The organism is Cobetia sp. 14N.309.X.WAT.E.A4 (genome assembly GCF_030397495.1).
Lineage (GTDB): Bacteria > Pseudomonadota > Gammaproteobacteria > Pseudomonadales > Halomonadaceae > Cobetia > Cobetia marina.
The window spans coordinates 1-57671 of record NZ_JAPNXT010000014.1 but is presented as its reverse complement, the minus strand read 5'-3'; the positions used below and the strand labels follow the sequence as shown (position 1 = coordinate 57671).

The 57671-nt window shown below is 58.6% G+C and carries 56 protein-coding genes (1 of these 56 running past the window's edge); 35 read left to right on the top strand and 21 right to left on the bottom strand.

Features of this window, described 5'->3' with window-relative positions; all coding sequences use genetic code 11:
• Nucleotides 1-304: the final stretch of an endonuclease/exonuclease/phosphatase family protein gene (locus tag OW493_RS15710; RefSeq protein ID WP_289864858.1), read on the top strand. It extends 767 nt beyond the left edge of the window; 304 of the gene's 1071 nt are visible here — the last part of the coding sequence; its start codon lies off the left edge, out of view; it ends in the stop codon at nt 302-304.
• A 162-nt stretch (nt 305-466) separates the two neighbouring features.
• Here OW493_RS15710 and yghX read toward each other — a convergent pair whose 3' ends face one another.
• The gene (gene yghX / locus OW493_RS15705; protein ID WP_176494380.1) at nt 467-1354 is read right to left on the bottom strand and encodes a YghX family hydrolase; all 888 of its coding nucleotides are present in this window, start codon (nt 1352-1354) and stop codon (nt 467-469) included.
• A 220-nt stretch (nt 1355-1574) separates the two neighbouring features.
• Here yghX and OW493_RS15700 point away from each other — a divergent pair, with 220 nt between their 5' ends.
• The 3 genes from OW493_RS15700 to OW493_RS15690 all read left to right on the top strand — a co-directional run bounded on the left by OW493_RS15700 (nt 1575) and on the right by OW493_RS15690 (nt 2720).
• Complete coding sequence (locus tag OW493_RS15700; protein ID WP_289864857.1) at nt 1575-1751, top strand: hypothetical protein; 177 nt, start codon at nt 1575-1577, stop codon at nt 1749-1751.
• Between the two features lie 181 nt (nt 1752-1932).
• On the top strand, nt 1933-2346 hold the full coding sequence (locus OW493_RS15695) for a Lin0512 family protein (protein WP_077374004.1): 414 nt from the start codon (nt 1933-1935) through the stop codon (nt 2344-2346).
• Nucleotides 2343-2720 (top strand): Lin0512 family protein, encoded by a 378-nt coding sequence (locus OW493_RS15690; protein ID WP_191237380.1) that lies wholly within the window; start codon nt 2343-2345, stop codon nt 2718-2720. The genes OW493_RS15695 and OW493_RS15690 overlap by 4 nt, the downstream gene beginning before the upstream one ends.
• Nucleotides 2721-2855: 135 nt before the next feature.
• On the opposite strand, the gene OW493_RS15685 is transcribed toward OW493_RS15690, so the two are convergent.
• Together OW493_RS15685 and OW493_RS15680 are read right to left on the bottom strand one after the other, a co-directional pair.
• Nucleotides 2856-3887, bottom strand: a complete 1032-nt coding sequence (locus OW493_RS15685; protein ID WP_084208260.1) for an HlyD family secretion protein — start codon at nt 3885-3887, stop codon at nt 2856-2858.
• Between the two features lie 22 nt (nt 3888-3909).
• On the bottom strand, nt 3910-5448 hold the full coding sequence (locus OW493_RS15680; RefSeq protein ID WP_217622055.1) for an MFS transporter: 1539 nt from the start codon (nt 5446-5448) through the stop codon (nt 3910-3912).
• 124 nt (nt 5449-5572) lie between these two features.
• Between OW493_RS15680 and OW493_RS15675 the strand changes: the two genes are divergently transcribed.
• Nucleotides 5573-6322, top strand: coding sequence for an IclR family transcriptional regulator (locus tag OW493_RS15675; RefSeq protein WP_289864856.1), 750 nt, complete (start codon nt 5573-5575; stop codon nt 6320-6322).
• A gap of 150 nt (nt 6323-6472) precedes the next feature.
• Here the strand turns inward: OW493_RS15675 and OW493_RS15670 are convergent, their stop codons facing one another.
• On the bottom strand, nt 6473-7168 hold the full coding sequence (locus OW493_RS15670; RefSeq protein WP_279856099.1) for a haloacid dehalogenase type II: 696 nt from the start codon (nt 7166-7168) through the stop codon (nt 6473-6475).
• 290 nt (nt 7169-7458) lie between these two features.
• Entirely contained in the window at nt 7459-7977 is a 519-nt protein-coding gene (locus OW493_RS15665) for a lactoylglutathione lyase family protein (RefSeq protein ID WP_077373992.1), read from the bottom strand.
• Nucleotides 7978-8198: 221 nt separating this feature from the next.
• Here OW493_RS15665 and OW493_RS15660 point away from each other — a divergent pair, with 221 nt between their 5' ends.
• A complete protein-coding gene (locus OW493_RS15660; protein WP_077373989.1) occupies nt 8199-9074 on the top strand; it encodes a LysR family transcriptional regulator in 876 nt (291 codons plus the stop codon).
• Between the two features lie 33 nt (nt 9075-9107).
• On the opposite strand, the gene OW493_RS15655 is transcribed toward OW493_RS15660, so the two are convergent.
• The 5 genes from OW493_RS15655 to OW493_RS15635 form a co-directional block, all read right to left on the bottom strand.
• Nucleotides 9108-10076: a LysR substrate-binding domain-containing protein gene (locus OW493_RS15655; protein WP_289864855.1), complete on the bottom strand. Its 969-nt coding sequence runs from the start codon at nt 10074-10076 to the stop codon at nt 9108-9110.
• A 234-nt stretch (nt 10077-10310) separates the two neighbouring features.
• Entirely contained in the window at nt 10311-10787 is a 477-nt protein-coding gene (locus tag OW493_RS15650) for a GFA family protein (RefSeq protein ID WP_077373983.1), read from the bottom strand.
• Nucleotides 10788-10911: 124 nt separating this feature from the next.
• On the bottom strand, nt 10912-11238 hold the full coding sequence (locus OW493_RS15645) for a gamma-glutamylcyclotransferase family protein (protein WP_289864854.1): 327 nt from the start codon (nt 11236-11238) through the stop codon (nt 10912-10914).
• A gap of 261 nt (nt 11239-11499) precedes the next feature.
• Nucleotides 11500-12099, bottom strand: coding sequence for an HD domain-containing protein (locus OW493_RS15640; RefSeq protein WP_289864853.1), 600 nt, complete (start codon nt 12097-12099; stop codon nt 11500-11502).
• Nucleotides 12099-13268, bottom strand: coding sequence for a TauD/TfdA family dioxygenase (locus OW493_RS15635; RefSeq protein ID WP_289864852.1), 1170 nt, complete (start codon nt 13266-13268; stop codon nt 12099-12101). The genes OW493_RS15640 and OW493_RS15635 overlap by 1 nt, the downstream gene beginning before the upstream one ends.
• Nucleotides 13269-13978: 710 nt before the next feature.
• Here OW493_RS15635 and OW493_RS15630 point away from each other — a divergent pair.
• From OW493_RS15630 to OW493_RS15615, 4 genes are all read left to right on the top strand, one after another.
• Complete coding sequence (locus OW493_RS15630) at nt 13979-15760, top strand: transporter (protein WP_084208264.1); 1782 nt, start codon at nt 13979-13981, stop codon at nt 15758-15760.
• A 116-nt stretch (nt 15761-15876) separates the two neighbouring features.
• Nucleotides 15877-16455 (top strand): acyltransferase, encoded by a 579-nt coding sequence (locus OW493_RS15625; RefSeq protein WP_176494370.1) that lies wholly within the window; start codon nt 15877-15879, stop codon nt 16453-16455.
• A 108-nt stretch (nt 16456-16563) separates the two neighbouring features.
• The gene (locus tag OW493_RS15620; RefSeq protein WP_289864851.1) at nt 16564-18669 is read left to right on the top strand and encodes a heparinase II/III family protein; all 2106 of its coding nucleotides are present in this window, start codon (nt 16564-16566) and stop codon (nt 18667-18669) included.
• A gap of 749 nt (nt 18670-19418) precedes the next feature.
• Complete coding sequence (locus OW493_RS15615; RefSeq protein ID WP_289864850.1) at nt 19419-20192, top strand: hypothetical protein; 774 nt, start codon at nt 19419-19421, stop codon at nt 20190-20192.
• 171 nt (nt 20193-20363) lie between these two features.
• Here the strand turns inward: OW493_RS15615 and OW493_RS15610 are convergent, their stop codons facing one another.
• The 6 genes from OW493_RS15610 to OW493_RS15585 all read right to left on the bottom strand — a co-directional run bounded on the left by OW493_RS15610 (nt 20364) and on the right by OW493_RS15585 (nt 26740).
• Complete coding sequence (locus OW493_RS15610) at nt 20364-21335, bottom strand: methylenetetrahydrofolate reductase (RefSeq protein ID WP_289864849.1); 972 nt, start codon at nt 21333-21335, stop codon at nt 20364-20366.
• Complete coding sequence (locus OW493_RS15605) at nt 21332-21796, bottom strand: methylenetetrahydrofolate reductase C-terminal domain-containing protein (RefSeq protein ID WP_289864848.1); 465 nt, start codon at nt 21794-21796, stop codon at nt 21332-21334. The genes OW493_RS15610 and OW493_RS15605 overlap by 4 nt, the downstream gene beginning before the upstream one ends.
• Nucleotides 21797-22059: 263 nt before the next feature.
• Complete coding sequence (locus OW493_RS15600; protein WP_084208270.1) at nt 22060-22272, bottom strand: DUF2474 domain-containing protein; 213 nt, start codon at nt 22270-22272, stop codon at nt 22060-22062.
• An 11-nt stretch (nt 22273-22283) separates the two neighbouring features.
• Entirely contained in the window at nt 22284-23291 is a 1008-nt protein-coding gene (gene cydB, locus OW493_RS15595; protein WP_289864873.1) for a cytochrome d ubiquinol oxidase subunit II, read from the bottom strand.
• Nucleotides 23292-23308: 17 nt separating this feature from the next.
• Entirely contained in the window at nt 23309-24724 is a 1416-nt protein-coding gene (locus tag OW493_RS15590; protein WP_284727368.1) for a cytochrome ubiquinol oxidase subunit I, read from the bottom strand.
• A gap of 594 nt (nt 24725-25318) precedes the next feature.
• On the bottom strand, nt 25319-26740 hold the full coding sequence (locus OW493_RS15585; protein WP_289864847.1) for a PLP-dependent aminotransferase family protein: 1422 nt from the start codon (nt 26738-26740) through the stop codon (nt 25319-25321).
• A 484-nt stretch (nt 26741-27224) separates the two neighbouring features.
• Here OW493_RS15585 and urtA point away from each other — a divergent pair, with 484 nt between their 5' ends.
• The 14 genes from urtA to zigA all read left to right on the top strand — a co-directional run bounded on the left by urtA (nt 27225) and on the right by zigA (nt 40872).
• Nucleotides 27225-28499, top strand: a complete 1275-nt coding sequence (gene urtA, locus OW493_RS15580; RefSeq protein WP_289864872.1) for an urea ABC transporter substrate-binding protein — start codon at nt 27225-27227, stop codon at nt 28497-28499.
• A 180-nt stretch (nt 28500-28679) separates the two neighbouring features.
• The gene (gene urtB, locus OW493_RS15575) at nt 28680-30287 is read left to right on the top strand and encodes an urea ABC transporter permease subunit UrtB (protein WP_289864871.1); all 1608 of its coding nucleotides are present in this window, start codon (nt 28680-28682) and stop codon (nt 30285-30287) included.
• A gap of 3 nt (nt 30288-30290) precedes the next feature.
• Nucleotides 30291-31460 (top strand): urea ABC transporter permease subunit UrtC, encoded by a 1170-nt coding sequence (urtC, locus tag OW493_RS15570; RefSeq protein WP_289864846.1) that lies wholly within the window; start codon nt 30291-30293, stop codon nt 31458-31460.
• On the top strand, nt 31457-32284 hold the full coding sequence (urtD, locus tag OW493_RS15565; protein WP_289864845.1) for an urea ABC transporter ATP-binding protein UrtD: 828 nt from the start codon (nt 31457-31459) through the stop codon (nt 32282-32284). The genes urtC and urtD overlap by 4 nt, the downstream gene beginning before the upstream one ends.
• Before the next feature lie 92 nt (nt 32285-32376).
• Nucleotides 32377-33129: an urea ABC transporter ATP-binding subunit UrtE gene (gene urtE / locus OW493_RS15560; protein ID WP_141392046.1), complete on the top strand. Its 753-nt coding sequence runs from the start codon at nt 32377-32379 to the stop codon at nt 33127-33129.
• A gap of 11 nt (nt 33130-33140) precedes the next feature.
• A complete protein-coding gene (locus OW493_RS15555) occupies nt 33141-34037 on the top strand; it encodes an urease accessory protein UreD (protein ID WP_289864844.1) in 897 nt (298 codons plus the stop codon).
• Between the two features lie 42 nt (nt 34038-34079).
• Nucleotides 34080-34382, top strand: coding sequence for an urease subunit gamma (gene ureA, locus OW493_RS15550; RefSeq protein ID WP_024952521.1), 303 nt, complete (start codon nt 34080-34082; stop codon nt 34380-34382).
• Nucleotides 34383-34393: 11 nt separating this feature from the next.
• A complete protein-coding gene (locus tag OW493_RS15545) occupies nt 34394-34723 on the top strand; it encodes an urease subunit beta (RefSeq protein ID WP_289864843.1) in 330 nt (109 codons plus the stop codon).
• 102 nt (nt 34724-34825) lie between these two features.
• Entirely contained in the window at nt 34826-36529 is a 1704-nt protein-coding gene (gene ureC, locus OW493_RS15540) for an urease subunit alpha (RefSeq protein ID WP_289864842.1), read from the top strand.
• Nucleotides 36530-36616: 87 nt separating this feature from the next.
• Nucleotides 36617-37216, top strand: a complete 600-nt coding sequence (locus OW493_RS15535; RefSeq protein WP_289864841.1) for an urease accessory protein UreE — start codon at nt 36617-36619, stop codon at nt 37214-37216.
• Nucleotides 37206-37907, top strand: a complete 702-nt coding sequence (locus tag OW493_RS15530; RefSeq protein WP_084208280.1) for an urease accessory UreF family protein — start codon at nt 37206-37208, stop codon at nt 37905-37907. Before OW493_RS15535 ends, OW493_RS15530 begins: the two co-directional genes overlap by 11 nt.
• Before the next feature lie 81 nt (nt 37908-37988).
• Nucleotides 37989-38627 (top strand): urease accessory protein UreG, encoded by a 639-nt coding sequence (gene ureG / locus OW493_RS15525; RefSeq protein ID WP_054556181.1) that lies wholly within the window; start codon nt 37989-37991, stop codon nt 38625-38627.
• A gap of 104 nt (nt 38628-38731) precedes the next feature.
• Nucleotides 38732-39316: a HupE/UreJ family protein gene (locus OW493_RS15520; protein ID WP_289864840.1), complete on the top strand. Its 585-nt coding sequence runs from the start codon at nt 38732-38734 to the stop codon at nt 39314-39316.
• 287 nt (nt 39317-39603) lie between these two features.
• Complete coding sequence (gene zigA / locus OW493_RS15515) at nt 39604-40872, top strand: zinc metallochaperone GTPase ZigA (RefSeq protein WP_289864839.1); 1269 nt, start codon at nt 39604-39606, stop codon at nt 40870-40872.
• A gap of 178 nt (nt 40873-41050) precedes the next feature.
• Here the strand turns inward: zigA and OW493_RS15510 are convergent, their stop codons facing one another.
• Nucleotides 41051-41950 (bottom strand): EamA family transporter, encoded by a 900-nt coding sequence (locus OW493_RS15510; RefSeq protein WP_289864838.1) that lies wholly within the window; start codon nt 41948-41950, stop codon nt 41051-41053.
• 103 nt (nt 41951-42053) lie between these two features.
• On the opposite strand from OW493_RS15510, the gene OW493_RS15505 reads away from it, so the two are divergent.
• On the top strand, nt 42054-42539 hold the full coding sequence (locus OW493_RS15505) for a MarR family transcriptional regulator (protein WP_289864837.1): 486 nt from the start codon (nt 42054-42056) through the stop codon (nt 42537-42539).
• Nucleotides 42540-42584: 45 nt separating this feature from the next.
• Here OW493_RS15505 and OW493_RS15500 read toward each other — a convergent pair whose 3' ends face one another.
• Together OW493_RS15500 and OW493_RS15495 are read right to left on the bottom strand one after the other, a co-directional pair.
• Nucleotides 42585-43424 (bottom strand): metal ABC transporter permease, encoded by an 840-nt coding sequence (locus tag OW493_RS15500; protein ID WP_289864836.1) that lies wholly within the window; start codon nt 43422-43424, stop codon nt 42585-42587.
• Nucleotides 43424-44224, bottom strand: coding sequence for a metal ABC transporter ATP-binding protein (locus OW493_RS15495; RefSeq protein ID WP_289864835.1), 801 nt, complete (start codon nt 44222-44224; stop codon nt 43424-43426). Before OW493_RS15495 ends, OW493_RS15500 begins: the two co-directional genes overlap by 1 nt.
• 132 nt (nt 44225-44356) lie before the next feature.
• Here OW493_RS15495 and OW493_RS15490 point away from each other — a divergent pair, with 132 nt between their 5' ends.
• From OW493_RS15490 to OW493_RS15465, 6 genes are all read left to right on the top strand, one after another.
• Nucleotides 44357-45430: a zinc ABC transporter substrate-binding protein gene (locus OW493_RS15490; protein ID WP_289864834.1), complete on the top strand. Its 1074-nt coding sequence runs from the start codon at nt 44357-44359 to the stop codon at nt 45428-45430.
• Nucleotides 45431-45522: 92 nt separating this feature from the next.
• Complete coding sequence (locus OW493_RS15485) at nt 45523-45951, top strand: DUF4440 domain-containing protein (protein WP_084208287.1); 429 nt, start codon at nt 45523-45525, stop codon at nt 45949-45951.
• A 140-nt stretch (nt 45952-46091) separates the two neighbouring features.
• Nucleotides 46092-46991, top strand: coding sequence for a GTP cyclohydrolase FolE2 (folE2, locus tag OW493_RS15480; protein WP_289864833.1), 900 nt, complete (start codon nt 46092-46094; stop codon nt 46989-46991).
• Between the two features lie 414 nt (nt 46992-47405).
• Complete coding sequence (locus tag OW493_RS15475) at nt 47406-48380, top strand: TRAP transporter substrate-binding protein (protein WP_279856062.1); 975 nt, start codon at nt 47406-47408, stop codon at nt 48378-48380.
• A gap of 3 nt (nt 48381-48383) precedes the next feature.
• Nucleotides 48384-49013: a TRAP transporter small permease gene (locus OW493_RS15470; RefSeq protein ID WP_289864832.1), complete on the top strand. Its 630-nt coding sequence runs from the start codon at nt 48384-48386 to the stop codon at nt 49011-49013.
• Nucleotides 49010-50293 carry a TRAP transporter large permease gene (locus tag OW493_RS15465; protein WP_084208291.1) on the top strand — a complete coding sequence of 428 codons (1284 nt, stop codon included), beginning with the start codon at nt 49010-49012 and terminating at the stop codon, nt 50291-50293. The genes OW493_RS15470 and OW493_RS15465 overlap by 4 nt, the downstream gene beginning before the upstream one ends.
• A 171-nt stretch (nt 50294-50464) precedes the next feature.
• Here OW493_RS15465 and OW493_RS15460 read toward each other — a convergent pair whose 3' ends face one another.
• Entirely contained in the window at nt 50465-50656 is a 192-nt protein-coding gene (locus OW493_RS15460; protein WP_127734898.1) for a hypothetical protein, read from the bottom strand.
• A gap of 42 nt (nt 50657-50698) precedes the next feature.
• Nucleotides 50699-50998 (bottom strand): hypothetical protein, encoded by a 300-nt coding sequence (locus OW493_RS15455; RefSeq protein ID WP_289864831.1) that lies wholly within the window; start codon nt 50996-50998, stop codon nt 50699-50701.
• A 687-nt stretch (nt 50999-51685) separates the two neighbouring features.
• Here OW493_RS15455 and OW493_RS15450 point away from each other — a divergent pair.
• From OW493_RS15450 to OW493_RS15435, 4 genes are all read left to right on the top strand, one after another.
• Nucleotides 51686-53005 carry an O-antigen ligase family protein gene (locus OW493_RS15450; RefSeq protein WP_289864830.1) on the top strand — a complete coding sequence of 440 codons (1320 nt, stop codon included), beginning with the start codon at nt 51686-51688 and terminating at the stop codon, nt 53003-53005.
• Nucleotides 53006-54060: 1055 nt separating this feature from the next.
• A complete protein-coding gene (locus tag OW493_RS15445; RefSeq protein ID WP_289864829.1) occupies nt 54061-54837 on the top strand; it encodes a hypothetical protein in 777 nt (258 codons plus the stop codon).
• Between the two features lie 33 nt (nt 54838-54870).
• Complete coding sequence (locus tag OW493_RS15440) at nt 54871-57429, top strand: CDP-glycerol glycerophosphotransferase family protein (RefSeq protein ID WP_289864828.1); 2559 nt, start codon at nt 54871-54873, stop codon at nt 57427-57429.
• A gap of 27 nt (nt 57430-57456) precedes the next feature.
• On the top strand, nt 57457-57671 hold a 215-nt coding region (locus OW493_RS15435), incomplete at its 3' end, for an adenylyltransferase/cytidyltransferase family protein (protein ID WP_289864827.1).

The window sequence follows — 57671 nt, the reverse complement described above, 5'->3', positions numbered from 1 at the left end:
TCTGTCGGTGACCGGCGAGACACTGGCGTTGCTGCCGCTGGAGGGTGGTCAGCCGCAGGCAGCCGGGGCAGAGGTCGCCTCCCGCAGGGCGTCAAAGACCTCCAGCTCGGCGAGTCAGACCTGCATCGACCTCAACACCGCCAATGCCGACCAGCTGGATCAGCTACCCAATATCGGGCCGGCGCGTGCCGCAGACATCATCCGTCAGCGTCCGTGGAGTTCCAGTGGTCAACTGACCCGCATCAGCGGTATCGGCCAGGGCACGCTCAGCGAGATCGTCGCCAGTGGGCTGCTGTGCAGCTGAGCTTTTTTCAGAACTGGCCTGTTCTGAACTGATCAGGCCTTAGCCTGAAGGGGCATCGGCCCCCGTCACACGGAAATGACGAAGCCAGCCATCACGCAATCCAGGTGATGGCTGGCTTCGTCGTATTGAGGCTGGTGGCAGTTTTCCCGGTGCCGCCTGAGGTCAGCTCAGATACTTCTCGAACCAGGCAAGGGTTCTGTCCCAGGCGAGCTTGGCGGCCTGTTCGTCATAGCGTGGGGTCGAGTCGTTGTGGAAGCCGTGGTGGGTGCCGGGGTAGAGATAGGCCTCGTAGACCTTGTCGTGCTCCTTGAGCGCGGCTTCATAGGCGGGCCAGCCAGCGTTGACGCGCTCGTCATGCTCGGCGTAATGCAAGAGCAGCGGAGCCTGGATGGCGGCGACTTCCTCGGCGCGTGGCTGGCGGCCGTAGAAGGGCACGGCGCAGGCCAGTTCCGGATAGGCGACGGCGGCCGCATTGGAGACCCCGCCACCGTAGCAGAAGCCGGTGATGCCGATCTTGCCGGTGGTGCGGTTCTCGGCCATCAGGTAATCGATGGCGGCAAAGAAGTCGTTCATCAGCTTTTCCGGGTCTACCTGTGCCTGCAGCTCCTTGCCTCTGGGGTCGTTGCCGGGATAGCCGCCCACCGAACTGAGGCCATCCGGCGCCAGCGCGACATAGCCGGCCTTGGCCACACGCCGCGCGACATCCTCGATATAGGGGTTCAGGCCGCGGTTCTCGTGCACCACCACCACGCCGGGCAACGGCCCGCTGGCATTGGCCGGTGTCACTCGATAGGCGCGCACCTCGCCGTGGCCTTCGGGAGAGGGGTAGGTGATGTACTCGGCCACGATGTCGGGGTCGGTGAACTCGACCTGTGAGGCCAGCGCGTAGTTCGGGCTTAGGCTGGCCAGTATCGAGGTGGCCGTCATGCCCGCGACGGCAAAGGCTGCCGCGCGATCCAGAAACTGGCGGCGGGTGATCTGGCCATGCACATAGCCGTCATACAGCTCCAGCAACTCGGGGGCAAAATCCTTTGCGGTCAGGCGGGTCATGTCAGACTCCTGTGATCAAGGGAATTCTGAACATAGCAACCCTGAGGTGACGCCACCATGTCAGCGCGAGTCTTTTTGTCGGATAGGCGAAGGGAGGCTGAATTCGGCATTCTTCCTGTACTACGCTCACCAGAGCGGCGGCCAATCGCTTGAGGCAAGCGGCGGGTGAGCGGTGAGCCGCCTGAGAAGCGTGCTCAAGACGTCTGACGTGGAGGCCAGCATGACAGAGGCGGAGTATCAGAGATTGCGCTGGAGAAGCATCGCGCTCACCAATGCCCAGTTGGTATCGGCCGGTCTGGCGGTGGTGAATCTGTTTCGCGGCGATTTCGCCTCGGTGGTGGTGCTCATCGGGGTCTGCTGGGTGCTTGGCTGGTTCAAGCCACGCTGGGATGTCTAGCGTTGATGGCGGGCCTATCGCGCCAGTTGCGGATGGATATTCATGAAAGTGGAACGTATTGTATGGAAAAGTGGTGTTTGATGGCGGATGATGGCGGAGCAGGCCGAGAGATTGCTCTGACTTGCCTTCATTTCCGTGCCATCGCCATGGCGCGGTGCACGACGTTTCTCAAGGAGGCCACATGTCCAGGACACGCATGGTGACCCAGTTCGGTATGGGCACTTCCATTCGCAGCCAGAACTACACCGAGGCGGCGGCCCGCGGGATTCGTGATGCCCTGTGGCACAACTCCCTGAATGTGGCGGATGCCTTCGGCTTTCCCAAGGAGGCGATGCTGATCGAGGTCGAGATCGGCGTGCAGCAGCCCGACAAGGTCGACAGTGACGCCCTGCTGGGGATCTTTCCCTATGGCCAGCCCAGCGTGAAGGTGGTCAAGGGCGGGTTAGACGTGACCAAGCCGGATGGCAGCGGGGTGAGCGTGATCGCCAATGTCGCCCTCATCGTGTCGTTTGACATGCTGGCGAGCGGTACCGACATGCCGGAGCACCCTCAGGCTTCGCGACAGACCCGCCATCCGTCAGGAGGTCAGGCATGAGCGAGCAGCGCATCATTCTCGAGATGGGCACCGGCAATGATCTCTACGGAGAGGACTACACCAAGGCCGCCTGCCGCGCAGTGCAGGATGCCCTGCATCATTCCTCCATCGTGCTGTTTCAGTCCCTGGGCATCGACCATCGTCAGATGCGTGTCGAGGTCACCATCGGCGTACAGACACCGGAGGCCGTGGATGTGGATGCCGTGACACGCGAGTTGCCACGCGGGCGCGCCGAGGTCACGGTGGTGCACGGTGGGCTGAATGTGCATGATGAGGCCAATGGCCAGACCCATGTCATCGCCTCGGCCGCCATCGCGGCAATGCTCGATATCGAGCACGACGACTGGCAGCTGTGCCCGCCATCGTCTGGATAGTCCGTAGTGTCCAGGCAGGCCGTATCGCCTGTCTGCAAGGGCACGCAAGACAAGACGCCCCATCTGTCACTGACAGATGGGGCGTCTTGTCTTGCCGGCTAGCCGGCCGTCGCGTCCGGGAGCGAGTCCCTTGGATCAGGAGGCGTCCCGAGTGGTGACGTGGGTGATCACCGACATGCCGATGCGCACCTTGTCGAAGTCGGGTTGATCGGGGTCAAACGCGATCTTGACCGGCATGCGCTGGGTGATCTTGGTGAAGTTGCCGGTGGCGTTCTCGCTGGCCACTGCCGAGAAGGCGTTGCTGGAGGCCGGTGCGATGCTCTCGACATGACCGTGGAAGGTCTTGCCCGGCAGGCTGTCCAGCGTCATCTCCACCGGCTGGCCCGGCGCCATCTCGGCCATCTGGGTCTCGAGATAGTTGGCGACCACGTAGGCTTCCTTGTGTGGCACGATAGCCAGCAGCGAGGAGCCCGGCTGCACGTAGGCACCGACACGCAATGAGCGCTGGGTGACGATGCCATCCTTGGGGGCGCGGATGGTGGTGTAATCGACGTTCAGCGCTGCCTGCTCAAGCGTGGCGCGCGAGCGCTCGACCTCGGCGCGGGCCTCGACGCGCTGAGCCTGCAGGACACCGATCTGTTTCTCGGCCGAGCGCTGAGCGGCCTGATACTGCACGAGTCGTGCCTCCCAGATGCCCTGTTCCTCATCGGCCTTTTCCTTGTCCTGCTGGGAGGCGGCATTGGTCATGCGCAGGCTGCGATAGCGTTTGGCATCATTGCGTGCGTAACGCAGTGACGCCTCGGTCGCCTTCACTTCGGCGAGGGCTTGCTGCACCACCGCGCGCTGACGTTCGATGTTGGCGTCCAGATCTCCTACCGCCGCCTGACTGGCGGCGAGATCCGCCTGGGCGGAATGCAGGGAGGCCTGGTAATCACGGTCGTCCAGCGTGGCCAGTATCTGCCCCTCGTGAACCACCTGGTTGTCTTCCACCCGTACCGTGTCGATCTGGCCGGCCACCCGTGGGGTGACCATCACGCTATCGGCACGCACGTAGGCGTTGTTGGTGGCCTCGCGGCCATCGTGACCCTTCCAGTAGAGCGCTGCATAGAGAATCAGCAGCAGCAGGGCCAGTCCGCTCAGCAGCAGAGTCGTGCGTGTCTTGTTCATGGCAGTATCGTGTTCTCGCTTTTCAGGTCGCAGGAGAGTGGGTGTGCTGGCGGGCGGCAGGTGCCGGTTGCGGCGGGTAGGCGCGCACCGGCAACACCATGACCAGCACCAGCAGGGCCACCACGAAGGGGATGATGGCGAGGTAGGCATCCGCGTAGCTCATCACCGCGGCCTGCTCGGAGAGGCGCGTGGCGATATCGCGCGCGGCGTCCAGCGGGATGAGGCCGGCGGGCTGATTGCCCTGCAGGCCCAGCGCCTCGCTCAGACGGGTCGAATGCAGGGCATCACGCTGGACGATGAAGCTGCCATAGACGGTGGCGGCCACCACCGTGAACAGCGCCCGCAGCGAGTTGACCATCGCGGTGGCGAAGGGGCCGTCCAGCGGACTGATGGCGCCGGTGGCATTCATCAAGAGCGGCACGACCACCATCGGTTGGCCCAGGGTATTGAGCACCTCGATGAGCAGGAAGTTGTCACGGTTCCAGTCGCTGGTGAGCTGCGAGCCCAGCAGGCAGCTGATCAGGATCAACACCAGGCCCGTGGCCATCACATAGCGGCTGTCGACGCTCCTGCGATTGATCAGTGTCGCCACCAGCGGTGCCAGCACGAGCTGCGGCAGAGCCATGGTCAGCATCACCGGGAACAGCTGCATGGGGCGATAGCCCTGTACCTCGCCCAGGAAGGCGGCGGGAATGGTGCCGGCGGCCAGGGTCAGGAACATGAAGGTACACAGGGTGAGAATGCCGAAGGCGAAGTTGCGATGGGCCAGGAGCTGCAGCTTGTAGAGCGGCAACGGGTGGAACCATTCATGGATCAGGAAGGCGGCGAAGGCCAGTCCGCCCGTGCCCAGGAGGGCGATGATCACGGGGGAGTTGCCCCAGTCGAGACGCTCGCCCTGGGTCATGCCGGCCACCAGTGCGCAGAGACCGGTAACGCCCAGCAGGGCACCGAGCCAGTCGAACTGCTTGAGGCGCTCCAGCTTGAGCGGGTCCTGTGGCAGTCCCCAGGACACCAGTGCCGCCGCGATGAGACACATCGGCGCGGTTTCCCAGAACACCAGATTCCAGTCGCCCAGGTCGCCATAGAGCGCGGCCAGCGGTGCCGACAGATAAGGGCCGAAGGTGGCCGTCATCGCATAGGCCGACAGGCCATAGAGCTTGCTGTGCCACGGCAGAAAGCGCAGCGCCGACATCATCAGCAGCGGCAGGATGCTGCCGGATGCCAGCCCCTGGGCAACGCGCAGCCCCGCCATCAACGGAAAGCTGTCGGCCAGTGGCACCAGAAGCGAGAACACTGCCAGTGACAGGCAGGCACCGATGGCGAAGCGGCGCAGGCTGAAGGTGACGGCCAACCAGCCGGCCAGCAGCATCATCGAGACTTCAGCGGCGCTGTAGAGGGTGGTCAGCCAACTGCCTTCATCATGGGAAAAGCCGAAATGACCGATCACATCCGTCAGCACCGTCTGAGTGACTCGTTCGCCGACACCGGACATCAGCGAGGCGAGCAGGATACCCACGAGGCCGAGAGCGATTCGTAGATTGAAGGGTTGAGCAGCAGCCACTGGCAGGTTCTCGCGTCTGACGGAAAGGACAGGAAGATATCGCGGTGGGTGTTTCGTTATGCGGTACACTGTACCATTCAGTGGTTTTGTTGAGCAAGTAGTTAGCTTGTTAAGGAGATGTGACTTGACCACACGTGAAGGCGGTGGCGTACAGGTCGTGGCCAGGGTCGCGGCGATTCTCAAGAGCCTGGAAGGCAATGAGCGGGGCATGAGTCTGGGGGAGATCGCGCAGCGCAGTGAGCTGCCGCGCTCCACCGTCAAGCGGCTGGTGGACGCGCTGGCGCAGGAGGATCTGCTGGAGATTCACGGGCATGGCGGTATCCGGCTGGGGTCTGCCTTGATGCGACTGGCGCGGCATAGCCAGCTCGACATCACCACGCACGCCAAGTCATTTCTGGAAGCCTTGAGTGTCACCACCGAGGAGACGGTGGTGCTCTGCAGCCTGAGCGGCAACGAGTTGCTGATACTGCACTCCGTATTGTCCCCGCAGCCTCTGCGGGTATCGCCGATGGCCGGCAATTTCCTCTCTCTGCACGCGACGTCCAGTGGCAAGGTCCTGCTGGCACACCTGCAGGACGCGCAGGTCAAGCACTTGCTGGGAACCGCGCTCACGGCCTACACGGAGAAGACCGCGAACATGCCCGAGCTGCTCGAGCAGCTGGCGGAGATTCGTCGCTGCGGATACGCATACGACGCCGGTGAGCACACCCGCGGGGTCGCGGCCATCGCCATGGGTCTCGAGACCAGTCAGGGGCATTACGCCATCTCGGTTCTGGGCCCGGAATGGCGCATTGCCAGCCGGCATGCCGAGATCAAGACGGCCCTCGGCCAGACCCGTGACGAGATGCTCAAGACGTTCCGGTCACTGGAGTGAAGGCATCGACAAGAGGCAGGGGGCAGAAGAAGGCTGCAGATCACCAGGGAGGTGGAGGTGAGGCGGGGGGAAGAGGTAAATCAGACACGCCACGGGCCTTGAGTAGGCGCCGTGGCGTGTCTGTCATGCGGCTTTCACCGGCGGGGGAGATCAGGCGTGTCGGGTGGCGATCAGGTGATCGGCCAGGGTCATCAACTCATCGGCCACATGGTCTGGTGTCGGGACATTGCTTGCCGGCAGCACGGCATTGTGCGGACGCGTCAGGAGTGCACCCTGCATGCCGGCTGCCTGGGCGCCGATGGTATCCCAGACGTGACAGGCGACCATGCACATGTCATCGAGCTTGACCTCGAGTTGCTCGGCCACGTGCTGGTAGGTCGCGGGCGCCGGCTTGAACTGTTCCACGGCTCCGACACTGAAGTGCTGCTCGAAGGCCTCGCTGATGCCGGCCTTTTCCAACGGTGTCGGTGAGGCACCGGCGGGAGAGTTGGTCAGGGTCACCAGACGGAAACCGGCCTGCTTCAAGCGCTCAAGCGCCGGTGCGACGTCGGGGTGAGCCGGCATCTCGGCCATGCGCGACTTGAGCTCATCGATATCGCTGTCCTTGAGCGTGACCTGATGGATATCGGCGACCATCTTCAGGACACCCACGCCAAGCTCACCGAAGGGGGTATAGCGATGCGCAAGCGTCAGGGTCTGGGAATACAGCACCAGTTGCGCGAACCATTCACGCAGCACGCCTTCATCGCCGAAGACGCGCCCGAACAGCGGTGAAAGGGTGGTGATGTCGAGCAGGGTCTCGTTGACGTCGAATACCAGAACGGAGACGGGCTTTGGGGTGGACATGAACACTCCTGGACAGACTGGGTGTGGGGTGTGGGCTTGGGGAGGCAGTACAGCGGATGTCGGTGAAAGGAATCTCCCTGCATTGCTGGCCCGGTAGCGCCCATCGATTGCCTACCAGTTTACGCAAATTTGAATGATTGCTCAACAATCGACAGGAGGCGACCGTGATGGGGCCTGGCCATGACGAAAAAAGCCCCTTGCCCCTCTGATGACAGGGGGCAAGGGGCGCTGGTTCGATGCACGCATGCGTCGGTCATCGACTCATGCGTGCATCGCTGCCTGGGGCTTGATCAGTCGTTCTGATAGGCACCGGCGGCATAGGTCATTTCATAGCTGTGGCTGTAGACCTCGAGGATGTTGCCGAACGGGTCTTCCATGTAGACCATGCGGAACGGCTTCTCGCCCGGGAAGTACTCGCGTACCGGCATGCGCTGCTTGCCGCCGGCGGCCACGATGCGTTCGGCCAGCCCTTCGACGTCCGGGTCTTGAACGCAGAAGTGGAAGATGCCGGTCTTCCAGTACTCGAAGTTGTTCTCCGGCGTCTCGTGGTTCGGGAATTCGAAGATCTCGACCCCGATACGATCACCGGTGGACAGGTGGGCGATGCGGAAGCTGCCCCAACCCGGACCGAAGACATCGCTGCACATCACGCCGATGGCGGAGTCGTCTTCGGTGATGGTGGTCGGCTCCATCACCACGTACCACCCCAGTACCTCGGTATAGAACTTGACGGCGGCTTCCACATCACCGACGGACAGGCCGATGTGGGAGAAGGTGCGCGGATACGGTGTGTGCTTTTCGCTGCTCATGATTCACCTCGTGAAGGGAGTCGTGAAGGGAATTGGCTCAGTCACTGTCTGCGTGACGTTGGATGCCATCTTGGGTGTCATGAGCAATAATGAAAACTACGTAGCTGTTATGATAGTGATAAGAGTTCGTTATGGCGGGCCGGCGTCGTCGCCGATCAGGACTGCCGGCTGTCAGGCCAGGCATGTCCCTGGCGCCATGACTGTCGCAACGAGGAGCCGACATGCTGCAACCCCAGTGGTTACGTACCTTCCGCACTCTGGTGAGTGTCGGCAATTTCACGCGCACCGCAGAGCAGCTCGATCTGACGCAGGCCGCTGTCAGCCAGCATGTGCGACACCTGGAAACCCAGCTGGGCAAGCTGTTGATTCGACATCCTCGCAAGCTCGAGCTGACGCCGGCCGGCCATGCGTTGCTGGATTACGCGCGCGAGATGGAGACGGCGGAGCAGCGCCTGGCCCAGCGCCTGGCCGGCAATGAAGACAGTCACGGGGATATTCGGCTGATCACGCCGGGCAGCATCGGACTGGCGCTATACCCCCGCTTGCTGGCGCTGCAGCAGGCGTCACCCGGTCTCAATATCCATCATCGCTTCGCCCCCACGCGCGAAGTGGTGGAGTCAGTGCTTGAGAATCGCTTCGAGCTGGGCATCGTCACCCAGAAGCCGGATGACCCGCGCCTGAGCGTGACGGAGCTGACCCGCGAGCCACTTGAGCTGGTGGTGCCGGCGGGTGTCGAGATCCATGACTGGCGCGATCTCGAGACGTTGGGCTTCATCGATCATCCCGATGGCCAGGACATGGCGTCACGACTGCTCAGTCGGCGTTTCCCGGGCAATCCGGGGGTCCGCTCATTGCCGCGCAGTGGCTCCACCAATCAGATCAGCCTGATTCTGGAACCGGTGGCCTGCGGGCTGGGCTTCAGTGTCGTGCCTCGCCATGCCCGTGAGGCCTTCCAGAATCCTCAGGCCATCAAGGTAGTGGCACCCGCAGACGGGGATGTCGAGGTGGTGGATACGCTGTGGTGGATCACACGGGCGGAGTGGCCGCTGTCAGCGCGCGCCAGACGGGTACAGCGCGATCTTCAGGCCGGTCTCTGAGAGCTGATGAGTGAGGAGGGCGGGCGTCAGGCGTCAGGCGTCAGGCAATGTCAGGCCTGAGAATTCGCGCATCAACCAGCGGGTGATGGGCTGGATCACGGCACTGTTTGGATGGCGGACACTCATGCGATAGCCATGACGGTCACGCGAGATATGCGGCGTCAGGGCGATCAGCGAGCCGTTGTCGAGCAGGTCCTGGATGACGTGGCTCCAGCCCAGCGCGACCCCCTGATGGTTGACGGCGGCGTTCAGCGTCAGCGGGAAGTTGTTGAAGGGAAAGGCCTTGTCGAGACGCGGTACCGGCAGCCCCGCATGACGACACCAGGTGGCCCAGTCCAGCCAGCGACTATCGCGCATGTCCAGATGCAGCAGCGTGATGCGCGACAGCGCCTCGGCATCCAGCCCCTTCTCCAGTCCATGACGCCGCGCGTAATCCGGGGAGCAGACAGGAAAGGCGCGCTCCGCGACCACCAGCGTATCGCGATGATCGCCCGTCAGCGGCGGGCCGAAGCGGATCGCGATATCGGCCTGCTGCATTTGCGGGTCTTCATCGCGATCAATCGGCAGCAGCGTGAAGTGACACTCCGGAAAGGCCTGCTCCAACCGCTCCAGCCGCGGGCGCAGCCAGACGTGGGCGAAACCGGCACCCGCGGCGATGGTGATGCGCGGTGTCGGCTTGTGCACCTTGCGACGTGCTTCCGTGACGGCGCTGTAGACCTGGCCAAGTCCGCCTGCCAGTTCGGCATGGAAGCTCTCGCCGTAGTGGTTGAGGATCAGCCTGCCGCCCTGGCGATCGAACAGCGGATGGCCCAGGTGCTCCTCCAGCGCGCGGATGCGCTGGGAGATGGTGGGCTGGGTGGTATCCAGCTCATTGGCCGCAGCCGTCATCGAGCCCAGGCGAACCGTCACGTCAAAGGCGACCAGCCCGCGCAGGGAGGGCAGGTCATCCAGAGGGCTGGCGGTATCGTCTGGCGCAGGGGAGCGTGTCTTTCGGGCCGGCACGGGAGTCCTCGCTGTGATGCACTGTCACGGCGACCCTGTCCTGGAATATCCGGGCCTGCGAGAGGCTTCACGCCGTACACCGTGGATATCAGGCAAGAGCGCCGCCTTGTATAGGCGGCACTTATACGCGACGCAGCGAGCGACATCAACGCTCAGCCCGGCGAATCAGGGCGCGGGGTCGCACCTGATCCTGACCAGGGTCGCACCTGTTCCTGTTGGAGGGCGTCCCTGAGCTTACTGAGTGCCGCGCTCGGCAATTCGCGCATGCCAGGCCGCGATGCTCTCGTCGGGATACTCGGCGTGATGGGCATCACGCGCCTCGTGCGCGACTTCCACCCAGTTGGCCTTGCTGTCGAGCATGATGTGGACATGCTCCGGTGGCACGGGCAGCGGGGTGTCTATCGCCCCCGCCTGCGGGTGGATCAGTTCTGGCCAGCGGGCATCGTAGAGCCACAGTGCACTGCCGCAGTGCTTGCAGAAATGACGTTCCGCCGGGCTTTCGACCCCGTCGATCACCGCGTGATAGATCGAGATGTGCTCGCGGCCTTCCACCTTGAGGGTGCCGGCGTCGCCCGCCAGGTTGATCGCATGGCCGCCGCTGCCTGCCGTCTTGCGACAGATCGAGCAGTAGCAGCGCTGGTACGGGTAGGGATGCGGCGACTCAAGCTGGAATGTGACGGCCTTGCAGTGGCACGAACCTTCAAGCTGCATGAGAAATTCTCCTTGTGATGCCTGGGCGAGGGTGCTGGCGAGGCTGGGGCCGAGAGGGTGACGCGATCCAGAGGCAGGGGGATCGCTCTGTCACTTGCCGCTCTGCCTGCCCGGCAGGAGATTCTCACATCGTCAGCGCATAGACATAGACCTCGAGCTCACGATTGTCGTCGAGAATGACGGTGGTGACACGACGCTGATAGATGGGGCCCTCGAAGTCATCGAGAGCGTCCCAATGCTCGGGCAGCTGCGGTGAGGAAAAGACGTGACCGCGTATCACCTGCCCCGTGTTGTCGACCACCAGCCCGGGGAAGTTGTGCTCGGTACCCTGATCGCTGTTCTCGAGTCGGCCGCGCAGATAGGCCGGGCGCCATTCGCCATCGATGTTGGCGATGACATGTTCGTTGAGTCCGCCTGGCCCCAGCGGGCCATAGATGAAGAGGTGTTCCATGTGTCTGCCTGTCGGGTCGGGGAGGGGGAATGCGTCTCAAGGAGCGAGACTGCCGCATCATCAGGGACAGTCTTCATGGATACTTGCCTTGCCCCACGATGATGAAGGCTGAGTGGCGAGGTTCAACCCCCTGTTGGCGTGGTGCGCTCAACGCAACGCCCACAAACCACATTGCCCCCACTGGGCGGGCCAGTGGGGGCAATGGTCAAGCACAGGAGTGGAGCAGGTCAGGCGCGATTCATGCGCCCGCCATCCACACGTTCAGACGCGGCTGTCGAAACCGCCGGCGGGCTCTTCGCCGATCACGTCCGGATCGAAGGGCTTGCGTGCGAAGACGCGACGCAGAGCCGGCTCGAAGTGCTCCAGCGACGGGGTCGGATAGTCCGGATCGAAGGCCGCCTGATCATAACGCTCGCAGAAATCCACACACTTCTGATACCAGGGGTGATCCTTATAGATCTCGCGCTCGTTACGGTCCTCGCCGTAGAAGTGACCGTAGTAGAACTTCTGGAACAGTCCGTGGTGATGGATAATCCAGGTCACTTCGGCACGCACGTAGGGGCGCACGATGGAAGCGGCCAGCTGCGAGTGATTGTAGGGCGCCAGCTCGTCACCCAGGTCATGCAGGAGGGTCGCGACGACGAGATCATCATCGCCACCGTCGGCTTCGGCACGTGCCGCTGACTGCAGGGAGTGCTCCAGACGGCTGACCTTGTAGCCGCTCAGACCATCATCGAGCTTGCGCAGGGCAAGCTTGAGGCGCTCCACCAGCCCTTCATTGAACTGATCCTCAAGACGCTCGAGCAACGCATAGTCTTCTGCGGTGCCGTCCTTCATCTGGGTGAATGAAACCTGATCCATTACGCCATTTCCTCACGGTTTTCTTGTTGTGCCTGCTGCTGACGCTGACGCATCAGGGTCGTGGCGAAGCGCTCACGCGGGCCGTCGCTGTCCATGTAGCAGCCCTGCAGGTGACGATGCCCCTCATTGGTGTCGAACGTCGTACGGCCATGCAGCACGCGGGTGTTGTCGAACATCATCAGCTCACCGGACTCGAGCTGGAAGCGAATCTCGTTGGCCGGGTCCTGGAACAGCTGTCCAAGACGCTGACGGGCCTGATGGTAGCGGCGCGTGTTCTCCAGCGACATGTGCGGCAGATGATCAAGACGCGGGCTGTAGTTGACGCCGATCGGCTCACCATCGGAATTCTCGCGAATCACGCAGCGACGCGTGGTCAGCTCGGTACCGGCATCCAGGAAGCGGAAGCCCACCGGGGTGGTGCGCAGCAGTTCATAGCCTTCCGGCATCTCGGCCTTGAGCTGCTTGAGCGCATTCAGGCTGTCGACCAGCGTGGACAGGCCGCCAGTGGTCTCGTTGACCAGGCAATGCAGCATCTGGATGCCCGGCACCGGATCACGATACGGATTATCGGTGTGCGGTCCAAGTGCCACGCTGCGATAGGCGAGATCGTTGCCGGTCGGGCGCGAATACACCTCGAAGTAGCTGCCGAAGTTGGTGTCCTTCACGTAACCGAAGTGACCGGCCACTTCCAGAATGCGCTCCGGATCGGTCGGCACGTTCTGCACGATGATGTAGCCAAAGCGCAGATAGGCCTCCAGTGCCTTCTGGAAGTCCTCATTGTTGCCCATCTTCTCCCAGTCGACGCGCTGCGCCTGCTGATCGATGCCCGCATCCCAGCTCTCGGCCTTGGGGAACGGCGTGATGCCCTGCAGCTCATGCGCCAGCAGGGTGAGGTCATACACCTCGCAATGCCCGTCACTGAAAGTGAATTCCACGTGCGTCTCATCGACCGGGCGCGCCGCGGTCAACTCGAGATTGACGTCGATGGCATGCGAATCGAACAGACGCTGGGTGGTGACTTCATCGAGCTGCTCCGGGTCCTGGGTGCGCTCGCGCAGCCACAGCGGGCTGACCGGCTCGTGGCCTTCAGCGGTGATCAGGTTCAGTGACAGCGGCGACTCGCTCAGGGTCAGCGGCAGCGCGTCGGACAGGGCATTGGTCAGGGACATGCAGGCATCTCTCCATTAGCACGGTTGTATATCGTGGTCATTATGGGAGCGAGGCATGGGACCTAAGTAGGGGGTGAGTGTTATTGGAGGGTATGCATTTTTCTTATGGAGTGAGTCGTGGCGAGATGACGTGAATGCTCAGCCTGAAGATGCTGACGTCACTGGGCGGTTGACGTGTTCTCGTGACTGCCGGGCGTGGGGGGGAGCACTCCCTTAACCACCACTCATACCAGGGACTCTCGGCTGCGATGGACGATGATATTGACATGCCATTGGTCGCATATAGGAGGTCTTGCGTGTCAAGAAATCCAGCGAATCACTCCTGTAAGACCAAAGGATAAATTCGATTTTATTTTCTATATCAATGACTTGTATTTTAAGCGGGGCGCTCGAAAAGAGAATTTTCGTGAAATTGACTGCGTGTAATCATGGTTTGTCGAGCCCGTAATATGAATACATATTTATATATTAAACAAGAATTAAAACGACATTTCATATTTTTGGTGTGCTTGATAGCTTTGGTGAAACGCCATTTCATTCGCTTGATTCAAGGAGAGGCGTGACGCCACGGGGTCCTGCTCGAAAAGTGCTCGTCAGGTGATGAGTTACGCACTGCCCCCCCTTAAGACCGGAAGTCATCGGAGTGCCCTGCCGCGGCACGGCGCTTCATCTCTGCACGCCATACGCCAAATAAATACAAGAGGCACAAGATGAGCATCGATATATTGATCGTCTTGGTATATTTTGCATTTCTAATGTTGCTGGGGTGGCTCTATCGCTCCGCGACTCGTTCGACAAACGATTATTTCCGAGGTGGCGGTCGCATGCCGTGGTGGATGGTCGGCGCCACGGCATTCATGATGTCGCTGAGTGCCATGACCTTCACCGGACTGATGGGCAAGGCGCTGACGGGCGGGATCTCCATCGTCATCGTCTTCGTGGCCAATGCCACGGGGTATTTCATCAACTACCTCTTCTTTGCCGCCAAGGCTCGGCAGATGCGAGTGGTCAGCCCCATCCAGGGGATTCGCCTGCGCTTCGGTCGCGTCAACGAGCAGGTCTTCACCTGGGCGAATGTGCCGCTCAACGTGATGCAGGCTGCCATCTGGCTCAATGGCCTCTCTGTCTTCGTCAGTGCCGTGCTGGATATCCCCATCGAGCAGACCGTGGCAGGGGCTGGCTTCGTTGTCCTGTTCATGTCCCTGGTCGGTGGCAGCTGGGCGGTCATCGCCTCCGATTTTCTGCAGATGGTGCTATTGACGGTGATGACCTTCGTCGCGGCGGTGGTGGCGGTCGTCAAGTCGGGCGGCGTGGAGAATCTGATGAGCCGAGGCCTGCCGGAGCATGCTTTCCTCGGGGATGGGTACAGTTATGGATATCTGTTCGTCGGCTGGTTCATCTGCATCTTCGTGAAACAGTTCTTCAGTACCAACAACATGATCGATTCCTATCGCTATGTGGCCGCCAAGGACACGCGTCATGCGCGCAAGGCAGCACTGCTTGCCTGTGGCCTGACGCTCTTCGGCACCAGTATCTGGTTTCTTCCCGCGTGGTATGTGGCTGGGAATTACCCTGACCCGGCCAGCTGGGGGCTGGCAGATCTCGGTAGTAATCAGGCGGACGCGGCCTATTACATCTTCGTCAAGCGCGAGCTTCCCCTGGGCATGGTGGGACTGATGCTCTCGGCGATGTTCGCGGCCACCATGTCGTCCATGGACTCCGCCCTCAATCGCAATGCCGGGATTCTGGTGAAGAGTGTGTATGAGCCATATTTCTGCAAGGACGGTGATGAACGCAAGCTGATGCTGGCAGGCAAGATATTCACGGCGATGTTCGGGTTGATCGTGATCGGCGCGGGACTGTTCTTGACCACGCTGCAGGAGTTCGGGCTGTTCGATGCCATGATGATCGTCGGTACTCTGGTCGGGTTCCCATTGCTGATCCCCGCCATTCTCTGCTTCTTCGTACGCAAGACGCCTGACTGGGCCGGCTGGGGCACCATCTTGGTCGGTATGTGCGTGTCGGCCATCATCGCCTTCGGTGTCACGCCGGAGCTTGTGCAGTCCGTGATGGGCATGTCCGAGCCGATGGAGGCACGCGAGTTCGCCGAACTCAAGTCAGTCACCCTCGGGGTAGGGGCACACATGTTGATCACGTTGCCGTTCTTCCTGCTCACCACACTCTTCTACAAGGTGCCCTCGGCTGAACGTGCCGCGGAGATCGCCCGGTTCTTCGACAACGTGGATACCCCGGTGGTGTCCGAGGATACTGCCGAGACACTCGAGCTGGATCGTCAGCCCTACCAGCTGTTGGGGAAATTGCTGATGGCCTCAGCCTTGGGTGTCCTGCTGCTGGTGCTGGTGCCCAACGAGATGACGGGACGTCTCATCTTTGTCAGCATCGCCGCGATTCTAGGCATCCTGGGCTTCTTCATGAATCGGTTCGGTCAGGAAAAGGTACAAAAAGCAGCATATCGGCCTTCTCATTCGTAACCCCTTGGACAGCAAGTGACTGTTACCAGCATGGGGGAGAGGATGTCTTCTTTTCCCATGTTCTCCCATGCTGAGTGACTCGACCCGAAAATCGTCATGTTCCATCAGGAGCCATCATGCCCGAGCGACCTAGGTCCGCCATTCACGCCACGCCATCGGTTCAGGCCCGGCATGGCGGCATCTTGAGCGAGGAAGAGTTCGAGAAGTTCACGCTCTATCTACAGGCGAGCAACAACCGCGAGGATGACCAGGCACGCGCCCGTATCCTGGGATTCACAGGAGAGGGCATCCGCATTGCGCCGGGAGCCATCGTGCGCCCTCATGATAGGAGTGCCATTCATGAGCAGGTCTATATCGGCCTACAGGCTTACATCAATGGGGATGTCACCATCTATCCGCATGTACTCATCGGCCCCAATGTCTCGATCGTGGCCTCCAACCATCAATATTCTCCACGGGATGACCGTTTCAGTGATCGCTCGGATGAGGTGAAAGGTCGCGTCATCATCCAGCATGGCGCGTGGTTGACCTCTGGCGTGGTCGTGACACCTGGGTGCGTGCTGGGCCGTTGTTGCCTGATCTGTGCCAACTCCGTGGTCACGAGCGATGTGCCGGACTATGCCATCTTCGCTGGTATGCCAGCGCGTCAGATTGGTCATATTGACCGTGACACCGGCGAATATCATTGGATCTGAAGGAGAGGCTGGATGCCGCTGTTGACACGAGATCACGATTTTCAGGTCTTCCTCTCGCCCTGCGAGTCACTGCCGGCCTGTACCAACCCGCCCGCTTTTACCTGGCCAATGGCCACGACCGACAGCGTCTACACCTTTGAGCTGGTGAGGACGGAATCGGGAGACTCACTCTGTCGTGAGCAGGTCACCTCCCCGGTGCTTCTTGAGGATATCCTCGAGGTCGGGGGATATCGGTGGCGTGTCACTGACGAGATGGGGGAAAGCTCGCAGTGGGTCGAGTTCACCCTGACCGGCCGAGAGCCTGAGTATCTCCCGCCACGTGCAGAAGTCTTGTTTGCCGCCTGCGAAGCACAGACGCAATGGATGCTGTATCTCGATGCCGACCTTCCACTGGTGAAGCAGGCCGCTGCCGAGGATATTCCCCGTATGCGGGCGACAGCCAGGGTCGCGCTGGATAACGGGTTGCCGGAATATCCTGACCACCATCGCCGGGGGCGTGAACGTTACAAGCGTCTGGCCATCCATCGGATACGCGAATGGGTGGATCGTGACCTGATGGCACTGTGCCTGCTCTATCGCATCGAGGGGGATGTCGCGGCAGGCGAGGCTGCCGTCGAGCGATTGCTCACGTTGGCGGAATGGAGCACGGATGGCCCTGCCACCCTGGAGAGACCTTGCCAGTGGGGTGATGAGGTCGGGTTGTCTCTGGCGCGAAATGTCTTCCTGGCCTATCACTGGCTGACGCCGCTGCTGGCGGATGGAGAGCGTTCCTTTGCCCGAGCGCTGCTGGTACGTGTCGCCGAGCAGATGATGCATCGTCTCGAGCAGGATGACTTCGTGCAATATCCCGGTCATTCACATACGTCGCGGTTGCCAGCCTATCTCGGTGTGGCAGCGCTGGTGCTGCACAAGGAACACGACCGCACCAGGTGCACGCAGTGGTTGCAGTGTGCGCTCGACCTCTATCGAGGCGTATTGCCGTTCTATGGCAGTGCGGATGGCGGATGGGCAGAGGGTGCCTTCTATTCGTCTTCCTATACCAAGTGGTTTCATCCGTTCTTTCTTGCGGTGGAGCGGTTATCCGGCTTCTCGTTCTATCAGCATCCCTTCTACGTCAACTATCTGACGTACTGCCGCGACTTCGTCGTGACGGACAATGACCTGCATCCCTTCGGAGATGGTTTCTGGTGTTATGCCAATGGCAAAGAGTGGCCAGGGTTCTTCGCTCAGAATCCGCTGCGGATCTACGCCCAGCGTTTTGGCAGCCGGGACGATATGCATAAGAGCCGTCAGCTGGAAGAGTCGATCGAGATCCATGCTCTGCATCTGCTGGATGTCATCCCGACGCTGGATCAGATACGTCTTGCACACGAACGTAGTGAGCAGCAGACAGGATCTCGGCATAAGTCTCCTGATGACTCCCGTCATGCTTTCTACCCGCATGCCGGGCATGGTCTCGATCGTTTCGGCAAGCTGGAGCTGCGCTACCGCTGCAGCCCCTTCGGCAACAGCTCTCACCGCCATGGTGATCAAGGCAATGTGAGTTTCATCGATACCGGTCGCTCCGTTTTATGTCCCACAGGAAGTTACGGTTATGCTTTCGGCAGCCAGCATCACCGTGAATGGACGCGCACCTCACTTGCCCACAACGTGCCATTGATCGATGGAGTGGCGCAGTCTCTGGATGATCCAGCAGCGATAGCTCGCGTTATCTCGAGTACCCGAACGGATGGAATGGTGGCTCATCGGCTGGACTTGAGCGCTGCCTATACAGGTGATATCCGCTATGTACGCACCATCGTGTTATTGGAAGGTGTCGGCATCGTGATATTTGATGATCTCTCAAGTCAGCAGCCATTTACTGTGCAGTGGCAGCTGCATTCTTCACTGAAAGCTGGCCTTCAATCCGACGAGCAGGGCAAAGCAGTTACACTTTGCGAAGGCCAGCGTGACTACCGACTGCGCTTGGAAAGCCACCCGGAACTGACTCCTGAAGTGACTCATGGCTACGCTGAAGAGCGAGAAGAGCACATCATCATCGACAGCGATGCAAACCCCGATGTCGCTCACATGACGTGGACAATTCCTGCCCAGCGACAGCATTGCATCCTTGCCAGCTGTGTCAGTCAGGAGGTCATTCTGAAGCAGGAGGAGGGAAGGTTGCGTATCGTCTGGGAGGGTAAGGAGATGGTGGTGGAATTGATTGATTATTAATGGGAGAGGTTTTCTCTATTGTTATCATTCATTTTCAATCTCTACTTTATTGTCACGCATTGAGTGTCCCGGCACTAGAATATGGTCCTTGTTCAAGGAGGTTATAAATGACTATCCGTAGTGGCCGGGTTTGTACTCGCTTCAATTCAGTGTGGATAAATTTAGCTTCCTGTACTGGCTTGTTTTCTCTACTGGAGGGCATAAAAACCAGCAGAAATAGTGTATGGATATCCATCGGGCCTGGTCTGAAAGGGAGAGATGAATGTATGGTGATTATCTTGATTCAGTCATAGGTCATAAGATAATCGTACTATCTATTGTTATTGTGATATATCAGAAATCTCCTTCCGATTTAGCCCTTTGTATAATGTGGATAGCATGCTCTTCTTGATCATGAAGTGTAGAGTTCTCATTACTGCAATGCTATGATCAGCGTTCTGAAAATATATAGAGAACATGGGATATCAAACGATAGGGAAGTTGTTTCTCGGAAATATCATGTTGATGACTTGCCGGGTACAAAATTACCCGCCACCAGAATTACTGGTATCTTGGAGCGGCTTCAGCAGGGAGAACCCATATCTCAGCTATCATTACGATACTTGGATAGTCAGGGTCTGCTGGCCCTAAAGAAATTTATCATGTAAGACATCCCTTTTGATCAGTTTCATCAAGAAGCAGAAGAAGAGCAGATTCTCAGAATATGGAAAGCTAAGCTAGACAGGATCGCAAAGGAAGAAGAAGCACGGTTGATAGAGGAAGCAAGACAAGAGAGTGTCCGAATAGCACAACAAAAATCCTTGGAGAAACGAAAGACGCTAGAAAAGACACCTCAATATAAAGCCAGGATGAAAAATCGATTTCTGAGAAATAAGTATGCTATCGACTGTTACATTGAGAAAATCGACTTTCATCGTTTGATGGATATATTGCGTCGAATTGATGAAGACAATCGTCTTTTCGAAAATGATTTGCTGTGGCTTTCTACACATGGCCGGGATTATTTCAGCAAAGAGTTGAGGTCAGCCTATCATCATGCAGAGGCCAAGTTTTACGAGGAACATTTCAATCGTAGTCAAGATGTATGGATGGCGATTAATGCCAGTAGCCACTATCGAAAATGCGGAAAATCTCTCAGAGCTGCTGAAATTCTCAAGGCTATTGATATTGTAAATATGGCATCAAGAAAAATGAAAACCGCATTTCATACAACATTTTGTGGTGTACAACGTGACCTCGGACACCGAGACGAGGCTATTGATCTAGCAATGATCGCTCACGGGCTCATGAGTAAAGACTTCAGACCATGCACATTGTTGGGTGCAATTTATATGGAAGCTGGACAGGTCAGTCTCGGTCATGAGTGGTACGAAAAAGCGATTGAACGTGGTGCGAGTGAGGAGGCTATTGATAGTGAGCTAAGAATCATCTTCAATCGCGCCAACCATAAGGACCGTCAGGATATTCGCAAGTATCTTCTTCAGGTTGATTCAAGACGTTTTTCCTGGGTCAAGAATAGATGAGACGTTATTGAAGACCGTGGCCATTCCAGACCCTGTGCGCAACATCTTTAGGGATTGGACGTGGTGCGTAGATAGCCGAGCAAATATCCATCCCGTAGCTTCCTGGAGTCTGACGCTATCAGTCATATGTCAGCAGGTTTGCGGAGAAGGGATTGGATGAGGTTCGGGTGTTCATGGCATTCGTTCCCCCAGAATGCCTGCGCGCTGAATGATCTCCGGCACAGACGCTTCCTGACGATGCGCCATGATATGCACGCCACTCACACCCTCGATCTCACGCAACTGCTGGATCATCTCGATGCAGATGTCACGGCCTTCCGCCTTTTGATTCTTGGCACCCTTGAGGCGTTCGATCACCTCGTCCGGGATATGCACGCCGGGGACATGGCGGCGCATCCATTCGGCGGTACGTGCCGAGGCCAGCGGGCCGACGCCGGGCAGGATGAAGCATTTTTCCACCAGGCCCAGATCACGAGCGTGATGCATGAAGTCCTGAAAGCGTGGGAGGTCGAAGCAGTACTGTGTCTGGATGAACTGAGCCCCGGCGGCGATCTTCTTGGCCAGACGATGAGGGCGAAACGCGAAGGGCGGGGCGAAGGGGTTGGCGGCGGCGCCCAGAAATACCTGGGGCGCAGAGGTCAGTGACCGGCCGCTGGCGAAGGCGTGCTTGTTACGCAGTCCGGCGACGATTTCCAGCAGCGACAGGGAATCGAGGTCGAACACCGGCTTGGCCTCGGGGTGATCCCCGACCTGCACACCATCGCCGGTCAGACACAGCAGGTTGCGGATGCCCAGCGCCGAGGCCCCCAGCACATCGCCCTGGATGGCGATGCGGTTTCTGTCACGACACGAGATCTGCATCACCGTTTCATGGCCTTCGCGGGCCAACAGGGCACACATCGCCACGCTCGACATGTGGCAGTTGGCGCCCGAGCCATCGGTGGCGTTCATGGCATCGACATGGCCGGCAAACAGCTGCGCGCGTGCATGGACGTCCCGTGGGTCGGCTGAGTCGGGAGGCGCCAGCTCGGCGGTAACGGCAAACTGACCGCTTCTGAGCACTCGCTCCAGGTGACCGACGTTGCCATCTCGCTCGGCAGGTGGCGCCTGGGTGTTGTCCGGGATAGTGAGTCTGGAGGTCATTTCAGGCTCTCTCGACGCTCAGCGGCTTGCCGAGCCACGCGCAGCCAGGATGAAGTGCCCTGCAAGCGGTGGTCCACCGGCAACTGCACGATCTGGATCGCGTCGCTGTCCTTCATTTGCTGGCTGCCTTCCCAGGCTTCCACCCAGACGCAGCGCTTGTCCGGTTCGACTTCACAGTTACCATTCTGCATGACACCGCCGCAGGGACCGTTGCGCAGATTCTTGGGGCAGTTCATGGAGCAGGACATGCCGGTCGAACTCAGAATGCATTGGCCACACATCTGACAATCAAATAGCAAGCCCTTGCAGGCTTGTTCCAGCCTGGCAACGGGCTTCTCTGCACGTGCGTAGCCCACGGATTTCCATAGCGGATGCAATTTGATGATCACCGGCTCGATGGCCCGATAGGTGAGCTCCAGCAGCCGCGCGTGACGTGCGGCCCACAGACGAATCGAATACAAGGATGTCTCCTGTCAAACACACTGGCGGGGGTAACGCCATGGGCGTTCTGGAGCGCTATCTTCGCATGGCCGCCACCCGGGCCGACATCCCGTGGGCGACAGCGTCACTATCGAAAGGCGCACAATAAGCGGGAGAGGCATCGTTGCTTGGCTGAAGCCAAAAAGCCTCCGTAGCCCTGAAAGCCCCTGAAACCCAGAAAGACGCCGGAGCATTCGCTGCTCCGGCGTCTTTTGTGTCTACGTCATATCTTTTTTATCTAATCTCAGGGCGTAAGGCCCGCGGCCTGCATGAAGCGTCGCAGTGTTAGAGAGACGAGGCCCAGCGCGCTGACGCTGCCTCCCCAGATGACCACCAGCCAGCCGACTTTGCTGAGCCAGCTGGCCGGGCGCGCAGGCGTCCCGGATGGCTCGATGCTGGGCCTGGCTGTGGGGGCGTGCAGTGGCACTGAATGTGACTCGCGTGTCGGGGATGTCATGTCAGTACCTCTCAATGGTAGCCATCGGTGTGACGGACCTTGCCCTTGAACACGAAGTAGCTCCACGCCGTGTACACCAGGATGATCGGCAGGATGAAGAGCGTACCGACGAGGGCAAAGCCCTGGCTCTGTGGCGGAGAGGCCGCTTCCCAGATCGTCACATGACCGGGAATGATGTCAGGCCACATGCTGATGCCGAAACCGCTGTAGCCCAGGAAGATCAATGCCAGCACCAGCAGGAAGGGTTGGGCATGATATTCAAGGGCGACGGCGCGGATCAGCGCATAACCTGCCAGCACTACCAGCACTGGCACCGGCAGGAACCAGAACAGCTGCGGCAGCGTGAACCAGCGCTCGGCGATGGCGGGGTGTGCCAGCGGAGTCCACAGACTGACGGCCGCGATCATGATCAACACCCACAGCGTCAGCGGGCGCGTCAGGGCAAACATGCGCGCCTGGAGAATGCCTTCGGTCTTCATGATCAGCCAGGTGCTGCCGAGCAATGCATAGGTGAACAGCAGCGCCACACCGCAGAACAGCGGGAAGGGTGACAGCCAGTCCAGCGAACCGCCGCTGAAGTGCACTCCATCGAAGGCGATGCCCTGGATGTAGCCTCCCAGTGCGACGCCTTGACTGAAGGTGGCCAGCACCGAGCCGCCCACGAAGGCCTTGTCCCACCAATGGCGACTCGCGTCCGAGGCCTTGAAGCGAAATTCGAAGGCGACACCGCGGAAGATGAGGCCGATCAACATGGCGACAAGGGGAATGCTCAGAGCTTCCAGCAAGACGGCGTAGGCCAGCGGGAAGGCCGCAAATAGCCCCGCGCCGCCCAGTACCAGCCATGTCTCGTTGCCATCCCACACGGGGGCCACGGTATTCATCATCACATCGCGGTCCACCTTTTCCTCCACCCACGGGAAGAGGATGCCGATGCCCAGATCAAAGCCGTCCATGATCACGTACATCATCAGGCCGAACAGGATGATGCCCACCCAGATGACAGAAAGGTCGATACCCATAGTGTTCATCGCTCCGGTCAGTGAGTGGTGCCATCGAGAGATTCCTCGATGGCCGACAGTGGGCGGGAAGGTGTGCGTGGCTTGCCGGGGCCGCCGCTGGGGGCGTGGCTGTCATCACCCGCCGGCCCTTTCTTGATCAGCTTGAAGAGGTAGTTGATCCCCGTGCCGAAGACGATGAAGTAGACCGTGACAAAGGCTGTCAGGCTGATGCTGAGGTGAACGGCGCTGTGGGCAGAGACGGCATCTTCCGTTCTCATCAAGCCGTAGATCACCCACGGCTGGCGGCCGACCTCGGTGGTGAACCAGCCCGCGAGTATCGCGATCAGCCCAGCCGGCCCCATGGCGACGGCCAGCCTCAGCCAGCGCCGCGAGGTGAAGAGCCTGCCCTTGCGGGCCAGATAGACACCCGAGAGGCCGAGCAGAATCATCGCAAGGCCCAGGCCGACCATCAGGCGGAAGCTCCAGAACACGACGGTCGAATTGGGGCGGTCCGCGGCGGGGAAGTCCTTGAGCGCCGGTACCTGCTTGTCGATGTCGTGCATCAACAGCAGGCTGCCGAGGGCCGGAATCTCGAGCGCGAAGCGCGTCTCTTCGCGCTGCATGTCGGGCACACCGAACAGGATCAACGGCGTCGGTTCCCCATGGCTGTTGTCCCAATGCCCTTCGATGGCCGCGATCTTGGCCGGCTGGTGCTTGAGCGTATTCAGGCCATGCATGTCGCCGACGAAAGCCTGCAGCGGGGCGGTCACCATCAACATCAGCACCGCCATGACCAGCATCTTGCGCACTTCCGGGGTGTCGCGTTTCTTGAGCAGCAGCCAGGCGGCGGAGGCAGCGACGAACAGCGAAGTGCTCAGGAAGGAGGCCAGTGCCATATGGGCCAGGCGATAGGGGAAGGAGGGGTTGAAGACGATCGCGAACCAGTCGACCGGCACGACGATGCCATCGATGACCTCGTGTCCCTGAGGGGTCTGCATCCAGCTGTTGGAGGACAGGATCCAGAACATCGAGACCAGGGTGCCGAGCGCGACCATGCAGGTCGAGAAGAAGTGCAGGCCGCGGCCGACGCGATTCCAGCCAAATAGCATCACGCCGAGGAAGCCGGCTTCGAGGAAGAAGGCGGTCAGCACTTCATAGGTCAGCAGCGGCCCGGTCACGCTGCCGGCAAAGGCCGAGAAACCGCTCCAATGCGTGCCGAACTGGTAGGCCATGACCAGTCCTGACACCACGCCCATCGCGAAGTTGACCGCGAATATCTTCGACCAGAAATGATAGAGGTTGCGGTAGACCTGTGTGCCTGTCTTCAACCACATGCCTTCCAGCACCGCCAGATAGCTGGCGAGACCAATGGTGATGGCCGGGAAGATGATGTGAAACGAGATGGTGAAGGCGAACTGTATCCTGGCCAGGTCGATGGCCTCGGTGCCGAACATGGCAATGTCTCCTGAGTAGGCGGCAAGGGGGACGGCCCTGCCTGAATCTTCGCCGCTACTCTAGGGAGCCGCCCGAAGCCATAACAGGCTCAGTTGTGCGAGAAAAAACCATATCAGTTGCAAGCTGAATCTTGGTAGGTCGTTAAATGCCCGTGAGCTAGTCAGTCGGCCAGCCAGGTGGTACGGCGAGAAGCCAGCAAGGCGTGCCGGTCAGGAGGGCGCACTCTGATTGATGCCAGCACCATGATGGGATCAGGTGCTTGTCGTATCGCCCTTGGCGGCAGGCCCCGCCATGGCGGGCTCTGGCGCTTCCTTAAGGGGCACGCGTGCGGCATCAGGGCATGCAATCAAGATGCGCAACAAGCTGCGACATCCAGGCGTGGCAAGCGGCTGTCGCGCGAGTGATATGCGCCGCAAAAGGCTGTTTTCGCCCCCGCGGATGACGAGTGAAGACTGTGTGGCAAGGCGGCCACAAGGGCTGCGGCATTTGCGCGCACTCGTGCGCGCACATACTCAAGGCATTCCTTACATCTCGCGCCTCGCACCTCGCACCTCGCACCTCGCATCTCGCATATCGTCTAAGCGGTCCGCGTTTCAGGCTGCCTTGAGCAATTCACCCAATGTCTGCATGGCGCGCTCTGACGCCGCGTCCCACGGGTGGCCGTAGCTCAAGCGAATGCAATGCTTGAAGCCCTGGGTGGCCGAGAAGATGGGGCCCGGCGCCAGACTGATGCCGTGGGCCAGCGCCTGCTGAAAAAGGGCCAGCGAGTCGATGTGCTCGGGAAGCTCGCACCACAGGAAGTAGCCCCCGTGGGGATGGGTCACGCGGGTGTCTGCGGGGAAGTAGCGATCAATGGCTGACAGCATGGCCGTCTGCTGGGTCTCGAGCGCCAGGCGTAGCTTGCGCAGGTGGCGGTCGTAGCCCCCATGCTGGAGGTAGTCGGCAAGGGCTACCTGGGCAGGCAGCGATGGCGAGATGGTCGTCATCAGCTTGAGGCGAGAAATCTCCCGGGTATGACGCCCCGCGGATATCCAGCCCACCCGATAGCCCGGCGCCAGGCACTTGGAGAATGACCCGCAGTGCATCACCAGACCCTCGACATCCAGCGCCTTGACGGGCTGTGGGGGCGACACCTCGGCACGTTGATCGAAATACAGTTCCGCATAGACATCATCCTCCAGCATCGGAAGCTGATGACGGCAGAGCAGCGCATACAGTTTGGCCTTGCGCGAATCGCTCAGGCTGGCACCCAGCGGATTCTGCAGGTGGCTCATGAACCAGCAAGCCTTGATGGGCAGCGACTCCAGACGATTCTCTAGCACCTCGAGATCAATCCCGTCACGCGGGTGCACCGGAATTTCCACTGCGCGTAGCTTGAGCCGCTCAAGCACCTGAAGCGTGGCATAGAAGGCCGGCGCTTCGATGGCGACAAGGTCTCCGGGCTGGGTGACACATTGCAGGCCGAGGTTGAGCGCCTCCATGGCGCCATTGGTGATCACCAGCTCCTCCGTCGGCAGCTGCATGCCGTTGACCATGTAGCGCTGAGCGATCTGCCGGCACAGGTCAGGATGGCCGGTCGTCATGTCGGAGATCACGGCATGCGACGATAGCTGGCGCAGCCCGCGCGTCATGCTGGTTGCAAGCCGCGAGAGGGGGAAGAGCTCTGGGCTCGGGAAGGCAGATCCGAAGGGGACGGTATCGTTGTCGCGCAGTGAACCCAGTATCGAGAACACCAGCTCACTGACGGCGACCTCAGAAGGGGCTTCCTGCTGCAGGGCGACATGTGGTTCATCGAGTATCCGCGAGGCATTGTCGCGTACGAAATATCCCGAGCGCGGCCGCGCACTGATCAGTCCCTGATTCTCCAGCAGGTAATACGCCTGAAAGACGGTAGAGGGGCTGATGCCATGTGCCTTGCTGGCTTGGCGCACTGAGGGCACGCGCTCACCCGGCGCGAGAATTCCGGTACGAATCAGGTTGGAGATCTCGGCGGCAAAGCGTTCATAACGCTTCATGGGAAGCTGTCCTGGTGGGCTGTGGAAGGGCAAGGATACCGGAGTGATTACGCCGGCGCATGGCGCGGTGGCCGGGATGGATTATTGTCCATGCCAAAAGAGTCGGGGAGGGCAATGCATCATCAGCGTGCTGCTGATGCTGACGTGTCCTGCTCGACTTTCGCCCGCTGCACCAGTCAAGGCCATGCTTTTGACTGATAATCTCCTCATTGCGCCATGCCGGGATGAGTTTTGTGCACGATATTCATAAATTCACCTGTTTGGTGCAAAAAGCTGGCTGGCATATTTTTGATTGAGCATATTTGGTGCGGCTTATATTCAAAACGATATCGAGATTTCCTTTTGACTGAACGATGGCAACGCACGGCACCGATGTTTCGTGTGATTGCCTGCTTTGCTGGCACATCAATTGCACTACCTCAGTCGGGATAACAAGTACAACAAGATACGAGGGAATGTCGTGAACAAGAAAATTGCTGCCGCAATGCTGTCCGCCTGTGTCGGTTTCTCGCTGGCCAATGTCGCCCAGGCGGAAGAGGGGCCGATCAAGGTCGGCATCCTGCATTCACTGTCCGGCACCATGGCGATCAGTGAATCGACTCTGAAAGACACCATGTTGATGCTGATCGAGAAGCAGAACGAGAAGGGCGGGCTGCTGGGACGCAAGCTGGAGCCCGTCGTGGTCGACCCGGCCTCCAACTGGCCGCTGTTTGCCGAGAAGGCGCGTGAACTGCTGGCGCAGGACAAGGTCGATGTCATCTTCGGCAACTGGACGTCCGTCTCGCGCAAGTCGGTGCTGCCGGTGGTCGAAGAGCTCAACGGCCTGTTGTTCTATCCGGTGCAGTATGAGGGCGAGGAGTCCTCGGAGAATGTCTTCTATACCGGGGCGGCGCCCAATCAGCAGGCGATTCCGGCAGTGGATTACTTGATGAATGATGTGGGTGTCGAGCGCTGGGTATTGGCGGGCACGGATTATGTCTATCCGCGTACCACCAACAAGATTCTGGCCGCCTACCTCAAGTCGAAGGGCGTGGCGGACGAGGATGTGATGGTCAATTACACGCCTTTCGGTCACTCCAACTGGCAGTCCATCGTCTCGGACATCAAGTCCTTCGGCAGTGCTGGCAAAAAGACCGCCGTGGTCTCCACTATCAACGGCGATGCCAATGTGCCGTTCTATCGTGAGCTGGCCAACCAGGGCATCGATGCCGAGGACATTCCGGTGGTGGCCTTCTCGGTGGGCGAGCAGGAGCTCTCGGGCATCGATACCGCACCGCTGGTCGGGCATCTCGCGGCCTGGAACTACTTCATGAGTGTGGACAGCGACACCAACTACGACTTCATCGATGAGTGGATCGCCTACACCGGCAAGGAAGATGCGGTCACCAATGATCCGATGGAAGCCCACTACATCGGCTTCAACATGTGGATGGAAGCCGCTCGCAAGGCGGGCAGTGTCGAGGTCGATGCGGTCAAGGACGCCATCATCGGCGTGTCCGTTCCCAACCTGACCGGCGGCTACGCCACCATGATGCCCAACCATCACATCACCAAACCGGTGCTGATCGGCGAGATCCAGGACAACGGTCAGTTCTCCGTCGTCTGGCAGACCCCCTCCACCGTGGCAGGTGATGCCTGGTCGGACTATCTGGAAGGTTCCAAGGACCTGATCAGTGACTGGCGCAAACCGATGGAATGCGGCAACTACAATGTCGTGACCCATTCCTGTGGGGCTCAACAGAACGTCGCCACGCAATGAGGCGTAGCACGTTCTGAGAGTGAGGCGGCGCGCATGTGAGCCTGCGTGCCGCCTCGCTGAGTGTCAGTCTCCGAGGTCGCGATGCCCTCGGAGACTGATGACGCCTTCGCGCGTTCACCATGGATGGCCTTCTTGATGTCTATCTCCGTTGCAACGATGTTCCGCTGGTGCTGGCAGAGGATGCTGCTGATCTGTCTTCTGTCCTTCCCCCTGTTTGCCGCTGCCCAGTCCGAATCCGCGACTGGGCAGTCAGCGCGTCTGTCTGACAGCGCTGCCCAGACCTTGCTGACCCGACTTGCCGAGGCGCGCAATCCCGCCAAGCCCACCGTGATCGATGAGATCGCCGTGAGCGGCGATGAGCGCGCGCGTGGCTGGCTGGAAGCCTTCTCCTCAAGCAAGCTGGCTCGCCTAAAGAGCGGCGAGCGTTTCCTGATCATCGACAACAATCGCGGCCGCGAATGGGCCGTCTCCGACGCCCTGTCCGGCGACTCCGCCGGCAAGGTCTCGCGGCGTGAACTCGAGACACTGCGCAGCAACAACTCGCTGCGTGGCCATATCGATGGTGTGTTGTCGATGATCGACCTGTCGTCCCCGGAGGCCGAGGTCCGGCTCACGGCGGCGCGCGGCCTGCGCGGCAGTGTCGATGAGGCCATGGCCGAGCGGCTGCCGAGCCTGATCGAGCAGGAAGCCGATGCTGATATCCGCGCCACCCTGGCGGAGGCGCTCGCCATCCAGCAGCTGGAAGCCGATGGCGACCCTGCGGCGCTGGAGACGCTATCCGGCAGCCTGAACGCCGCGGCGATTGCCGCCATCAATGGTGCTGCGGCCAGTGATGACCCGCAGCTGGCCAAAGCCGCCCGGGTAGCACTGGCCGGTATCGAGCAGAAGCTCAAGCTCAACAGCGGGCTCGAGACGCTCTACTTCGGCCTCTCGCTGGGCTCGGTACTGGTGCTGGCTGCCATCGGGCTTGCCATCACCTTCGGTGTCATGGGCGTGATCAACATGGCGCATGGCGAACTGATCATGCTGGGCGCCTACACCACCTGGGGCATGCAGCAGCTGCTTCCCGGGCAGCCGGGACTGGCACTGCTGCTGTCGATTCCGGCGGGTTTTCTGGTCGCGGCGGCGGTGGGCGTCATCATCGAGCGCAGCGTCATCCAGCACCTCAAGGGGCGTCCGCTGGAGACGCTGCTGGCCACCTTCGGCATCAGCCTGATTCTGCAGCAACTGGTGCGCACCACCATCTCGCCCCTGAATCGCATCGTGGTCACGCCGGAGTGGATGAGTGGCTCGTTGATGATCAACGAGGCGCTGTCATTGACGCTCAATCGCCTCTACATCATCGGCTTCGCGCTGTTCGTGTTCGCCGGCCTGATGCTGATCATGCGCCGCACCCGTCTCGGACTCGAGGTGCGGGCGGTGACCCAGAATCGCGCCATGGCACGCTCGATGGGCATCAAGGCGACGCGTGTCGACATCATGACCTTCGCACTCGGCTCCGGCGTTGCCGGCCTGGCCGGTGTCGCGCTCTCACAGATCACCAACGTCGGGCCGAACCTGGGCCAGAACTACATCATCGATTCCTTCATGGTGGTGGTGTTCGGTGGGGTCGGCAATCTGTGGGGCACGCTGGTGGCCGGCATGTCGCTGGGGCTGCTCAATCAGTTCCTCGAGCCCTGGGCGGGCGCGGTCCTCGCCAAGATCGTGGTGCTGGTGTTCATCATCCTGTTCATTCAAAAGCGCCCGCGGGGACTCTTCCCGCAGAAGGGCCGCGCCGCGGAGGGTTGATCCATGCCTGATTCACGTTCCTGGCTGGCGCGCCCCTTCACGGAGCGCTCCACCCAGATATTCCTCGCAGTCCTGACACTGTCGGTACTCGCGGTCACGCTGCTGCATGTGCTGCTGCCCGAGAGTAATCCGCTGCATGTCAGCACCTTCACCGTCACCTTGCTGGGCAAGTACCTGTGCTATGCGCTGCTGGCGGTGGCGGTGGATCTCGTCTGGGGCTACCTGGGCATCCTCAGCCTGGGCCACGGGGCCTTCTTCGCGCTGGGTGGTTACGCCATGGGCATGTACCTGATGCGCCAGGTGGGCGACCGCGGCGTCTATGGCAATCCGGAGCTGCCGGATTTCATGGTCTTCCTCAACTGGCAGGAGCTGCCGTGGTTCTGGCAGGGCTTTGACATGCCGGCCTTCGCCTTCCTGATGGTGCTGCTGGCACCGGGGCTGCTGGCGCTGGTGTTCGGATTCCTGGCCTTCCGCTCCCGCGTCACCGGTGTCTATCTCTCCATCATCACCCAGGCGCTGACCTTCGCCTTGATGCTGGCGTTCTTCCGCAATGAGATGGGCTTTGGCGGCAACAACGGCCTGACCGACTTCAAGGACATTCTCGGCTTCGATCTGCGCACGGATGCCATGCGCATCGCGCTGTTCATCGCCAGCGGTGTGGCGCTGGGACTCGGTTATCTGCTGTGTCGCGGCATCGTCGGCTCCAAGCTCGGGCGCGTGAGCATCGCCTGTCGCGACGCCGAGGCACGCACGCGCTTTCTGGGCTATCGCGTCGAACGTGTCCAGCTGTTCATCTTCGTGGTCTCGGCGATGCTGGCCGGAGTGGCGGGAGCGCTGTATGTGCCGCAGGTCGGCATCATCAATCCCGGCGAGTTCTCGCCGCTGTTCTCCATCGAGGTGGTGGTGTGGGTGGCGCTCGGTGGCCGCGCGACGCTCTACGGCGCCGTGCTGGGCGCGCTGATCGTCAATTACGCCAAGACGGTGTTCACCGGCATCATGCCGGACGCCTGGCTGTTCGCTCTCGGCGGTCTGTTCGTGCTGGTCACCGTGCTGTTGCCCAAGGGCATCGCCGGCCTGTTCGCCCAGCGTGGCTGGGGCAGGCGCTCGTCGTCCAAGGCGAAGATTGATCCGGCGAGCGCGACTCGTCCCACCGAGCAGGAGGCCACGGCATGAGCCTGTTGAAAGAGATGGCGACGCGGGATCGCGTGTTCGACTTCCTGACCCCACGTGTCTCGCCGGTGGATGTGACCCACGGGCCGATCCTCTATCTGGAGGATGTCAGTGTCAGCTTCGATGGCTTCAAGGCGATCAACGACCTCAACCTGACCATCGACGATGGTGAGCTGCGCTGCATCATCGGCCCCAACGGCGCCGGCAAGACCACGATGATGGACATCATCACCGGCAAGACGCGCCCCGACAGTGGCTCGGTGTGGTTCGGCAGCCGCCACGATCTGCTGCACATGAGTGAGCCCGAGATCGCCATCCTGGGCATCGGCCGCAAGTTCCAGAAGCCCACCGTCTTTGAGGCGCTCAGCGTGTTCGAGAATCTCGAACTCGCGATGGCCACCGACAAGCGCATCTTCCCGACCCTGACCGCGCGCATGACCGGCGAGACTCGGGATCGGATCGAGGAAGTGCTGCAGACGATTCATCTCAAGGAATGGCATGCGCGCGAGGCGGGCATCCTGTCCCACGGCCAGAAGCAGTGGCTGGAGATCGGCATGCTGTTGATGCAGAAACCACGTCTGCTGCTGGTCGATGAGCCAGTGGCCGGTATGACCGAGCAGGAGATGGAGCGCACCGCGGAGCTGCTGACCAGCCTGGCGGGACGCCAGTCGGTGGTGGTGGTCGAGCATGACATGGGCTTCGTGCGCTCCATCGCGCGCAAGGTCACGGTGCTGCATCAGGGCGCGGTACTGGCGGAAGGCAGCATGGATGCGGTATCGAGCGACCCCAAGGTCGTTGAGGTCTACCTGGGAGAGAGTGACGGATGACGCAAGCGCAGATACCCGATACCCCGATGCCCCACGCATCGCCGACCCATGACCCGGCGACGAATGACGTGGCGACCAATGACGTGGCGACGCTGCTGAGCATCGAGTCGCTCAATCAGTTCTACGGCGAGAGTCATACGCTGTGGGATCTCACGCTGGAGATTCCCGCCGGCCAATGCACCTGCGTGATGGGCCGCAACGGCGTCGGCAAGACCACCTTGATGAAATGCATCATGGGTGAGGAGAGCGTTCGTGACGGCAAGCTCCTGTACCGCGCCGAGGGCGAGGGCGGTAGTGGTGAGAACAGCAGTGGCGATGCCAGTGGCCACGAGCCGCTTGATCTGACACGCCGCAAGCTCGAGGAGCGTGCCCGCCTGGGCGTCGGCTATGTCCCCCAGGGACGTCAGATCTTCCCGATGATGACGGTGGAAGAGAACCTGCGCACCGGGCTCGCCGTGCGCCGTGATGGACTGCGCCAGATTCCCGAGCGCATCTATGAGCTGTTTCCCGTGCTCAAGGAGATGCGTCACCGGCGTGGGGGTGACCTGTCCGGCGGGCAGCAGCAACAGCTCGCCATCGGCCGCGCGCTGGTGATCGAACCGCGCCTGCTGATCCTCGATGAGCCCGGCGAAGGCATCCAGCCCAATATCGTCGCCCAGATAGGCGAGGTCATTCGCCGCCTGATCAAGGAAGACGGCCTGACGGTGCTGCTGGTCGAGCAGAAGCTGCCCTTCGCGCGCAAGTACGCCGATCGCTTCGTGATCATGGATCGCGGCCGGCGGGTGGCCGAAGGCGAGATCGCGGCGCTGTCCGATGAACTGATCAAGCAGCACCTGACCGTATGACCATCCAGCGCATGATTTCCGCAGACGGCGCGACGGATGTCGCGTCCGGCCATCGCTTCGATGATCAGCGTCAGTGGCAGGCCTCGCTGGCGCTGCGCTTCGAGACCGACACCCGCGATGGCGCAGGCCCCATCACACGACTGACGCGTCGTCGTCATCACGGCCCGCTGCGCGTGCAGCGGCCGTTCTATCCGGAAGGCCGCCACGGCTGCTGCCATGTCTATCTGCTGCACCCTCCCGGCGGGCTGGTCAGTGGTGATGCGCTGCATATCACGGCAGAGATCGAGGAAGGCGCGCAGGTGCTGTTGACCACGCCGGCGGCGGCCAAGCTCTACAAGGCGGATCGCAATGGCGTGGCCTGGGGCCAGCATACGCACCTCAAGGTCGCCGACGGCGCCACCCTGGAATGGCTGCCTCAGGAGACGCTGGCCTTCAATGGCTCGCGCGGCGAGCAGACCACCACTCTCGAGCTTGAGGGCAATGCCCGATGTCTGGGCTGGGAAGTGCTGGCACTCGGCCGGCCCGTCGGTGAGCTGCCCTTTGTCAGCGGCCATCTGGAACAACGCTTCCGCCTGACGCGTGACGGTAAGCCAGTGTGGATCGAGCGCCAGTCGCTGGACCCGCTGCATCCGCGCTTCACGGGGCGCTGGGGGCAGGGCAGCTGTAGTGTCCAGGCCACGCTGTGGGCGGTCGGGCTTGCAGATGAGGCGGCGGCCATCGAGGCCCTGCGCGAGGCGATGCCTGCCTCTCCGCGATGGGCGGTGACGCGCCGCGAGGGCGTGCTGCTGCTGCGCTATCTCGGCCATGAACGCAACGAGGCCTGGGCACTGTGCCAGCAGGCATGGCAGATCCTGCGCCCACTGATGACGGGGCGTGAGGCACAGGTGCCACGCATCTGGCTGACCTGACCTCGAGAGCCCCCACGCAATGACAACCACAAGAGCCACGACATGGAACTGACGCCAAGAGACAAGGACAAGCTGTTGCTGTTTACCGCAGCGCTGCTGGCCGAGCGCCGCAAGGCCAAGGGCCTCAAGCTCAACTATCCGGAATCCATCGCGTTGATCAGCGCCGAGATTCTGGAAGGTGCACGCGAAGGATTGAGTGTGGCTGAGCTGATGGGGCGCGGGGCAGAGGTGCTGACCCGTGATGACGTGATGGAAGGCATCGCCGAGATGATTCCCGAGGTGCAGGTCGAGGCGACCTTCCCGGATGGCACCAAGCTGGTGACCGTTCACAACCCCATCGTGTGAGGTGAGCAATGATGATTCCCGGTGAATATCAGGTGGCGGACGGCGATATCTCTCTATGTGAGGACCGCCTGCGCACCACGCTCTCGGTCGGCAATCGCGGCGACCGACCGATCCAGATCGGCTCGCACTATCACTTTGCCGAGGCCAATCCGGCGTTGGTGTTCGATCGCGAGGCCGCCCTCGGACAGCGCCTGGACATCGCCGCCGGAACGGCGATTCGCTTCGAGCCCGGGCAGACGCGTGACGTCACGCTGATTCCCTTCGTCGGCAGTCGCCATATCTATGGCTTCCGTGGCGAGGTGATGGGACAGCTCAAGGATGACGGCAGTGTCGAGCGCTGAGCGAGCGACAACCTTTCCGTCAAGGCGTCAGGCAATGGTGCCGACAGGCATTTACCTCGGAGCTCATTCAGAGACTGCGGCTCAGGGATCAAGAGGCAACCCATGAAGATAACGCGACAGGCCTATGCCGACATGTACGGCCCGACCACCGGCGACCGCGTGCGTCTGGGCGATACGGCGCTGTGGATCGAGGTGGAGAAGGATTTCACCCATTACGGGGAAGAAGTGAAGTTTGGCGGTGGCAAGGTGATCCGCGATGGCATGGGCCAGAGCCAGCGCGCCGATGACAGCGTGATGGATACCGTGATCACCAATGCGCTGATTCTGGACTGGTGGGGCATCGTCAAGGCGGATGTCGGCCTCAAGTCCGGGCGCATCGCGGCCATCGGCAAGGCCGGCAATCCCGACACCCAGCCTGACGTGGATATCGTGATCGGCCCGGGCACCGAGATCATCGCCGGTGAGGGCAAGATCCTCACCGCTGGCGGTGTCGACCCGCACATCCACTTCATCTGCCCCCAGCAGGTGGAAGAGGCGCTGATGAGCGGCATCACCACCATGCTCGGCGGTGGGACGGGGCCTGCCACCGGCACCAATGCCACCACCTGTACGCCGGGGCCCTGGCATATCGGCAAGATGCTGCAGGCGGTGGACAGCCTGCCGATGAACATCGGCTTGCTCGGCAAGGGCAATGCCTCGCTGCCCGAGGGGCTGGAGCAGCAGATCGAGGCCGGCGTGATCGGCCTCAAGCTGCATGAGGACTGGGGCACCTCGCCGGCCTCCATCGACAACTGTCTGACAGTCGCCGATGCCTACGATGTGCAGGTGGCGATCCATACCGACACCCTGAATGAATCAGGCTTCGTCGAGGATACCCTGGCGGCCTTCAAGGACCGTTGCATCCACACCTTCCACACCGAAGGCGCCGGTGGCGGCCATGCGCCGGACATCATCACTGCCTGTTCGCGGCCCAACGTGCTGCCGTCCTCCACCAACCCGACGCGTCCCTACACCGTCAACACGGTGGATGAGCATCTCGACATGCTGATGGTCTGCCACCACCTGGACCCGAGCATCCCCGAGGATGTGGCCTTCGCCGATTCGCGCATTCGCCGCGAGACCATCGCCGCCGAGGACATCCTGCATGATCTGGGTGTCATCTCGATGATGTCCTCGGATTCCCAGGCGATGGGCCGTGTGGGCGAGGTGATCTGCCGCACCTGGCAGACCGCGCACAAGATGCGCGAGCAGCGTGGCCTGCTGGCGGAGGATGCCGAGCGTGGCACCGACAACTTCCGTGCCCGCCGCTATATCGCCAAGTACACCATCAACTCGGCCATTACCCACGGTATCGCCCATGAGGTCGGCTCCATCGAGGTCGGCAAGCTGGCGGATCTGGTGCTGTGGTCACCGGCGTTCTTCGGCGTCAAACCGGCCTGCATTCTCAAGGGCGGCATGATCGCCGCCGCGCCGATGGGCGACCCGAATGCCTCGATTCCCACGCCACAGCCAGTGCATTACCGCCCGATGTTCGGCGCCTTCGGCAAGGCAGCCAGCGCCACGCGCCTGACCTTCGTCTCTCAGGCGGCACTCAAGGCGGGGGTCGGCGAGGCCCTCGGACTCGACAGCCCGTTGTCCGCCTGTCGCGACGTACGCCAGGTACGCAAGCGTGACATGAAGCTCAACGATGCCTGCCCGGAGCTCAAGGTCGACCCCGAAACCTACGAAGTCTTCGCCGACGGTGAGCTTCTCACCTGTGAGCCTGCCACCGAGCTGCCGCTGGCCCAGCGCTATCACCTGTTCTGAAGACCTGTTCTGAGGGCCTGTTTCAAGTGCCTGTTCTGAGGGCCTGTTTCAAGTGCTTGTTCTGATTCCCTATTCGAGATTGACGCCATGATGGAACTGATACATCGCCTGCCAGACGCCAGTGGCTCAGGCGACCCAGCGAGCGCTCACACCGAGGCAGAGCCTCTGGATACCTTGACTCTGCCGCTGGAGCTGCGCATCCGCGGGCGGCTGCGTGCCACCACGGACGGCGGGCGCGAGGTCGGCCTGTTTCTGGATCGTGGACCGGTGCTGCGTGACGGCGATCGGCTGGCCTCGCGCGAGGGCGAGGAGATCTGCATCCGCGCCGCGGATGAGCCGGTAGTGACTGCCCACATCGCCGCCGGGCGTCCGATGGCGGCGCTCTGCTATCACCTGGGCAATCGCCATGTGCAGCTGGCGATCGGCATGCATACGCCTGACGCTGATGCTGAAGCCAAGGGCGAAACCGGCTGGGTGCGCTTCCCGCCGGACCACGTGCTGGAAGCGCTGGCCGAGCGCCTTGGCGCGACCCTCACTCATCACGAGGCGCCCTTTGATCCTGAGCCGGGTGCCTATGCCCAGGCGGGACAGGGGGCTCATTCTCACGATCATGGTCATTCGCACGGGCATGAGAACAGCCACGATCATTCTCACAGCCACGCCCATGAGCACACGCATGAGCACTGATGCCATGGCGAGCCTGCCGGCTCAGGAGGACCTTGCACTGCTGGGGCTCCTGCAGCTGGTGAGTCCGGCCTTGCCCATCGGTGCCTTTGCCTGGTCCCAGGGGCTGGAAAGTGCCTTCGAACTGGGGTGGGTCACTCAGGAGCAGGAGCTTGGCGAGTGGATCGACGGCGTGCTGGAAGACGGGCTCGGCCGTTGCGAACTGCCGTTGCTGGTGCGCCTGCAGCAGGCATGGGCCGAGGAGGATGCGGCGGCGCTCAATGAGTGGGATGGCTGGCTCAAGGCGACACGCGAAACCGCCGAACTCAGCGATGAGGACGCGCGTCTCGGGGCGGCGTTGCTGCGCCTGCTCAGAAGCCTCGCGCTTGAACCACCAGCGGCGCTGATGCCCGAGACACCGGGCTACGTCACGGTGTTCGCCTGGGTGGCGCACCAGCGTGGGGTGCCACTGCGCCAGACCTTGATCGGCTTCGCCTGGGCCTGGCTGGAAAACCAGCTGGCGGTGGCCTGCAAGGCCATGCCGCTTGGGCACACCGCCGCGCAGCGCCTGACCGAGCAACTGCGCCCCCGCGTGGTGGAAGTCGTCGCACAGGCGCTTGAGCGCCCGGATGCAGCGCTTGGCCCGATACTGCCGGGGCTGGCACTCGCCTCCGCACAGCACGAAACACAATATTCCCGTCTGTTCAGGAGTTGAGCGAACGCCGCCTGTCCTGAGGCAGCGGCGCCTGAACCGACCGACACGAACGCCTGATATCTCACGAGAAAGGAAGCTGTCATGAAGCATTGTCTACGCGTAGGAGTGGGTGGGCCGGTGGGCTCCGGCAAGACGGCGCTGTTGCGTCAGCTGTGTCTGGCCCTGCGCGATCACTACGACATCGGGGTGGTCACCAATGACATCTACACCCGCGAAGATGCCGATTTCCTGCTGCGTCATGAAGCACTGGAGGCGGACCGCATTCTCGGCGTCGAGACCGGCGGCTGCCCGCATACCGCAATCCGCGAAGACGCCTCGATGAATCTGGCGGCCATCGATGACCTCCAGGCGCGTCACCCGAACATGGAGCTGGTGCTGGTGGAATCCGGCGGTGACAACCTGTCCGCGACCTTCAGCCCCGAACTTTCCGACCTCACCCTCTATGTGATCGACGTCTCGGCAGGCGACAAGATTCCGCGCAAGGGCGGGCCGGGCATCACCAAGTCCGACCTTCTGATCATCAACAAGATCGACATCGCCGAGCAGGTGCATGCCTCGCTTGAGGTGATGGACCGCGACTCGCGCAAGATGCGTGGCGAGCGGCCCTTCGTGTTCGCCAACCTGTATGACGGCGTCGGCTTGGAAGAGATCATCGCCTTCATTCTGGATCGCGGCATGCTGCCGGAGCGCCGCCCGGAAAAGTTGGCCGCACAGGCCTGACGGCGCAGCGTTTTCTGCCGCTTGCTTGGGATCCATTGTCTCCCGGTAGTCGACACATGACGGATATCGGGTGAATTCATCATCATCTTGTTCAGGAATGACACATGAAGCGTTCTCACTCCGCACTGCTGGCCACCTCACTGTTACTGGTGGCGACCTCGGCCTCCGCACATCCCGGCCATGATGCCCAGGGACTGATGGCCGGCCTGACGCATCCCTTCACCGGGCTGGATCACCTGCTGGCCATGCTGGCCATCGGCATCTGGAGCGTGCGCCAGTCACGGGCCTTGAGGGTTGGTACACCGCTGCTGATGGCCTTCGGCATGCTGGCGGGGGCCGGTATTGCGCTTCTCAGCGGTGGACAGGCGCTGCATGCGCTGATCGCCGAGCAGGGCATCCTGCTCTCGGTGCTGGTGTCCGGTGCGCTGGTGGCATTGCTGCTGCGTCTGCCGACTCTGGCTGGTGCCGTCATGGTGGCCGGCTTCATGGCCTTCCACGGCTTCGCCCATGCGCTGGAAATGCCGGCGGCTGGCAATGCCATGGGTTACATGGCGGGCTTCGTGGTCGCGACACTGGCTCTGGCGTTGCTGGGCCGTGCAGTGGGTCAGCGCCTGATGGGCGTGCCAACCATCGCGTCTCGTCTGGTGGGTGGGGCAGTGATGGCCTCTGCCGTGATGATGGCGGTCTGATCGTCACCTGACATTCTGCTCACGACGAGAAACGCCCCGCTGGCTTGCCAGCGGGGCGTTTTCTTTCTTTCTGATGCTGATGAGACAAGGAGGTGGGGCGGTTCATCAGAAAATGGCTGACGGAAGATTATGTTATAACGTATCATTTGCCGCATCTGATGATCGAGAAACCAGCGGTCCCCCACGTCCAGGCACTCGCCTGACCCTCGCCCTGACCCTGCGCCGGCAAGAATGCCTCCAGGCGAAAGCGACGTGGCCAAGACCCTATCCTATCGAGGTACCGCCTGATGACTTCCCCCCGAGTGTCTCCAACGCAATCCCCGTCTCAAGCCCTGTCGCGGCCCCTGCCACAATCCCTGCCAGTCACTGTGCTGTCCGGTTTTCTGGGCGTCGGCAAGACGACGTTGCTCAATCACATCCTGGCCAACCGCGAAGGGCGTCGGGTGGCGGTGATCGTCAATGACATGAGCGAGGTCAATATCGACGCCGCCATGGTGCGTGGCGCACCCGGCACAGGCAGCGAGGTGGCGCTCAATCGCGCCGAGGAGCAGCTGGTGGAGATGAGCAATGGCTGCATCTGCTGCACGCTGCGCGAGGACCTGCTCCTCGAGGTCCGCCGGCTGGCCGAGGAGGGGCGCTTCGACTGCCTGGTGATCGAGTCCACCGGCATTTCCGAGCCACTGCCGGTGGCGGAAACCTTCACCTTCGAGGATGAGGATGGCCAGTGCCTCTCCGATGTCGCGCGCCTCGACACCATGGTCACCGTCGTGGATGGTGCCAACTTCCTTGCCCAGTATCGCGAGGCGCAGTCACTGGCCGAAGCCGGGGAAAGCCTCGGCGAGGACGATGAGCGCAATGTCGCCGACCTGCTGGTTGACCAGATCGAGTTCTGCGATGTGCTGTTGATCAGCAAGACGGACATGATCGAGGCAACCCAGCTGGATGAGCTGACGGCCGTGCTGCGCTCGCTCAACCCGGAGGCCGAGATTCTGCCCATGGCGCAGGGCGCCGTGCCGCTTTCCAAGGTGCTGGATACCGGTCGCTTCAGTTTCGATCGTGCACAGCAGGCACCGGGCTGGCTGAAGGAGATGCGCGGCGAGCACGTGCCGGAGACCGAGGAGTACGGCATCTCGAGCTTCTCCTACCATGCGCGCGTGCCGTTCCATCCCGAGAAATTTTACCAGCTGCTCCACGGTGACTGGTTCGGTGGCAAGCTGCTGCGCTCCAAGGGCTTCTTCTGGCTGGCCACGCGCCCGCAGTTCGCGGGGCAGTGGAACCAGGCCGGTGGCATCGCCCACTACGGATTCGGCGGCATGTTCTGGAAGGCGGTACCGAAGGTCGAATGGCCTGAAGATCACGAGTATCTGGCGTCGATACAGGAGAAATGGCAGGAGCCCTTCGGCGACATGCGCCAGGAGCTGGTGTTCATCGGTCAGAACCTGGAGGAAGACCGTATCCGCCAGGCGCTGGATGAGTGTCTGCTCGATGACGCCACGCTGCTGGCAGGCAAGGAAGCCTGGCGTATTCTGCCGGACCCGTTTCCCGCCTGGGAATGAGCGATAGCACCTGAGTCCCTGATCTGCTGGCACTCACCAACCCACCCCACTGATACGCGATCAGTGGGGTGTTCTGTTTCTACGTTCATTGCTTGATGCACCTGCTCTTCGTTCCTTGAAGAGATGACTTTCCCGTTCAAGGCAGACTGCCTATGCACGTGGGATTTTCCCTGTTGTGTCATCGAGTCAATTCATGACGGCTTGGCTGAGTGCTACGTCGCTTGAGCGATACCCAGAGAGGGCATGTCAGGGCAGAAGCGATGCAAAGAGTGCCAAGCCATTGAAGGGAGCCGAATGACTCGCCCATCCATAGAAAACCCAACACAGTTGCCGTCAGCGGGCTGAGCATTCCCAGCAGTGATGCGGAAAAGGCGGGCAGTCGCTGGACGCCGGCAAACCAGAGGCTATAGCCGAGCACGCCACCCGGCAGGATCAGGTAGCCATAGCCCAGCAGATGTTGCGGCTCGAGGGTGGTCGGAATACCTTCCGACCAGGCGGCCAAAGGCAGCAACAACAGTCCACCGAAGATCAATTGCCAGCCCGTCAGGCTCAATTGACTGACGTCGGGCGGACGTTGCCAGCGCTTGCTGAGTACGATGCCGGCGGCCATCGATACAGCACCGAGCAGTGCGACCCCGACCCCTGTCATGTCCAGTCCACCTTGGCCGGGATTGAGCAGCATCACCACTCCGACCATGCCCAGTCCACACTGCATTGCGGCTGTCATGTTGAAGTCTGTCCCTAGCCACCAGCGACTCAACAGTAGAACCCACACCGACTGACTTGCCAGCAGCAAGGCGGCCATGCTGCCGGGGATGCGGTATGCCGCGGCAAATAGGCAGGTAAAGAAGAGTCCGATATTGAGGGTGCCCAGCACCATGGCCTTCACCCACCACCCTCCCGACAAGGTCTGTCGAGTCCAGAGCAGAATCAGTATTCCCGCGGGAAGGGCACGAATGGTGGCTGCGGTGAATGGCGTGTCGGCAGGGAGAAGGGTCTGTGTCACCAGGTAAGTACTCCCCCAAATGATCGGGGCTGTAGCGGTCATGGCGAGAACCTTCAGGTGTGAAGATGGCATGCTTGCCTCTCCTTGAAGTATCTTTTTAAAAAGATAAGTGTAAGAGTACTCGCAAAACCGCCGACGTCAAAGTATCTTTTGGGAAAGATAAATAGGAGGTTTCATGATGTTGGATACCGTGGATCGCATTCTTGCGCAGTGGGAGGAAGCTCGCCCCGATCTGGATTGCCGGCCGATGGGCATATTCGGGCGTATCAGCCGGGCAGGTCGTGTGTTTGGCTCGAGGATGGAGCAGGTATTCGAGAAGGAGGGCCTGTCGACTATCGAGTTTGACATCCTAGCGACGCTGCGACGTTCACAGATGCCCTTGACCCCGACTCAGCTGTATCAGACGTTGATGCTCTCTTCCGGTGCCATGAGCACGCGGATAGATCAGCTGGTGAAGCGAGGGTTGTTGCAACGCCAGGCCAGTGATGAGGATCGGCGCAGCAATCGCGTCGCGCTGACGGAAGCAGGGCGTCGTCTGATCGACACCACTCTGGAAGCGCATGTCGAGAATCAGCACCGGATGGCGAGTGCGCTGGACAGCGATGAGCAACATCAGCTTGCCTGTCTGCTGCGCAAGCTAATGACTGATGAAGAACGCTAGCTATCATGCCGCACTCATCGGGCCTCTGTAGGGGCATGCACCAGGTCAACCTCGAGTAGAAGTCTCGCTGCCGGTCTGAGAAACGAGGCGTGAGATGCGTGCCGCTGCAGTGCTCAGGGCAAACAGCAGGGTCGCGAGGCACACGATGGTGGGGCCGGTGGGCGTATCCAGCCAGTAGGCTGCCTGCAGACCGCCGGTGGTGGAAATCCCGCCGACGATGGCAGCGGTAACCGCCATGAGTTCTGGGGTGTGGCAGAAGCGGCGTGCCGTGGCCGCTGGAATGATCAGCAGCGCGGTGATCAGAAGCGCCCCGACCACCTTCAGAGCGACCGCGACCACCACGGCCAGCGACAATGTCAGCACCAGCTGTTCGCGTCGTGGGTTGATGCCGCTGGCACGCGCCAGGTCCTCGTTGAGCGTGGCGGTGAGCAATGCCGACCAGCGCCAGCGGAGCAGCCCGAGGACCAGCAGGCCGCCTGTGGCGATGATGGCGAGATCCGTCTTGCTGACGGCCAGGATGTCGCCGAACAGATAGGCCATCATGTCGATCCGTACGCCAGGCAGGAAGGAGACGGCGACCAGCCCGAAGGCGAGCGAGGAGTGCGCCATGACGCCAAGCAGGGTGTCCATGGCATAGCCGCGTCCGCTGAGCAGGGTTACCAGCGTCGCCATGATCAGCGAGACGGCGAGCACGCCTGCCAGCATCGAGGTGGACATCAACAGTGACAGCGCCACCCCGAGAATTGCGGCGTGGGCCGTGGCATCGCCGAAATAGGCCATGCGCCGCCAGACGACGAAACAGCCCAGGGGCGCTGCCGCAAGCGCCACGGCAATGCCTGCCAGAGCGGCGCGGACCATGAAGTCGTCCATGAGGGCGTCAAGCATCAGTACAATCTCTCTGTGATCGGTGTCGCGGGTGTCGTGAGGGGCTGTGCAGGCGGCACCCTGTCATCCATCGGCGGGGCTGTGTGGCTGTGGTGATGACTGTGTCGATGGTCATGTCGGTAGAAGGCGAGGGCGTCAGCGGTATCGAGTCCGAACAGATCCTGATAGGCCGGTGAGGCCATGACGCGCTCTGGCGTGCCCTGGCAGCAGACGTGCCCATGCAGGCAGACGACGCGGTCGGAGGCGCGCATCACCACATGCAGTTCGTGGCTGACCATCAGCACTCCGCAGCCGAGGGTGTGACGGACACGGTCGATCTGACGATAGAAATCCGCGATGCCACGATGATCCAGGCCTTGGGTCGCCTCATCCAGCAGCAGGAGATCAGGCGAATCCAGCAGTGCACGAGCCAGCAGAATGCGCTGGAACTGACCACCGGAGAGACTGGCGATCTGCTGAACCTCGGCACCGGGAATACCGGCCTGCAGGAGGGCATGGGCCACGGTATCCAGCGAGTGTCGATGTGGCAGGTTCAGGAAGCGTTCCACCGTCATCGGCAGCGTCGGGTCCAGGCTCAGACGTTGAGGAACATAGCCGATCTTGAGTCCCGGCTCTCGTTGTATCCGACCGTGCGACGGGGTGATGGACCCGATGATGCTGCGAAGCAGCGTGGACTTGCCAGACCCATTGGGGCCTACGAGGGTGACGATTTCACCGCGTTCCACCTGTAGCTCGATCTCCTCGAGAATGCGGTGCTTGCCGAGGGTGACGCAGAGGTTCTCGATCGATAACAGCGGCATGGGAAGCGGGCCCTTGAAGAATGACAACGTTGACGGTTCAGTGTCTGTAAGTGTTATGTTATAACATATTGAGTCGAGGCGGTAGCGTCTCCAAACTTCCTTCCGTGTCATCGCATCTTCTGGAGAACCGTCATGCGCAATCGGTTGCTGCCCTTACTCTCGCTGCCAGTATTGATGCTGCCCGCCGTGGCCATGGCGGAGGTGCCCTCCGTCGCGGTGGACATCCCGCCGGTGCATTCACTGGTCTCGCGCGTCATGGGGGAGCTGGGCAGTCCCGAGCTTGTCATCCAGCCTGGAGCATCGCCGCATGGCTATTCCATGCGGATCTCGGAGGCCAGGTCACTGGCCGACGCGGATATCGTGTTCTTCGTCAGTGATGAGCTGACGCCCTGGCTTGCCAAGGCGCGTGCGTCGCTGGCCGCGGATGCCGACACCCTCGAGCTGATGGAAGTGCCCGGCACCCTTCATCTGCGCTATCGCGAGGGCGCCACCTTCGAAGCGCATCATCATGATGATGAGGTGTCTTTTGAACATGATGAAGTGCATGGCGATCACGAAGAGCATCACGATGGTGATCATGAAGAGCACGGTGACCATGACGAGCATCATGATGGCGGTCACGAAGCCCATGCGGAGCACGACGAGCATCACGACAGCCATGATGATCACCATGAGCATGCCCACGCTGGCATGAACCCGCATGGCTGGTTGGACCCGATGAATGCGCGTCTCTGGCTGGCGGCGATCGCGGAATCGCTGGCAGCGCAGGACCCGGAGCATGCTGCGACCTATCGCAGGAATGCCCAGACGGGCCAGCGGGAGCTCGACGCCATGACAGAGTCACTGTCAGCGCGTCTGGCACAGGTGCAGGGCACTCGCTACATCGTCTTCCATGATGCCTACCAGTACTTCGAGCACCGCTTCGATGCTCCCGCGTCCGGTGCCATCTCACTGGGCGATGCCTCCACGCCCAGCCCGGCGCGCGTCAAGGAGATCCAAGCGCGCGTGGCGCGGGACAACATCCAGTGCGTCTTCCGTGAGCCACAGTACAACCCGGCGTTGATCGAGAGTGTCTTCGAGGGGACCGGCGTCAAGACCTCCATCGTCTTCGAGCCGCTGGGGGTCGGGCTGCCGCTGGGCGAGACACTCTATCCGCAGCTGATCGAGCGTTTGGGGCAGGGCATCCTGCGGTGCGCCGACGCCTGAGCGATCACGTGACATCAGGACGGGGAGGCCGGCAGATCCCCGTCTTTCCTTCCATATCCTCAAGAGCCTCATCCTCAAGGGAGAGCCACTGCATGCCCCATCCGACGTCCCCACCATTGACGGAACGTGACGCTGAATTCTGCATCAATGCCGCAACGCGCACGCTCGAACGCTGGGCGATCGCCGTCACGCGTGGGGAAAAGGAAACGCTTCTCTCGCTGTATGCCGAGGACGCGATTCTGGTGCCGACGGTCGCCGATGATGTGCGTGAGAATCGCCAGCAGCGGCAGGCCTATTTCGATGGTTTTCTCGCCAATGAGGCGCTGGCCTGCGAGCTGGGTGAGTACTCGCCACGGGTCAGTCGCAAGCTGGGCACCGTGGTGATCGGCGGGCATTACACCTTCGAGTATCGCGTCGCTGACGAGACGGTCACGATTCCGGCCCGCTTTCTGTTCACCTTCGAGGAGATCCTCGGCGAGTGGAGGATCACCGGCCATCACTCCTCGCGACTGGCGGGATGATCCTGCGCTGACGGCGAGTCGTCCGCGCTGTGTTCATCACCTCTCCTGACACTCCCCCACACTTCGGCGGAACTCAGTGCCTGCCTCCCACCGGCGTGAGGAAGGCGGCACTGATGAGAGCCGCTCTGGATATCTGACGAATGACCGCAATACTCCCCGACGTTTCCCTGACCGAGCGCTCCCGTTCCCTGAGCCCCCTTCAGTGGGTGGGCATGCAGGGCATTGATCTGCCCGTGCTCATCGAGGAGGGCGATTACCGCCGTGAATTGCATGCCCGCGTGGATGCGCAGGTCGACCTGCCGATGCCGCACACCAAGGGCATTCACATGTCGCGCCTCTACCGTCTGCTGGATGGGCTGGCGGAGGGCAAGGCGCTGACCCCCGGCAGTCTGCGGAATGTGCTCGCTGCAATGGTCGAAAGTCATCATGACTGCGCCTCGCGCAATGCCCGCGTGAAGATGACGTTCGCACTGCTGGTGAAGCGTCCGGCGCTAGTCACGCCGGCACTCTACGGATGGAAGTCGTATCCCGTCACGCTGAAGGCCAGTCTGCACGAGGGCAGGTTCACGCTGCAGGCCAGTGTCACGGTGGGCTATTCCTCCACCTGTCCCTGCTCGGCGGCCCTGTCGCGTCAGCTGATCGAGCAGGCATTCCTGGAGGCTCACCGCCATGATGCAACGCTGACCCCAGAGCAGGTCGCCGAGTGGCTCACCCACCATGCCACCCTGGCCACGCCCCACAGCCAGCGCAGTGAAGCGATTGTCCGGGTCACGCTCAAGCCTGAGGCCGAGGATCTGGGGCTGATCGCGCTGATCGATGCCATCGAGCAGGCCGTGGCGACGCCTGTCCAGACGGCCGTGAAACGCGCCGATGAGCAGGCGTTTGCCGCGCTCAATGGTCAGAATCTGATGTTCGTCGAGGACGCCGCGCGCCGCTTGATCAATGGCCTGGCGCTCTCACAGGGTGAGGCGCATGTCCATGTGCGGCATATCGAGAGCCTTCACCCCCATGATGCCGTGGCCTGGGGAGGTGGTGCGTAAGAAACCCCCTGCGCCATGGTGAGTGCCAGCTCATGGCCCCGCTGAAGAGACATCGAGGTTGATGTCCTGATCTGTCCAGGCCCTGCCGGCGATGCCGGTGGGGCCTTCGCGTCTGGAGCACCGCCATCAGGCATCATGTGGTTTGCAAAACAGGCCAGATGCTATGGTGTAGAGCGATATATTGCGTATATGTCTAGACAAAGGTCTATTTCTGCGCCAATTGGATTGACCCTTGAGTCGGAAGGCGTCTAAGTTCTGCTCTATCTGGTATGGTTTGCAGTCCACTTGAGGAAGGCGGCTCTTGCGCGTGAAGCGCTCGAAGCTCCGTCGCCAGCACACGCTCACCGTCCTCAAGCGTCATGCCAGACGCGATACGTCCATACCCATAATCAGAACAATCAAAGGGATTCGACAATGAAGCGAGTCATGCTTGCCGCCACGCTGTTAGCCGCCGCCTTGGGTACCACGACCGCGCATGCCGAGAAGATCGTGTTTGCCATCGGGGGAAGTCCCAACAGTCTGCAGGGCCAGACCGCGCAGTACTTCGCCGATAGCCTGCAAGCCCGGCTCGGTGATGAGCATCAGGTTGAGTACTACCACAGTGGGCAGCTGGGGGATGAGCGCCAGCTGATCCAGAAGCTGCGCCTGGGTACGGTCGACCTGGCCGCGATTTCCTCGGTGATGTCGTCCGTGTCACCAAGCTTCGCCCTGTTCGACATGCCGTTCATGGTCAAGGACCGCGAGCACCTCAAGCGCATCGATGACGAGATCGTGATGACGGATCTGGCCGAGGATGCCAAGTCCAAGGGCCTCAAGCTGGTCTCCACCTGGGAGAACGGCTTCCGTCAGATCACCAATAACGAGCATCCGATCGTGGCGCCAGAAGACCTGGACGGGCTGAAGCTGCGTACCCCACAGAGCGAATGGCGGACCGGCATGTTCAACGCCTGGGGCGCCAACCCGACACCGATGGCCTTCTCGGAAGTCTTCGTGGCGCTGCAGACCGGGGTCGTCGATGGTCAGGAGAACCCGCTGTCCAACATCGATGGCGCCAAGTTCCAGGAGGTGCAGAAGTATCTGTCACTCTCCAATCATGTCTATTCGCCCATCTGGTTGACCAGCAGTCAGGCCGGCTGGAACAAGATGCCCGAGGACGTGAAGGCAGCGATTGCCGAAGTCTCCGCCGAGACTCAGAGCTGGGCCTTCGCCAAGGGGGCGGAGCTTGATGACAAGCTGCTGGCAAGCCTCAAGGCGGGTGGCATGGCCGTCAACGAGGTGGACCGGGATGCCTTCGTCACTGCAAGTGCGCCGGTCTATCAGGCGTTCTCCGACAAGGTCGATGGCGGCCAGGCGCTGGTTGACCGGGCCATGGCACTGGCCAAGGAGTAAGTCATGAGCTCGCATTCCCATGCGGCCAAGGCAACCTTCCCCACCGAGAGTGGGGAAGGACTGACGCCCAAGGCTGACTTGACAGTGCTGGACAGGATCAACCGTGTGGTAGAACGCTGCCTTGAGGTATTTACCGTCAGCCTGCTGTTGTCGCTGACAGTGATCGTGCTGGCGGCAGTGGCCTTGCGTACCTTCGGTGGCTCCTTGCCGTGGTATGACGAGGTCGCCTCGATCAATCTGGCATGGCTCAGCTTCTATGGCGCTTGTCTCGCGGCCTTGAAGCGTTCGCACATGGGCTTTCCCGGCTTGATCACCAAGGCGCCCATCGCACTGCGCAGTACGCTGTTCATTACCTCTGAGCTAATCGTGATCGGATTCTTTGCCGTGGTGGGCTGGTTTGGGTATCAGGTGCTGGACGTGCTGGCCTGGGATGCCTTGATCGCCTTGCCGAGCATCGGCTTGGATGTCACCCAGTCGGTGATCCCGCTCAGTGCGGCACTCTTCATCGTGTGTGAGCTGCTGAGCCTGCCCCACGCATGGCGCAAGATGTGTGAAGGCGTCAACAGCGAAGAGGAAGAGATCGCGGAAGCCATCCGTCTGGCCGAGCAAGACCTCAAGGAGCACCGTTCATGACGCTACTGATCATTATCGCGGCGCTGTTCGCACTGGTGTTGATCAACGTGCCCATTGCGGTCGCCATTGGCACCGTCGGGGTCGTCGGTGTGGTGATCTTCATGGGCGTGGATGCGCTGGTGAACGTGCCGCTGACGCTCTTCAATGGTGCGACCAAGTTTCCGCTGATCGCGATTCCGCTGTTCATTCTGGCCGGCGCGCTGATGAATACCTCGGGCATCTCCATGCGACTGATCAACCTCGTCACGGCGATGGTAGGGTTCGTGCGCGGTGGCCTGGCGATGGTCAATGTCGGGGTATCGCTGTTCTTTGCCGAGATTTCCGGCTCGGCTGTCGCGGACGTGGCAGCCACGGGGTCGGTGTTGATTCCCGAGATGAAGAAGCGCAAGTACACGCCAGAGTTCTCGGCGGCCATCACGTCATCCTCCGCGTCATTGGCGATCATCATTCCGCCGTCGCTGTCGATGATCCTGTATGGCGCCATCGCGGATACCTCCATCGTCAAACTGTTCGTGGCGGGGATCATTCCGGGCCTGTTGGGGGGATTCGGCCTGGCAGTGCTCTGCTACTACTATGCCCGCAAGTACGACATGCCGCGTGAGGCTGCCTTCTCGCTGTCGGCGCTTGGCAAGGCGTTCCGGGAAGCCTTCTGGGCGCTGACGTTGCCGGTCATCATCCTGGGCGGAATCTTCGGCGGCTTCGTGACCGCCACGGAAGGGGCGGGCATCGCCGTGCTGGCGGCGCTGGTCATCGGGGGGCTGGTCTACCGTGAGCTGAACCTGCAGGTGCTATATCGCGCGGTGATCGATGGCGTGATCCAGACCTCAGTCGTGATGTTGCTGGTCGCCACCTCCGCGGTGCTGGGGCTGTTCCTGACCGAGATGCAGCTGCCGCAGCAACTGGCGCAGGAAATCACCTCACTGACCACGGACCCGGTGGCGGTGCTGGCGTTGCTCAATATCCTGCTGCTGTTGCTGGGGATGTTCCTGCATGGTGCAGCGGCCATCATCCTGGTCGTGCCGATCGTGATGCCGCTGATCCAGCAGATCGGGATCGACCCGATCCACTTCGGCCTGATCCTGACGCTCAACCTCGCCATCGGTCAGCAGACACCCCCCGTCGCCTCGGTGCTGGCGACCTCCTGCTCGATTGCCAGAACGGACATGTGGGAAACCACCAAGGTCAATCTGCCGATGATCTTCGTGCTCTTCCTGGTGCTGATGCTGGTCACCTACGTGCCGGCGATTCCCATGAGCCTTGTCGAGCACTTCTATGGGTGAGTGTTTGATTGATAGGTAGAGAGGTAGGTAGATAAGTAGGGCAGTGATGGAGACTGCTCACCAGACACGCCAAGGCCGCCCTTTGAGGCGGCCTTGGCGTGTCTGAAGCCAGCAAGCGACCCCCGAGGTGCATGCCCCTCAGGCAATCCACGCTGCATCAGGCGGGGGATTTCACTTTTCCGGTCCAGCAACCGGCACGCCTTGTGCTATCTGGCGGGGGCCGGACACATGCTGTTCGGCACGGAGAATCCAGGTGACACCTCCAGGCATCAGCAGCATGCCCAATACTTCGTTGGTCAGGGGCCATTGCCATGCCAGCAGGTATCCGTAGAGCAACACACAGCAGGTCTCGAAGACGGTCATCTGCCCACCCACGGAGACCGGCAACCGCTGGGCGGAGGAGTTTCACAAGGCATTGGCAATCCACGAACCGCCCACCGACATGAAGACGACTGCGGCACCGAAAGCCCACCAGCGCTCTGATGACAGCTCCAGAGGCAGTATTCGCGGCTGCAAGACGGCGACGCCTGCGCGCGACAGCACCCTGACACCGTCAGCGTGCTGGCAATGCATGCCGCCATTCAGCGAGGCGCCGGCACCGGTCTGGCCTGGGATTTCATGGCGGGAGACGCCATCGCTAAGGGCGAGCTGGTGCGCGTCACAGACCATCGCGAGATCATTGGCCTGGCTGAGCATCTTGTCCACGGCCCTCATCGACCGTTACCGGCCTCCGCGCGATTTTTCAGGGGTTGGCTGATCGCCAGGGGGGCAATATCAAGTCAGTGGATGGCGGATACTGACAACCAAGGTCAGAATCAGAGCTCAAGACGCAAAGTCGAATGACGGACATCGGATTAGTTGCCGAAGTGTCGTCGCAGTGGTGACGCATTCAGACATCATCGCTCCCTGGAGTTCTTGTCTCAGGGATGAGCTCAATCCTTGACCTGTTATCGCTCAACAGATGAGATGAGCCTTCTGTAACAGAGAGTGATTTAACGTATCATCCCAGTGATCAGAAGTTATCTTTGTCATGTGGACCCCCAGCGTAGTCATGACTCAGATAATATTGTGCGTGACGTCGTCGTGTCTGCAGACCTGCTTCATTTTGCCAGGTCTTGGGAAGGCTGACCCGATGATGGGCAAGCAGGGCTTTGCGATGGCTTGACTAATGGCAACCTCCTGTTTCACTACTCAAAAAGTGGGTGGCGTCTCCTCCTTTGAGCGGTCTTCATTGTGGTGGCAGGAAAGACTGTGTAAAATTCCGCGTCCAGAGTTCGTCATTCGATAACTCAGCTTGAAAGAGTCTATCTAGATCGCATAGAGACAAGACTCTTTGATATCCCCAAGATAAACCCCAGTGTGATAAAGACACCTTGGATAAGTAGAGTCATTATGCAACCTGTAAAGTGTTGGTATTCGATTGATGATCGTCTCGGAGCTCGTTGGCTGGCTTATATAGGCATCATATCGTTATTATTATATGCCGCTTTACAATTTGTCTTGCCAAACACTCAAGAAGTGATGGAACGAGTCTTGGCATTTTCGGGGCTTGTCGCATTCTGTGTATACGGTAAAGGCTTGCGCAAGGCCCCCCTCTTACTATTGCTGGGGTTTCTCTGCGTACAATTGTTTTCCTGGAGCCTGGGATTATGGCAGTACCCGCAATGGGCGATAGATGACCCAAGGCTCCAGGATCTGGCCAAATTGTTTATCTTCATCAGTGTGGCGTGGTGGTTGAACGGAAGTACACGAAATACTCTCATCGTGTGGGGACTGGCAGTCGGCGGGGTCTTGGTCACGACGCTATTTGCACCAGGTGACGACGGATGGCTCACCGGGTTTACTGGGGAAAGAGTGGGATTCGGAATCCGTAACAACCAGCATGCATCCATGTTGTTTGGGGTTTCGCTATTGGGTTTGCTCTGTTTTGCTCGTCGCTTTTGGAGCAACGGTAACGCGCGGTATTTGAGAATAGCGCTTTGGTGCTTGGCGATGGTGATGGTAGTGACTGGCATCGCCGTTGGTCAGACAAGAGCCGTCTGGCTCAGTGCAACGATTGCGAGTGGCATTGGTCTGATACTCTGGGTTATCAAGTCCGTACTGGAGGGTAGAACCAGACATTTGACAAAGTATCTCGTCACAATTCTATTATCTATCGTAATCGGGGCAGGGGTACTGGTCTCTACACTGGGAGACTCTCTCAATCATCGCTTCCATAAAGAGAGCAGTGTGATATCTCAGTTGGTAGATGGCGAAATCACGGAAGTTCCTTATACAAGCATCGGCATTCGTATCAATAGCTGGATCGCGGCAAGCCAGTGGATTGCGGAACGCCCGATGACAGGGTGGGGGCCTGAAGGCCGTCAGTTGGTCATGTCGGAAACGACCTGGCTGCCAGATTGGGTACTGGCAAAATATGGCCATCTGCATAATTACTTCCTTGAAACCTGGGTCGAATATGGAATTGTTGGACTTGTCGCGATGTCTCTATTGGCATTCTGGATTGGCCGTGCCACCTGGCTAGCGTGGCGGGGTAATGCGATGCCTGATGACATTGCCTGCTTCGGCCTGATGTTCTTCATCTATTGGATGATAATCAGTAACTTTGAATCTTATAATTCATTCCCGACAGGCCTGTTTGTACATAATCTGATCGTGGGTGGTTTGGTCACACATTATTGGCGTTGGCGTTTGAGTCAACAGACTGCGTAATCGAATCTGTTAATAAGTATGAATAAAGCGCGTCAGATCATTCTGGCGCGCTTTATTTTTGATTACAAGAATATCGGTTGTTACCTAATATAAATAAGAAATGCCAGTAAGCTGTTATTGGACGAGGTAATCCATGTTTTTTATATTGTACTTCATTGGCATATTAATAAATAATGAGCCGGGTTTCTGGTATGAGCTATCTCAAGAGGTCATCAGGTAGACACGATCCGCTACGCGTTTACCACCATCTGGAGATATCCTTTAGACTTTTGACTTTTCTCCACTGTTGCTCCGATAGGTAACTACATAGAATGTTTAAGTACTGCAAATGAACAATTCAATGAAAATAGGAGCTGGGTAGTGGTATTTGATGAAGCGATTAATTACTGACTAATGTAGAAAGCGAGAAATTAGAGCCAGAAAATATCTAGCGACCGAGACGCATTACTGTCGTATTGATATCCCTCTCATGATAAATCATTAACATGATCTGATGCTTGCGAGTCTGTTCTGTCTCTTCCAGTGCCGGGCGCATCTCACAAGAACAGCCCTTTTTTGTTGACCCGCTGGCCGCTCCATACCTTCGACGCACACTAAGGTGATGATTATCTGGTGCTTTCTTGATTAACCCCCTGCAAGAAGGTGGACTTCACTACTCTGAATCTAGCCAAATATGACGAAAATATGTATAATCCATGAAGCTTTGAATAAAAAACCTCTCTATTTTCTCAAACAGGGTATCGTGATCTTACCATCGCGCCCTGTCTGTCGTCTGGCTTCAGGAATTGCCCCACAATCCTGGGGCGGTAGCGTGTTTAAAATATTTTTTGGATGTGTTGATCTACACAGAAAAGCATAGAGATGTCAAAAAGCATTAAATTTTAAGTTTGCTCTTTTAGAGGCCTATTAATTGCCAATTGCGAAAATATATCATGATATTAGTTGCTTACTTATGAGGTGCAGTTGTATGACAGCTCCGCTATGAATTTGTTTATGCAGTATACTGCAATAAGTATTATGGCCTAATATAATTTCTGTATTCATTGGTGAAACGTATGGGTAAGTCTTTGAGTTTTTTTGCTAAGCAATGCTACTTGTTAACGCAGTTTTTTCACAAAAATGTAAAATTCTTTTTTTCGGCAGCGAGTTTTTTTTCATTATCCAAAGTGGCACAAACTATATCGTTCTTTTTGCCAATTAAAGTATTAATTATGATTTCTATGGATAAGCCACCAGCATATTTCGAGTCTTTAAAAGAAGTTATACCTTACAGAAATTTTATAATTATAGTCTTACTTTCAGTACCATTTTTTTATATTTTGTATATGCTATTAGGGTTGGTGTATAGAAAGTTAATAGATTTAGATTTGAAAGTAATATGGAGTTCGCAATATGACGGAAACGGTTTTCAATTGAAAACAAAAGATTTGCGGATAGCCTATACACAAACATCACGCTTGATGAGTGATATATTCCTCTGCTCTGTAGTATCGATAATAGCATTGAGTATTAATATTTATATTGGTGTCTTAGTATTGCTCTTGTCATATGTAATGGTTAATGTGTTTTTAAAACACGCTTTTCAAGCAAAAGAAGATGACAGAGTAACTTTTGTGAAAATTCACAGAAAGCAGTTGATTGAATATACATTAGCTTTGTCCTACATGGCGGTCTTTTTCTCTTTAGTTGCTTTTGTATATTATAGTTTATTAGGTGTGTATGAAACTATCTTTCTATTGCTTATTTCCCGTTTATATCTTCAAGGATTGCAGCGTATAATGGTTGAGACTATGTATCTTAATCAACATATCCAATCACATAAAATTTCCTGATCAGGTTATCAAACTCACGATAAAAGGTATACAATGATTAAGTTAAGTGTAATTGTTCCGGTCTATAATTCAAGTAATAGTTTGGAGCAATGTCTAGACTCCTTGGTTAAACAGAGCTTTGATTCATTTGAGGTTATAGTTGTCAATAATAATAGTACTGACAATAGTCAAGATATAATAAATGACTTTTCATATCGCTATCCAGATATTATAGTGTCTGAATTTGAAGAACAAGCTGGTGTCTCCTATGCGAGAAATAGAGGGCTTTTAGTTGCTAGAGGTCAATATATTGGCTTTGTAGATGCCGATGACTATATTGAAAAGGAAATGTATCAAAAGCTATATTCTAAGGCTGTAAGCTCTAGAGCCGATATTGTTATTACATGCAGGAATAACCTGCTGCAATCTGGACAAAAAAAACCAAAATTATATAAGGATAATTTCTTCAACTCTTTGAATATACGTGAAGGAAATGGTTTTTTAAGGAAAGTATCTGTTTTTGTATGGGATAAAATATTCAGTAAAAGTTTAATTCAAGAGAACCGAATATCTTTTAATACGACCTTAAATTATGCTGAAGACTATTTGTTCTTGATAAATAGCTTGGTGCGGTCAAAAAAGGTAGAAGTTGTCAATGAATGTTTGTATAACTATCGTGTAAGCACGAGCGGTAGTATTACTAATAGTATCACCAGTAATGTTTTAGATATAGAAAAAGCACTACAATTGATCGCTGATTGCTTAAAAAATAATAACGCTTATTCTAGGAATAGAGAAGATTTATATAGAGTGGCTTTAGGGTTTTATGGGAGAAGATTAAAAGCATTCTCACAGCAAGATAATAAAATAATACAGCTAAGTTTTGCTAGAAAGATGCAATCATTTATAAAAAACCATTTTTCTGATATTGATTATGTTGAAAAGAATCTTAGTAAAGTAGAAAGACTAGCTCAGTTGATAGATAAACGTTGGAAAGCTTGTTTGTATATATTTACGCCTAACTGGGCTAAGTCTATAGTTTTTAAGTCGGATAGAATTTTATCGAAAGCAAGTGTAGTAAAAAATGTTTATTGTTTTTTTGGTAAATACTGTGGTTTGGAAGTAGATAGAGTGCTTTATGCCTCTTTTTCTGGAGCCAATATTAGCGGCTCGCCGTATCACTTGATGAAAGATGTACAGGCAAGTAGACAAAATATTAAAATTTCTTTTGCAACTAACAATTTTGTTAGAGATAAAAGGTTTTTAATTAAAAATGATATTAACAATGTAGAGTTGGTCCATACAAAATCACTTAAGTATATATATCGACTTGCCACTAGTAAATATTTGGTGAGTAACTCCAGATTCCCGACTTTTTTTGTTAAACGTTGTTCACAGATACTACTAAACACATGGCACGGAACTCCTATTAAAACGCTTGGTTTTGATATTAAGGAAGGTGCTATAGATGTTTGGCGAAATCAAAATCAGTTTCTTATGGCTGATTATTTCTTAGTACCAAATCCATATGCAAAATCTGTACTTCTTCCGGCATATAACTTAGATAAAATTTACTATGGTGAAGTTTTAGAAAGTGATTATCCTCAAAACGAGGTTATTGATTCTTCGGAGAGAAGAGAGGAGATAAGGACGGTACTTGGCGTTAATGATAAAAAGGTTATTGCCTATATGCCCACTTGGAGAGGCGTTAGCACAGGTAATATGGATATAACGGCTCAGGCAAACTTGTTCACGGAGCTTTTCCATAAGTTAGAAAAAGAATTGCCAGAAGATACTATGGTATATTATAACTTGCATCAGCTAGTTTCTTCAAAAATCAAAAAATATATTGGCAATAAGGTGCAGCCCTTCCCTGATGGCTTCGAAGTATATGAGTTCTTAACTTGTACAGATGTATTGATAACAGATTATTCCAGTGTAATGTTTGACTATGCTGCTAGCTCTAAACCTGTGTTGTTGTATGTTCCAGATAAAGAAGAGTATATAGAGGGGAGAGGTTTTTATTTTCCAATTACAGAATTGCCATTTCCTCAAAGTGAATCAATAGATCAATTACTTACTCATATTGAGGATGCGAGCTCTTCACAAGAAGAAAAGTTCAAAGCTTCTAATATAGCCCCTTATAGGCACGACAACATTATGCCTGCTAGATATATAAACTCTAGGTTTTTTGAGAATTATAATGGTAGATATCCTAAGAAGTGTAAATCTGTTGATAAGATAGTAGTGTTTTTATCCGGCAATTTGAGTCGTAAAGAACAAACCTTTTTGGAGGGAAGGGAAAGTAAGTTGCAAGACTATGTCTTCATACTGGATGCTAATAACTTTAGCGATGACTTGTCAAAATACTTATTAGAGCAAGGATGTACTGTGATTGTTGTGCCAAAAGATACCTTGTTTAATGTTTTTGATTTAATTGCTTTGAGATTGTGGCGGAAGTTTAAAATATTGAGCGGCTTGGTTAAGAAATCTTACGATAGAGAGTTAAGAAGGATTGTGCCAGGTATTAACGTAATAGAAGTCATTAGCTTTTCTTCTAGACCTAAATATATTGAAATGGCTAAAATTTATTGCAATAGTCTCGATATTTAATCTTGAAAGTAAGCTCCAGGTGATAATATGAATGATGGAAAGGTGATAATTACTTATGGAACATTTGATATGTTCCATATCGGGCATCTCAATCTCCTGAAGCGTCTCAGTGAGAGAGGTGATCGTCTGATAGTCGGTGTGTCAACTGATGAGTTCAACTTGCTGAAAGGCAAGAAGACACTGATTCCCTACGATCAGCGTGCCAAGATCGTGGAAGCGATCGATTGTGTAGATCTCGTGAT

Bases quoted from the DNA above. Each gene is read 5' to 3' on its own strand.
- yghX (WP_176494380.1), bottom strand. From the start codon at position 1,354: ATGACCCGCCTGACCGCAAAGGATTTTGCCCCCGAGTTGCTGGAGCTG.
- OW493_RS15700 (WP_289864857.1), top strand. From the start codon at position 1,575: ATGACAGAGGCGGAGTATCAGAGATTGCGCTGGAGAAGCATCGCGCTC.
- OW493_RS15695 (WP_077374004.1), top strand. From the start codon at position 1,933: ATGTCCAGGACACGCATGGTGACCCAGTTCGGTATGGGCACTTCCATT.
- OW493_RS15690 (WP_191237380.1), top strand. From the start codon at position 2,343: ATGAGCGAGCAGCGCATCATTCTCGAGATGGGCACCGGCAATGATCTC.
- OW493_RS15685 (WP_084208260.1), bottom strand. From the start codon at position 3,887: ATGAACAAGACACGCACGACTCTGCTGCTGAGCGGACTGGCCCTGCTG.
- OW493_RS15670 (WP_279856099.1), bottom strand. From the start codon at position 7,168: ATGTCCACCCCAAAGCCCGTCTCCGTTCTGGTATTCGACGTCAACGAG.
- OW493_RS15665 (WP_077373992.1), bottom strand. From the start codon at position 7,977: ATGAGCAGCGAAAAGCACACACCGTATCCGCGCACCTTCTCCCACATC.
- OW493_RS15660 (WP_077373989.1), top strand. From the start codon at position 8,199: ATGCTGCAACCCCAGTGGTTACGTACCTTCCGCACTCTGGTGAGTGTC.
- OW493_RS15650 (WP_077373983.1), bottom strand. From the start codon at position 10,787: ATGCAGCTTGAAGGTTCGTGCCACTGCAAGGCCGTCACATTCCAGCTT.
- OW493_RS15645 (WP_289864854.1), bottom strand. From the start codon at position 11,238: ATGGAACACCTCTTCATCTATGGCCCGCTGGGGCCAGGCGGACTCAAC.
- OW493_RS15640 (WP_289864853.1), bottom strand. From the start codon at position 12,099: ATGGATCAGGTTTCATTCACCCAGATGAAGGACGGCACCGCAGAAGAC.
- OW493_RS15635 (WP_289864852.1), bottom strand. From the start codon at position 13,268: ATGTCCCTGACCAATGCCCTGTCCGACGCGCTGCCGCTGACCCTGAGC.
- OW493_RS15630 (WP_084208264.1), top strand. From the start codon at position 13,979: ATGAGCATCGATATATTGATCGTCTTGGTATATTTTGCATTTCTAATG.
- OW493_RS15625 (WP_176494370.1), top strand. From the start codon at position 15,877: ATGCCCGAGCGACCTAGGTCCGCCATTCACGCCACGCCATCGGTTCAG.
- OW493_RS15620 (WP_289864851.1), top strand. From the start codon at position 16,564: ATGGCCACGACCGACAGCGTCTACACCTTTGAGCTGGTGAGGACGGAA.
- OW493_RS15610 (WP_289864849.1), bottom strand. From the start codon at position 21,335: ATGACCTCCAGACTCACTATCCCGGACAACACCCAGGCGCCACCTGCC.
- OW493_RS15600 (WP_084208270.1), bottom strand. From the start codon at position 22,272: ATGACATCCCCGACACGCGAGTCACATTCAGTGCCACTGCACGCCCCC.
- cydB (WP_289864873.1), bottom strand. From the start codon at position 23,291: ATGGGTATCGACCTTTCTGTCATCTGGGTGGGCATCATCCTGTTCGGC.
- OW493_RS15590 (WP_284727368.1), bottom strand. From the start codon at position 24,724: ATGTTCGGCACCGAGGCCATCGACCTGGCCAGGATACAGTTCGCCTTC.
- OW493_RS15585 (WP_289864847.1), bottom strand. From the start codon at position 26,740: ATGAAGCGTTATGAACGCTTTGCCGCCGAGATCTCCAACCTGATTCGT.
- urtA (WP_289864872.1), top strand. From the start codon at position 27,225: ATGCTGTCCGCCTGTGTCGGTTTCTCGCTGGCCAATGTCGCCCAGGCG.
- urtB (WP_289864871.1), top strand. From the start codon at position 28,680: ATGCTGCTGATCTGTCTTCTGTCCTTCCCCCTGTTTGCCGCTGCCCAG.
- urtC (WP_289864846.1), top strand. From the start codon at position 30,291: ATGCCTGATTCACGTTCCTGGCTGGCGCGCCCCTTCACGGAGCGCTCC.
- urtD (WP_289864845.1), top strand. From the start codon at position 31,457: ATGAGCCTGTTGAAAGAGATGGCGACGCGGGATCGCGTGTTCGACTTC.
- OW493_RS15555 (WP_289864844.1), top strand. From the start codon at position 33,141: ATGATTTCCGCAGACGGCGCGACGGATGTCGCGTCCGGCCATCGCTTC.
- ureA (WP_024952521.1), top strand. From the start codon at position 34,080: ATGGAACTGACGCCAAGAGACAAGGACAAGCTGTTGCTGTTTACCGCA.
- OW493_RS15545 (WP_289864843.1), top strand. From the start codon at position 34,394: ATGATTCCCGGTGAATATCAGGTGGCGGACGGCGATATCTCTCTATGT.
- ureC (WP_289864842.1), top strand. From the start codon at position 34,826: ATGAAGATAACGCGACAGGCCTATGCCGACATGTACGGCCCGACCACC.
- OW493_RS15535 (WP_289864841.1), top strand. From the start codon at position 36,617: ATGATGGAACTGATACATCGCCTGCCAGACGCCAGTGGCTCAGGCGAC.
- OW493_RS15530 (WP_084208280.1), top strand. From the start codon at position 37,206: ATGAGCACTGATGCCATGGCGAGCCTGCCGGCTCAGGAGGACCTTGCA.
- ureG (WP_054556181.1), top strand. From the start codon at position 37,989: ATGAAGCATTGTCTACGCGTAGGAGTGGGTGGGCCGGTGGGCTCCGGC.
- OW493_RS15520 (WP_289864840.1), top strand. From the start codon at position 38,732: ATGAAGCGTTCTCACTCCGCACTGCTGGCCACCTCACTGTTACTGGTG.
- zigA (WP_289864839.1), top strand. From the start codon at position 39,604: ATGACTTCCCCCCGAGTGTCTCCAACGCAATCCCCGTCTCAAGCCCTG.
- OW493_RS15510 (WP_289864838.1), bottom strand. From the start codon at position 41,950: ATGCCATCTTCACACCTGAAGGTTCTCGCCATGACCGCTACAGCCCCG.
- OW493_RS15505 (WP_289864837.1), top strand. From the start codon at position 42,054: ATGATGTTGGATACCGTGGATCGCATTCTTGCGCAGTGGGAGGAAGCT.
- OW493_RS15500 (WP_289864836.1), bottom strand. From the start codon at position 43,424: ATGCTTGACGCCCTCATGGACGACTTCATGGTCCGCGCCGCTCTGGCA.
- OW493_RS15495 (WP_289864835.1), bottom strand. From the start codon at position 44,224: ATGCCGCTGTTATCGATCGAGAACCTCTGCGTCACCCTCGGCAAGCAC.
- OW493_RS15490 (WP_289864834.1), top strand. From the start codon at position 44,357: ATGCGCAATCGGTTGCTGCCCTTACTCTCGCTGCCAGTATTGATGCTG.
- OW493_RS15485 (WP_084208287.1), top strand. From the start codon at position 45,523: ATGCCCCATCCGACGTCCCCACCATTGACGGAACGTGACGCTGAATTC.
- folE2 (WP_289864833.1), top strand. From the start codon at position 46,092: ATGACCGCAATACTCCCCGACGTTTCCCTGACCGAGCGCTCCCGTTCC.
- OW493_RS15475 (WP_279856062.1), top strand. From the start codon at position 47,406: ATGAAGCGAGTCATGCTTGCCGCCACGCTGTTAGCCGCCGCCTTGGGT.
- OW493_RS15470 (WP_289864832.1), top strand. From the start codon at position 48,384: ATGAGCTCGCATTCCCATGCGGCCAAGGCAACCTTCCCCACCGAGAGT.
- OW493_RS15465 (WP_084208291.1), top strand. From the start codon at position 49,010: ATGACGCTACTGATCATTATCGCGGCGCTGTTCGCACTGGTGTTGATC.
- OW493_RS15460 (WP_127734898.1), bottom strand. From the start codon at position 50,656: ATGACCGTCTTCGAGACCTGCTGTGTGTTGCTCTACGGATACCTGCTG.
- OW493_RS15450 (WP_289864830.1), top strand. From the start codon at position 51,686: ATGCAACCTGTAAAGTGTTGGTATTCGATTGATGATCGTCTCGGAGCT.
- OW493_RS15445 (WP_289864829.1), top strand. From the start codon at position 54,061: ATGGGTAAGTCTTTGAGTTTTTTTGCTAAGCAATGCTACTTGTTAACG.
- OW493_RS15440 (WP_289864828.1), top strand. From the start codon at position 54,871: ATGATTAAGTTAAGTGTAATTGTTCCGGTCTATAATTCAAGTAATAGT.